Consider the following 56,914-nt stretch of genomic DNA (forward strand, 5'->3'; position numbering starts at 1 on the left):
ACTGTCGGCGGGGAGCCTATTTACAACCTTGTGATCACCGGTTCGCTGCTCGCCATTGTCCCTATCATCGCCATCTTCTTGTACCTGCAACGCTACTGGCAGTCCGGTTTGGTCGCCGGGTCCGTGAAACAGTAGTGCCCCAGGTCATGACGGCGCCTCCCATGTCTTGTTGTGTTGACTACCTCGTCAGGAGAGTTGTGCATGTCAGTTTTTGCGATCGGTGAGCGTGACTTCACCCTCGACGGAGAACCATTCCAGATCATTTCTGGGGCGATCCACTATTTTCGGGTCCACCCTGACTCGTGGCGGGACCGGATCCGCAAAGCACGCCTCATGGGGCTCAACACGATTGAAACCTACGTTGCCTGGAACTTCCATGCACCCAGTCGGGACGAGTTCCATACAGATGGGGCGCGCGACCTTGGTCGCTTCTTGGACATCATCCAGGAGGAGGGCTTGCGGGCTATTGTTCGACCTGGCCCCTATATTTGCGCTGAATGGGATAACGGCGGCTTGCCCACGTGGCTCACCGCCACCCCAGATATCGTCGTGCGCAGTTCAGACCCGACCTACCTTACAGAGGTAGAACGGTATCTTGAGCACCTTGCCCCCATTGTGGAGCCCCGCCAGATCAACCATGGAGGCCCTATCATCCTCATGCAGGTGGAAAACGAGTACGGCGCATACGGCAATGACCGCGCCTACCTGACACACCTGACGAACGTGTACCGGAACCTCGGCTTTGTGGTGCCACTGACCACAGTGGACCAACCTATGGATGACATGCTTGCGCACGGGACGCTGCCAGACCTCCACACAACTGGCTCATTTGGTTCGCGCATCGACGAACGGTTGGCTACCCTACGAGAACACCAAACCACAGGGCCGCTCATGTGCTCGGAGTTTTGGATTGGCTGGTTTGACCACTGGGGCGCCCACCACCACACTACTGATGTTGCTGATGCGGCAAACGCGCTGGACCGCCTGCTAGGTGCAGGCGCATCGGTCAATATTTACATGTTCCATGGCGGCACAAACTTTGGGTTCACCAACGGGGCGAATGATAAAGGCGTCTATCAGCCGTTGGTGACCAGCTACGACTATGACGCCCCCCTTGCCGAAGATGGTTACCCGACCGAGAAGTACTGGGCTTTTCGCGAGGTCATCGCGCGGTATGCACCTGTTCCCGCTGAGGTGCCTGCGGAGCGTCCCTTGGTTGCGGAACGGTCCGTGCCGTTGACGCATCGGGTGGGCTGGTTGGACGTTCCGTTGGATGTGGATGAGGCAGTCACGTGTGACAGTCCGGCCACGTTTGATGGCCTCAACGTGTCGGGTCCGTTTGTGGTGTATGAGCGCGACATCGCTGTTGAGGGTGACGCGGTCCTGCGGTTTAACCAGGTGCGGGACATCGCCTACGTGTTTGTGGACACAACCTTTGTGGGGGTAGCGTACCGCGACCACCATGATGCTTTTATTCCCTTGCCTACCGATGCGCGTGGAACGTTACGTGTGTTGGTGGAGGATCAGGGACGGGTCAACTATGGGCCACGTTTGGGCGAATGGAAAGGGATGGGGACTGTTGAACTGCAAGGCCACATTCTCACAGGGTGGCGGGTGACTCCTTGTGACCCGTTATTGGCGGAGCGGGCCGCATGGCACGAGATCAGCACACTGAGCGACGCGATCCCTGGGCCAGTGATGTTACGTGGTGACGTGCATGTGGATGTTCCGGAGAACCTTTATCTTGACACCTCGGGGTGGGGTAAGGGGGCTGTGTGGGTTAATGGCTTCAATGTGGGTCGGTATTGGTCGCGTGGCCCGCAACACACGTTGTTTGTTCCTGCTGAACTGTTGCGCCCCGGGGTGAACTCAATCATGGTCTTCGAACTTTTTGGGGTGGCGAGTGCTCATGTGGTGTGTGCTGCGGGCCCGGACTTGGGGCACACGGAGTTTTAGCTGAGTTTCACAATCATTTTTCCGATGTTCCCGCCTTGCATCATGGTGAGGAAGGCGTCGACGGCGTTGTCGATTCCTTCGACGATTGTTTCGTCGTAGGTGACGTCACCGTTTTGTAGCCAGGCGCCCATTTTCTCCATGAATTCTGTGTTGCGGTGCATATAACCACCGAGGGTGAAGCCTTTGAGGGTGAGGCCGCGGGAAATGATGTTCATCATGTTGCGGGGGCCGGCAGGTTTCTCCGTGGTGTTGTAGCTGGAGATCGCGCCACAGAGGGCGATGCGACCGCCGTCTTTCATGGCGTCTAGGGCTGCTTCGAGGTGGTCTCCGCCCACGTTGTCGAAGAACACGTCGATTCCGGTGGGTGCTGCAGTGGCAAGTTGCTCGGCAATGGGGGCGTCTTTGTAATTCAAGGCAACGTCGTAACCGTATTTACTGGTGAGAAGGTTGATTTTTTCTGCTGACCCGGCAGATCCGATGACGGTCGATGCGCCGAGGAGTCGTGCGATCTGGCCGGCTGCGGTTCCGACAGCTCCGGCTGCGCCAGAGATGAACACGGTGTCACCATGGTGGACGGGGGCGATGTCGGTGAGTCCCACGTAGGCGGTCAGCCCGGTCATGCCGAGCATCCCGAGGTAAAGGGAGCTTGGAAGGTGTGGAAGTTTGGGGACGACCCGGAAGTGGGTGGCGTCGTCTTGGGCGATGTCACGCCACCCGTACTGGTGGATGACTGTTGCTCCCACGGGATGGTCGGATGAGTTGCTGTCAATGACGGTGCCGATGGCACCACCGGTGAGGGTGTCACCAATCTGGAAGGGCGGAATGTAGGACCGGCCTTCGTTGAGTCGTCCGCGCATGTAGGGGTCAACGGACATGTAGTCGTTACGGACGCGGATCTGACCTGGACCGAGGTCTGGGTAGGTGACGGTGACGGTGGTGAAGTTGTCCTGGGATGGCCACCCGGTGGGGCGAGAAGCGAGCTGGATGTGGGTGCTGGTGGTCGTACTCATGAGTGTCCTTTGGGTTGGTTGTTGCGGTGGGGTGTTCTAGCGAAGGGGTGGCCAACCTAGTATTGAACCGACCGGTTCAATATATTCTGGTCCCCTCACCCCTGCAACGTGATGGGAGATGTCCATGGGGCGCCCTCAAACCTTCAACGCGAACAACGCTGCTCGAACTGCTCGCGATGTCTTCTGGACGCATGGTTACGAAGGAGCATCCCTTCAGGAACTTGAACACGCCACGGGTTTGAACAAATCAAGCATCTACAACACTTTTGGCAGTAAAAAAGGACTGTTTGATGCTGCAGTGCAGAACTACCTCGACGAGGTCGTCCGCCCCGCATTGGCCCCCCTGATAGCTCAACCCGCGACACCTGACGCGATCGTTGACTACCTCAACAGACTGCGTCACGCCCTGACCGCGAATCCCGAGCGTGGACTTCGAGACGGGTGCCTCCTAGTGAACTCGGCTGGCGCACCCATTGCGCGCGACAAGGTGGTGAGCGGTGCAATTTCCTCCTACCGGGCAGAGCTTCACGACGCAGTTGCAGCAGGTATTCGCGCCCGCCATCCAGCCTGGGCGCATGACAAGGTGGCAAGAGCATCAGATATTGTCACTGCACTGATTGTGTCCGCCATGACCATGGTTCGGGTCGACGTGCCAGCAGCAGGGCGGGCTTGCGACGTTGCCCTTGAGGTTATCGAGGCCTGAGTTCTCGTTTTCATTCGGGTAATCTGCGCCCCAGGCGGTGCATAAGAGCTGGTTGCGCCAGGGACGGTCAGGCTAGTGACGCAGAGCATGGTAGCGCGTCCTCATTCCACATGAAATCATCCGATGAATTGGGTGCCCCTGTTCCCCCACGAAATCCGTCGCCCCATGAACCGTTTCATTGAGGACCTTGATACGGCGTGGCTAGAACTACTGGAGACAACACGCACGCTCACGGAGGTTGTTCACGCTGAGGTTGATGCCGTCAATGCGATGGCCCGAGGGGACCTCACTGTGCCGGTGGACGTCAGCTCGAAGGACAAAATCGGGCATATCGCGCAAGCACTGACCACCGCGCAGCGCGCCCTTCGTGACACGTTGGAGCAGGTGGCACGGTGAGCGGGGACAGTGGCGGAAGCCGCCACGGGTGTGGGTCTTCGCCGCCAAGGGGCGTCCTTGGGGTACTTTTCTCCCTCGTCATTTCACTGACCGGTCGGCTAGTATGTGAATGCGATTGTGCATCACTACTCAGGGGGAGCTGGCACATGCGAACACTGGCCATGAAGGTCTTGGGATCAGCAGAAAAACTACCCAAAAGACAAGTACCAACAGAAGAGGTCGCACCGATGTGCGGCATCGATGTCACCGAAGCAATTGAGCGAACCGGTGTTCACACGCGCTACTGGCTCAGCGAAGAAGAAGACCCATTAGTGCTGGGAACGCAAGCAGCGGAACAAGCAATCGCAGATGCTGGACTACGCCCAGCAGACATTGACCTTGTTCTCAACGCATCAGGAACCCCAATGCAAGCGATCCCTGACGGAGGAGCGCTCATGGGCGCGGCGCTTGGCCTCACAGGGCACTTCGCATTCTCCCTACATGCCACCTGCATCTCGTTTCTTGTGGCACTGCAACAAGCAGCGTTCCTCATCGACGCGGAACGAGCTCGCCACGTCGTCATCGTGTCCACTGAGGCTGGCAGTCGTGGGCTCAACTTTGATCAACCAGAAAGTGCACTGCTCATCGGAGATGCAGCAGTCGCGATCGTTGTTGGGCCGGCAGACCGAAAAGAACAAGGACTCCAGAACGCATCCTTCACCACAGACCCACGCGGGGTGCACGACGCAGAGATCCGCGGATTTGGTACACGAATCCCCGTTACCCACGCTGTACACAGCCCCGCCGACTTCCAATTCGACATGAACGGACTGAAACTTCTGCGCAGCGCGCTTACAGTGTTCCCCACCTTCTTAGAGACCATTGCCCCCGGCTTTTCCAACGGCGCACCAGGGATCGACCGCATCATCCCGCATCAAACAAGTAAAGCAGGGATGGAACTCATGTCCCGATTCTGGGGCTGGGACCGCATGACAGTCACCCTTGCTGACGTGGGGAACACGATCGCTGCTTCGATTCCTCTGGCCATGCACCGCACTCCCATTCAACCCGGTGAAAAAGCCCTCCTCATTGGAACCGGTTCCGGCACGCACTATGGGGCGTTAGTGGTGCAATGGTGACCCACTCAGCTCCCTTCATTGTTGGCACTGACCTCGGTAAAACCTTTGGGTACGGGCACGCCGCAATCCACGCCCTGCGTGAGGTGAACATCGAAATCCACCGCGGCGATTTCACTGTGGTTGTCGGCCCGTCAGGGTCCGGGAAAAGTACCCTACTCAACATTGTTGGCGGAATGGACACCGCCACAGCGGGGTCCCTCACTGTGGGAGACCGTCACCTGACGGCACTCAACGCCCGCGAACTGACCGACTACCGGCGCACCAGCGTTGGGTTTGTGTTCCAGTTTTACAACCTTGTCCCTAATCTCACTGCCGTGGAGAACGTGGCGCTCGCGGCAGCACTTGTGATGCCCCGAGCGGATGCAACGCAACTCGCGGGTGATCTGCTTGATCAAGTGGGATTACAAGACCGCAAAGACCAGTTTCCCCGTCACCTATCGGGTGGTGAAATGCAACGTGTGGCTATCGCTCGCGCGTTAGCGAAAAAACCTGGGGTGCTCCTGTGCGACGAACCAAGTGGCGCGCTTGATTCAGTGACTGGTGCGCACATTCTTGCGCAGTTGCAGCGCACTGCCCGCGACACTCAGACAGCAGTCGTGGTCGTGACTCATGACCAGTCATTAGCTCCAGCCGCCGACCATCTCATTGTGTTAGGTGACGGACGAGTTGTGGAGGACCGCCGTCATGACAATCCACCATTACTTGAGGAGCCTGCCCTCACATGATGATGCTGTTCACCAAAAAACTGCGCCGTGATCTTGCGGAACACTGGACCCAGTTTGTTGCAGTCGCGGTGATGGCGGCGCTCAGTGTCCTCATCTTTTCAGGGTTAGAAGGTGGGTGGCGGGGTATTGACACCCACCGCGACAAGTTCGCACACGATAATGGGCTACCCACCTTGTGGGTGGGAGTACGTGACCTCACGGATGAGGATGTGGCGCGCATCGACCATCAGGTGGGGGTGATCCACACCCAACTCGTCACCTCCACCATGGTGGAACATGATGATTCGGACCTTCTTTTGTCGAGTTGGGAGCCAGGCTCGCGCATCAACGTACCGCAGGTCACCGCCGGACACCCCATTGATGATGCGAGTGGTGTATGGCTTGATGACGCCTACGCTGACACTCACGGGGTGACCCCTGGCGACACGCTCACTGTGACAACTCCTGCTGGCGGCATGGACATCACTGTCCAAGGACTCATCATCCAACCGGACAAAATGGCATATACCGGCCGCGGGTTTGTGGCTCCTGACCGTCAAGCACACGGATACGGTGTGGCCAGCGCAGATATTCTCACTGAGCTCACTGGCCACGGCGCTGTGGAACACTCACTGACTTTGGTGGCGGAACCCCAGCGTCAACACGCCGTGGAACAACATATCCGCGAGGCCCTGGGCGACCGCTTGATTTCCCTCACAGACCGCGACCATCACCCCCACGTGGCGACCGTTTTCGAACGAGCCAACCAAATCCGAAGCCTGTCCATCCTGTTTTCCTCGCTGTTTGTCCTTGTGGCGTTACTGTCGATCTTCACGTCCGTGCGCCGCCTCACCGACATTCAACGCACAGAAGTCGCCACCCTCCGAGCCTTAGGGCACTCTCACACGGTGATCAGTGTGTACTACACCGTGGTAGGCATAGTCGCTGTTGCTGTGGGGTGCGGGGTCGGCGTCGCACTAGCGCCCGTGCTGTCGCGCTATGTCCTGACAACCCAGCAGGGAAGCTTCTCACTACCCACGTGGGAACCAACCTGGTCATGGGTGAGCGCGCTTGTGCCCGTTGCGCTGCTCGGGGCGTGCGTGGTGGCGTCCTGGACCGCCACATTGCCGATGCGCACCATGACACCCGCTGAAGGGATGCGCCCCAGCATTGGTCGGGCACGCCGTGCACCCCTGGAACGGTGGCCGCGAGTGTGGGAACAATTAACCTACGGTGACCGGTGGGCGATCCGTGACGCAATGACCAACCCGGTACGGGTTCTCATGGGGATAGTCGCCGCGATGGGCGCCATGATGCTGCTCTTTGCGGGGTTTGGGATGCCTGACACGTTAACCAACCAGGTGCGACTGACCTACGACGAGCAATACCAGTACTCTGCACTGGTGGGCGTAGCTCCACAGGCCACAGAAACAACCCGTCGCTTCGTCGAAGCGACGAGTGGCACCGGGCAATGGATGGCCCAACAAGCAGTCACACTCTCCCCGGACGCGACACCAGACACACTCACCGTGCTCGATGACGGAACCCTCTTCCAGGTCCACACTGAGCAAGGTGAAGCCATCACCCTTGATGATGCAGTAGTCATCACCGAACACGCAGCTTCACGCCACGATGTCACAGCAGGCGACGATCTCACCCTCACGTTCCTGAACGGGGACAGCACCACCGTGACCATCACCCATGTGGTGCCCTTGTCAGAACCGCAAGGGGTCATCATGTCTGACACAACGTGGCGCACACTTGGTCACACTTTCACCCCCACAACCTACCTCACACAACACACGCCACCCGGTGAACTTCAGGAGAATTCGGCTGTCACATCGGTGATCACCATCGCGGAACAACGCGCGAACGCACACACCCTCATCAACTCACTCACCAGCGTGTTCACCCTCATGAAACTGTTCGCTGTGGGGCTGACCATGGTGGTGCTCTACAACCTCGGGGCACTAAGCTTCACTGAACGTATCCGCGACTACGCCACACTGCGAGTGCTCGGTTTCCACCACAGCGAACTACGCTCATTTGCCAGCCGTGAAAACGTGTTCACCACCCTCAGCGGCTGGCTCCTTGGCATCCCAGCAGGTTGGTGGTTCCTCAACCGCTATGTTGGGCTTTTCACTACTGACCGCGCCGCCTACCAACCGTCCCTCAGCATGCTGAGCTTCACCCTCGCATCCGCAATGACGATCATGTTTGCGCTCACCGCCACACTGCTGCTCACTCGGCGAATCTCCGGTATTGACATGACTAGCGCGCTTAAAGGGGTGGAGTGAGGTCCGGAAGCGCAACGCCGGGCGCCATTATCCCCGGGAGGAAAAGTTGCCACATGGTGGTGACCCGGTCCGTGAGATCCCCACGGGACGACAACTGATGGGACAGTTCCTGTGCCCCAAAGAAACTGGCGACAACCTGCCACGCAATGATGTTCGCGTCCACGTCGTCCCGGACGTGACCTTGCTGTTGAGCTTCCACCACGTGCTGAGCGACCGTCTTAATCCACGGCACAAACGGTGTCGGTAGATCCCCGTCAATAACAGCAGATTCCCGCATCAACCGTAATGGGGCACGCACCCCAGGATCATCGCGATACCCCACCGCCACCTGGTGCGACAACCACACCAACGCGCTAAGCCCAGTGAGGTGCAGGCGGGTCATCTCTTGCTGGAGCGCTGACCACCGAGCGACATACGTGTCCACCACTGCGAGCGCAAGCGCCGATTTTGATGGGAAGTGGAAGTAGACGGTGCCTTTGGTGACGTGGAGGCGCGCGGCAATGTCGTTGAGGGACACGGCGGCGTATCCGCGTTCGTCGAACTCTTCGGCGGCGATCCGCAGGATCGTGGTACGCGTGCGGTGTTTTTGTTCTTCGCGCGTCGACACTGCTGTGGTGGCCTTTCGCTGGGAGGGTTGGGAAAACCGTATCAGGTCAGAGTGGGGGTGACATGGTGGGTTAGAGGCGGATTGGTGGGGTCATTGTGGTGTGGACGTGGTCGGTGAGGAGCTGCGATGCGCGGGTGGCCGCCCGGTGGCGGGCGGTAACCATGACCAGGGGTCGGGTGGCGTCATCGTGGCGGAATGGGATAAGGGTGACATCGTCAGGGTAGGTGCGTCGCGGGACAATGGTGATGCCCAGCCCAGCACCAACCAACCCCACAAGAGTGGTGATTTCTTGCCCCTCAAACGCGACGGTCGCGTGGACGCCCCACGACGCAAGAAGCGTGTCAATCGTGGTGCGCAATCCCATACCGTGACGCAAGAGGATCAGCGACTCACCGTTCAGGTCACCGCTGGTCACCGTGGTGTGACTGGCCAGCGGGTGGGTGCGAGAAACCGCAAGAACAAGTTCCTCAGTAGCGATGTGCGTGTGCGAATACGTGACCGGATCCGGTGGGATCGCCACAAAACCAACATCCGCACGCCCAGCATCGAGAGCAGCCAAACATTCGGGCCGTGACCCCTGGATCAACGTGAACGTCACCGATGGGTACGCTGCCGTCAGCGACCTCACAAGACGAGGAATGAACGACTCACCCAACGAATGTTGAAAGACAATAGACACATCACCGCTGACATCCTGTGTGACGGCCGTAAGTGCAGCCCCAACCTGGTCCAGTGCCTTCGCTGCCGCTGCACCGAGTTCGCGTGCCGCCCGCGACGGACGCACATGCCTGCCATCACGCTCACGCAACGCGACACCCACAATGCCTTCCATGCGGGCAAGAGAACGCGACACCTGAGGTTGCGGCATCCGCAACACATCAGCAGTCGCAGTCACCTGGCCAGTCTCAGCAAACGCTGCAAGAACAGGAAGGTCCGGTAAAAGTCGGTGTGCACGATCCACCTCTCAAACATAACAACAACGCATGAAAAAACGTAGCCAACAACCATTAGTGTTATGCGTCCGGCGGGAGTAAGTTACCAAACACCCCACCCAGCCCACACACCATGACCACACCCACCCAACCCCACACCCGCATCGACAATCCACCACCCCGCACGCACCACACCACCCCCGATACCCACCCAACCAGTGCCGACCGTCACCTCCTCACCGCACTCTTCACCGCCGGACTCGTCACCTTCGCGCAAATCTACGCACCCCAAGCAGCGCTCCCACACATCGCCCACGACCTCCACATCCCCCCAGGCCACACCGCAACCATCATCTCCGCAGGAACCCTCGGCTTCGCCGCCGGCGTCATCCCCTGGGTCCACACCCACACCCGCCTCGGCTGGCGACGCTCCCTCACCACCGCCCTCATCACCGGCACCACACTCAACACCCTCAGCATCCTCGCCCCCACCCTCACCGTGCTCCTCATCACCCGATTTACCGCAGGCATCGCGCTCGCAGCGATCCCCGCGCTCGCGCTCGCACGAACCCACAACCACCTGACAGCCCAGAACGCCACCCAAGGAGCGGGGGTATTCGTTGCCGGAAATGCCATCGGCGGGGTCCTCGGGCGACTCCTCACCGGAGTCCTCGCGATCCACACAACATGGCAAATCGGAATGCTCGCAGTGACCCTACTCAGCGCCGCCGGAACCCTCGTGTTCCTCCGCCACGCGCCCGCCGACGACACCACGCCCAACAGTTCCCGCACCGAGCATGCGACGCTCGGCAGCTCCCGCACCGCGCACACACCGCCCGGCAGCTCCCGCGTCCCCCGTTCTCACGCCACCCACCCTTGGGTTACCGCCCTACGCTCCCGGGCTGTTCGCAGGCTGTGCACCCAAGGGTTCCTCATCATGGGTGTCTTCGTCACCGTGTACAGCTTTGTCGGGTTCAGGCTGACCCAGTCACCGTTGCATGTCTCACCGACGCTTGTTGTCTGGGCCTTTGGGTTGTTTGCGCTCGGCGGGCCCGTGTCCCTTGCAGCGTCCCACCGCGCCGCCAGGCAGGGCCGGGTGCTGGTTGTTGCAGGCGCATCGGTACTCACAGCCTGCGGATTAGCCCTCACCCTCATCCCACACGTTGCGGCAGTTCTCACCGGATTGACCTTGCTCACAGTGGGCTTTTTTGCCGGTCAAAGCATCCTCACGGGGTGGGTCCAGGCCGCCGTGCCTGACGCTCGGCATCACGCGGCTGCGCTCTATACGATCGCCTACTATGCGGGCGGCGCCACGATTGGTTGGGTCGCGGGGATCCTCTACACGCACGAGGGGTGGGTAGGCGTCATTGTGGTCACTGCACTGTGCACGGTGACTGGGTTCCTCCTCAGCCTCACGATGCGCCACCACTAAAGAATGCCCGCCTCGCCTGCCCGCCTCGGCGTTCCCCCGTCCAGCCCGCGCCTGCCTGCCCGCCTCGGCGTTCCCCCGTCCATGTGGACCATTTCGGTGCTGTGAGGACCACTTATTCCTACACTTTCGCGAGCAAAATGGTCCACATGCGGGGAAGCGGGGGGGGGGAGGGGTGGGGTGCTGGGGGTCAGCTCACCAGGGTGGAGGTGTCGATCACGAAGCGGTAGCGGACGTCCGAGGTGAGAACCCGATCCCACGCATCGTTAATCTGGTCAGCGGACACCACTTCAACCTCAGGGGCAATGCCCTGTTCCGCGCAGTAGTCCAACATTTCTTGGGTTTGCGCGATACCACCAATCATGGAACCAGCGAACGTGCGGCGGCCACCAATAAGGTTCCCAGCGCGCACAGACAACGGTTCCGCAGGTGCGCCCACGTTCACAAGGGCGCCGTTGACCGCCAGCAAGCCAAGGAAAGCATCGACATCGAATGGCGCACTCACCGTGTTGATGATGAGGTCAAAGGACCCAGCGAGCCGAGAGAACATGTCGGGGTCACTTGTTTGGTCGTAATGCGATGCGCCGAGACGCAGGCCATCAGCTTTCTTTGACAACGTGCGGGAAATGACGGTGACCTCAGCTCCCATCGCCACAGCAAACTTCACGGCCATATGCCCCAACCCGCCCAGGCCCACAACTGCCACCTGTTTCCCTGGGCCAGCGCCCCAGTGCCGCAGGGGAGAGTAGGTGGTGATGCCCGCGCACAGCAACGGTGCTGCTTTCTCAAACGGGATCGCATCTGGGATAGACAACACAAATTTCTCTGTCACAACAATTTCGGTGGCGTACCCACCTTGAGTGATCGTGCCATCGACGTCGGTAGCGCCGTAGGTGCCCACCATTCCCTTGACACAGTATTGTTCGTCGCCCGCCTCACAATTGACGCACGACCCACAGGAGTTGACCATGCATCCCACACCAACCCGGTCACCAACCTTGTGCCGAGTCACCGACCCACCCACGTCGACAACGACGCCAGCGATTTCGTGGCCAACAGTTAAGGGGTAGGGCTGCGGCCCCCAGTCTCCTCGCACCGTGTGAATATCTGAGTGGCAAATACCCGCCCACTGAATGTCGATGCGCACATCGTGCGGCCCGACATTGCGCCGTTCGATTGTGCCTGGGGTCAGCGGATCCGTTGCGGAGTGGGCAACGTATGCAGGAATGGTTGACATGAGAGTCCTTCCAAGAATGGGTGTTCTCCTAGTCAAGCAGACCAGTTCCAGAGTGTCCTGACCAAGCACGCCCCTGCGGGCTGTGAACCGGTAGCAGCCGTGAACGTGTGGTGTTTTCTGGTGATGACATCTGTCATGGTGAAGTGGTGACGCTTAGCAGTGTTGCGTTGGGCGTTGTTGAGTAAGGATGAAACCATGACAACGGGCGATGCGGTGGTGTTGAGTGGGGTTTCGCAGACTTTTCGAACCGCTGATGGTGTGGTGACGGCGGTTGATGATGTGTCGTTGCGGGTGGGGCATGGCGAGATTGTGGCGTTTCTTGGGCCGAATGGGGCGGGGAAGACGACCACTATTGACATGGTGTTGGGGTTGACGGTTCCTTCTGCTGGGCATGTTGAGGTGTTGGGTGTGTCTCCGCGTGCTGCGGTGCGTTCTGGCCGGGTGTCTGCGTTGCTGCAGACTGGCGGGTTGTTGCATGACTTGACGGTGGGGGAGACGGTCCGGGTGATCGCCGGGTTGCATGGGTTACCGGCTTCTCGTGTGAGTGATGTGATGCGCCGTGCTGGGTTGGAGCAGGTTGCGGTGCGGAAGGTGTCGAAGTGTTCGGGTGGGGAGCAGCAGCGTGTGAAGTTTGCGTTGGCGTTGTTGCCGGACCCCGATGTGTTGATTTTGGATGAGCCGACTGCGGGGATGGATGTGTCGGCTCGGCGTGCGTTTTGGGCGACGATGCAGAAGGAAGCTGCGCAGGGGCGCACAGTGATTTTTGCGACTCATTATTTGCAGGAGGCGGAGGATTTTTCGCAGCGGACGGTCCTTCTTGCGCATGGGCGCATCATTGCTGATGGTCCAACGAAGCAGATCCGGTCGATGGTGGGCGGTCGAACGGTGAGTGCGGTGGTGCCTGACGATGCGCTGGTTGCCGAGGTGGGTGGGTTGCCTGGTGTGTCGGTGGTGGAGGTGCGTGAGGGGCGGGTTGTGGTGGTGACTTCGCAGTCGGATGAGGTGGCGTTGTGGTTGTTGTCGCGTGGTGCGCGGGACATGGAGATCACGGCTCCGAGTTTGGAATCGGCTTTTGTTGAGTTGACGGGACGTGATCAGGCGTGAATATGACGTTGTTTCGGGTTGATGTGGTCCGCCAGTTGCGGGACGTGGGGAACATTATTTTTGTGTTGGTGATGCCTACGTTAATGTTTGTGATTTTTGGTGCGGCGCAAAGTTATGGGTCGGAACCTGCGTGGAATGCGAATGTCAGTTTTTACATTATGGTGTCGATGGCGTGTTATGGGGCGGCGTTGTCGGCGGTGAATATTGCGGCGACTGCTGCGTTGGAGCAGATGCAGGGGTGGGGTCGTCAGTTGGGGTTGACGCCGGCGTCGGGGGGAACGTTAGTGGGGACGAAGGTGATGGTGGCGTTGACGTTCACTGCGTGTGCTGTGGGTTTGGTGTTTGTGACGGGTGTTGTGTCTGGTGCCAGGGCGGACAGTGTGTGGGTTTGGGTGTGGTCGTATGTTGTTATTCTTGCGGGTTCTTCGTTATTTGCGTTGATGGGTTTTGCTATTGCAGTGAATTTCCGGTCTGATTCTGCCAGTGGGTTGGCATCTGGTGCGATTGTGTTGTTGAGCTTTTTGGGGAATGTGTTTACCCCGTTGTCGGGGACGATGTTGATGATCGCGAAGTTCACTCCGTTGTATGGGTTTGTGTCGTTGGCTCGGTGGCCGCAGCTTGAGGGGCACATTCTTGATGGTGGGCGTGATTCGTTGTGGGTGATTGTGGCGAACGTGTGTGGGTGGGCGTTGGTGTGCGCCACGTTTGCTGTGGTGGGTGCGCGTCGTGGGCGGCGCCGCCAGTGAGCGTGTGGAGTGTGGTGCGGGAGCGTCGTGAGTTGGCGCTCCCCGCTATTTTTTTGGTGTTCCTCATCCCGCAGGTAGTCAATGTGTGGGCATCGCATGATGCGTGGTGGGTGCGCGTGGTGGGTGTGGGGTTGGTTATTGGTTTTGCGGTTGTGTACATGTGGGGTTTTTACCGCTTCCCGATGCCGGTTTTTGGTCCTCCTGAGCGTTCCGTGTGGTGGGTGTTTGTGGTGTTGACGGCGCTGACGGGTGGTCTCAGTGTGTTGGTGGGGCCGGTTGCGTTGGCGACGCTTCCGTTTCATGTGGCGGCTGCGTGTTATTTGTTGCGACGGCCGGTTGCTGTTGTTGTGGCGATGTTTTATGTCCTTGGGGTTGTTACGGTGTTGCGCGGTCTGGGGGTGTGGGATGAGTTGTCGTTTATCCCGTGGCTGGTGGCGGGTGTGTTTGCCGGTAATTTTGTGCTTTCGTCAGTGTTTATTGGTGATGTGCGCACGATGCAGGTGGAGCAGGAGTTGGCTGTGACTCGGGAGCGTGAGCGCCTCGCCCGTGATGTTCATGATTCGTTGGGTCACACGTTGACGGTGGTGTCGATTAAGGCTGAGTTGGCGTCACGGTTGGTGTCGTCGCAGCCGGAGCGGGCGGCGCGTGAGCTTGTTGAGGTGCGTGATCATGTTCGTGATGCGCTTTCTCAGGTGCGTGATGTGGTGACGGGGTTGACTCATCACAGTATTGCTGACCATGTTTCTGCGTTGAGGTATTCGATGGATGGCGCGGGTCTTGATGTTGAGGTGACGGGGTCTATGCAGGGTGTTCCGCAGCGTGTGGTGGAGTCGGTGGGGTGGATTGTGCGGGAGGCGGGGACGAATGTGTTGCGTCATGCGCGCGCTTCGCGTTGTACGATCGCGGTGACTTCTCGCGACTTGACTATCACTGACAATGGGGTGGGGATTCCCGCCCACTTCACGGGTGTGTTGACCTCTCCGGTGGCTGCCGGGTCGGACACCATGTCGGCGAACATGCGGGGACCAGGCCCGCAGTTGCCGGGTCGGCATGGCATCACAAGTATGACGCAGCGGGCCGCTGATGCTGGTTTGACGTTGACGATTACTGTTCCCGCCGGTGGCGGGACGACCCTGACTGTTGGGTGGGACATCCCATGACTATTCGTGTTCTTATCGCTGACGATCAGGCGCTTGTTCGTTCTGGTTTGGCTGCGCTTCTTGACCTTGAGCCGGACATTGAGGTGGTGGCTGAGGTGAGTACGGGGGCACAGGCAATTTCGGTGATTCCGTCAACACGCCCGCACGTGTGTTTGATGGATGTCCAAATGCCTGATCTCAACGGCATTGAGGCAACTCAGTCCATCACCTGCGACCATCCTGGTGTGGCGGTCATTATGGTGACGACTTTTGGGCGTACTGGGTACTTGAAGGATGCGCTTGCGGCTGGTGCCCGAGGGTTCATTGTGAAGGACACTCCGGCGTCTCAGCTCGCGGAAACGATCCGGGCTGTGCACCGGGGGATTCGTGTGGTGGATCCGGAGTTGGCGGCATCGTCGTTGGCGGAGGGGTCGAACCCGTTGACAGACCGGGAACAGGACGCGTTGCGGTGTGCGTTGACGGGTGACACGGTCGCGGGGATCGCTGCCCGTTTGCATGTGAGCGCGGGGTCAGCCCGCAACTTACTGTCGCAGGGCATTCAGAAAACGGGGGCAGCGAATCGGGTACAGGCGGCCCGTATTGCGTCTGAACGCGGCTGGATTCCCCCCTTGTGACTGGGTGCGCCACGTGACACGGACAGTCACTGTGGCTGGAGGTGCGGCACACTAAAGGTATGGATATCGTTTTGACGGTCCTTTTCGTCGCCGCTGCAACCCACGGGTTTGTGACCCAACCGCGTCGTGTACGCAACATGGTGTACGTGGGGTTCGCGGTGATGTTTGCGGTTCTGGCTGTGACTGCCCAGGGTGGGAACAACACGATCGTTGGGGTGGGGATCGCCCTGTTCGGGGTGGGGTTTTTGTTGTCCATCCCGGTGTTGGCGATCACGTTCCTTGCGTGGGGTGTCAGCGGGTTCCGCCGTGATGTGCCACGTTTCGCGGTGGTGGGGATTCTTGCGGGGATCGCCCTGATGTGTGCACCGGTGGTGCCGTTCGCCATGATTTCGCAGCACTCTCCGGGACGGATTTGGGCGAGCTTGTGGCTGGTCATGATTATTGGGTATTTGGGGTTCGCGTTCACCTGCTACCTTGCTTACACGTTCTTGTATGCGGCTGTGCCTGAGCGGTTCATCTCGTCTTATATTGTGGTGTTAGGGTCCGAGCTGGACGGCGACCAGGTCACCCCGGTGCTTGCGTCCCGCCTCAACTATGCGATCACCCTGTACGCGAACTATTCGGCGTTCCATGGTGAAACTGCCATTGTGGTCAGTGGTGGGACACCTGAACCGCCTACCGATGCGCCCGCCCAGTCCCCTGAGTCGGCACCGGTGGCACCGGGGCCGGCTTCTGTCGCTGAGGCGCACGCTATGCGTGACTATCTCACGAACCACGGGATTCCAGCTCGTGACATTGTTGTTGAAGACACGGCGCTCACCACTGAAGATAACCTCATCCAATCACGGCTACTCATCCCCGAACCAGACGCACCTCTTGCTGTTGTGACAAGCAACTACCACGTGTACCGCACCACCACCCTCGCCCGCCAGCTGGGGGTCCGTGCCCACGTGTATGGTGCGCCAACCCCACGCGGGTTCCTTGCCGGTTCGCTCCTGCGCGAATTCGCGGCAATCCTCACCCACACCGTTCTCCCCAACGTCCTCATCATCATTGGCCTCACCGGGCTTTGCCTCATTGGCCTGCGCTCCACCATCGGCGGGTAACACTCCAACGACAAGGATCACCATGACTGCACACGCCATCATCCTTCAGCACGTCCTCGCGGAAGACGCCGGGCTCCTCACCCCCATCCTCCACGACTACGGGTACACGGTCACCATGATCGAAACCCCCATCCACTCAGTGACCACCACCCAGGCACTCGACGCAGACCTGCTCATTGCGCTTGGCGGCCCCATCGGGGTCGAAGACCGCGATCTCCACCCCTACCTCCACGACGAACTTGACGCCCTTGGCACCCGCATGGCTGATAACGCCCCCACCCTCGGTATCTGCTTAGGAGCGCAACTCATGGCCCACGCTCTTGGAGCTGACGTCACCTCCACTGGCCGCGCCGAGATCGGGTATGGGCCACTCACCCTCACCCCCGAAGGACACCACTCACCCCTCGCCGCCCTCGGCGACACACCCGTCCTCCACTGGCACGGCGACCAGTTCGCCATCCCCACTGGAGCCACCCGCCTCGCCGAAACCCCCGGCTACCCCAACCAAGCATTCGCCCACGGACCCAACATCCTCGCACTCCAATTCCACCTCGAAGTCGACCCCACCACCATTGAACGGTGGATCATCTCCAACGCCAACGAACTAGCCCTCCACTCCATCCACCCCACCACCCTGCGCCGCGACGCCGCCAGCCACGGTGCGGCGCTCGCAACTGCCGGAACCCAGGTGTTCACCACCTGGTTGGACGGTTTAGTGACCCGGTAACGCGCATCGGCAAGCATGCGACAGAACGTCAGCAAAAACGTTCTACGAGCAGGGAATATGCACCACCACAGAAACGTTGACCCCACGTGACCACAACACTTTTCACCCCATACACAATCCGCCAGCACACCATTGCCAACCGTTTGTGGGTTGCGCCCATGTGCCAATACTCTGCCGACGACAACGGGATGCCCACCGCCTGGCACCAGGTCCACTACGGCCAATTCGCTACCGGCGGGGCCGGCCTCATCATGGTCGAAGCAACCGCTGTCACCCCTGAGGGGCGCATCACCCCCAGCGACCTCGGCATCTGGGACGACGCGCACATCACCGCATTCACACCCATCACCCAGTTCCTCACCGACCACGGCGCCACCCCTGCGATCCAACTGGCCCACGCCGGACGCAAAGCCTCCACGTGGCCCCCCACCACAGGTAACAGCGGAACCATCCCACCCACCCAAGGTGGCTGGGAAACACTCGCCCCCTCAGCACTCCCGTTCGGCAGCGAATCAGGGGTACCCGAAGCTGACCAGTACGCGACCCCACGGGCCATGACAGAAGACGACATCACCAGCGTCATTGCTAACTTCGTGGCCGCCGCAACCCGTGCGATCGCTGCCGGGTTTCAGGTCCTTGAAGTCCACGCAGCACACGGCTACCTGCTCCACGAATTCCTGTCCCCCCTCACCAACACCCGCACCGACCAGTGGGGTGGAGACATCACTAACCGGTCACGCCTCGCCGTGAACATTGTCGCGGCCATCCGGGAACGCCACCCTGAGGTCCCCCTTTTCGTGCGCATCTCCGCAACTGACTGGGTGGACGGCGGTTACACACTTGACGATGCGACCATCACCTCCCAGCTCCTGCGTGACGCTGGAGCTGACCTCATTGACGTGTCCACCGGAGGAAACGTCGCACGGGCACCGATCCCCGCAGCCCCCGGCTACCAAATCCCCCATGCAGAACACATCGCCCGCAACGCCAACATTGCTGTCAGCGGCGTGGGAATGATTACTGACCCTCACCAAGCTGACAGCTACATTCGCGAAGGACGAGTCGACGCGATCATGGTTGCCCGCCACATGATGCGTGACCCCCACTTCGCACTACGTGCCGCTGACACCCTGGGACAAGACGTGCACTGGCCCGCACAATACAGTCGCGCGCAAGGGTTCCCCGCCTAGGGGCCGGGCAGAACCTCAGTGGGCGCTCGCGTTACGACAGGTCAAAGGGAACTTCTGAGTGTGTTGACCCGTCCACCACTGTGCGGGCGCCCAGGTCCTTATCCAAAGGAACCGCAAGGTAGTCTTGACATGCGGGACCTACCTCAAAAATGTCAGCAGACACAGTGATGGTCACCGTGGAGTCTGACTCCACAACCTGAGCTGTGGGCTTGCCCTGGCAGGAATCCACAACCAGCCCCAGCCCGGTCTCCGTGACCTCGACGGCGTCAATGGTCACTACGCTGCGTGACGCGGCGCCTCTCTGTTCGCTCCCGTGGTCGACATCATCACCCACCGCCCAGGGTGGGCCAGCGCACGCACACACAGTGAGTGCGAGAACCGGACCAAGACATAAACCCGTCAGGCTGCGTCGGTGCATAACAATGCGACTCATAGAGTCCACAGTAGCTTGCGATCCCACCACTGATCACCTGATAACCCAAAATTCATACAACATCAGACATCTCGAACGGAACGTTCACCATGCTGAGCGACATCACCCGGGAGTTTCCTCACGCTGCCTTCACACCCGCCGATAGGGCGACAGAGACACTCCCGCACGCCATCCCGGCGCTGCCCGCAACCCGAAGGTGAACCACGTGGACGGAATCGCAGCGATCTCGCAGCGAATGATGGAAATCCAAACCCGGATCAACACCATCAGTGCGCCTCTTGCCGCACCCACGCAGGCCACCGCGACGAGCGCATCGGCCAGCGGCGTGACTGGCACAACCGCGGCGAGTGCGCTTGGTGCGCTCACCGGCGGAACTCAAGGGGCGTCGTTTGACACGCTCCTCACCCAGGCCATCACACAGGCCGGTGGTGCAACCGCGACCGGAACAACGACGCAGGTGGCGGCCCCCGCAGGGCCCGCCCCCACGTGGAACGCCCAAGGGGTCCCTGCTGACCTGGCTCGTTACGGAAACGGAAAAATCCCACGCGATGCACTCACATCCGTGGGAAATACGGGACACAAACTCTGGGCACCTGCGGGTGCATCGCTAGAGAAACTCTTAGACGCCGCCGCCCGCGATGGCGTGAACATTGGAATTACCGACTCTTACCGGCCCATCGACGTGCAACACGATCTGGTGCGCCGCAAAGGCTTGTACTCACAAGGTGGATTAGCGGCTGCGCCAGGCACCAGCCCGCACGGGTGGGGGATCGCTGTTGACCTGAAGCTCGACTCCGCCGCCCAAGCGTGGATGCGCGAACATGGTGGCAAGTACGGGTTTGTCGAGGACACCCCGCGTGAACCGTGGCACTGGGTGTACTCGACGGGCCGGTCAGGGCGGTAAACGGGCCGGTCAGGACGTTAATGAGAAGCCGGGAGTGGGCAGGTCGCTTCTTTCATGACGCGTGACCACAGCGCCCACCCCAGAAGTCCGATGGCCCCCACGGCAAGGTAAGGCTGGATTGGTTCAAAAAACTGGATTGCTCCGGTGTACCCCAACGCCAACAACACCAGCTTGTTACACACTGGGCACCCCACGGCAAAGAACGTCACAAAAGCGCCTGCGGTGCCTAACTTCCCGGAACGGCCCAGGTCCTCCCCGCCGTCCTTACGCGCTACATAAGTGGCGGCCAACAAGCCAGCCAGGACACTTGTTACTACCAATACAGGCCAGGCCCACGCGGTGGGCGGGATTTCTCGGCCAAAGATCCCGGTAGGAATCATTGCGGTGGGGATCGCAATCACGAGTACGGTTGCCACTGCGGTCCCGAACGCAAACAACCAGCGGCGTGGCTGCCACGTCCGTAACTCGCCGAAGAATGTGCGCCGGGTGGTGGGGATCGCAGGTGTCGATGTGGTGGGCAGGTCGGTCATGGATCGGCCTCGTTTGCTGGGGAGTGAGGTGCGGTAGGCGCAAGGGGGAGTAACGCGCGTGCGTGAAGGGATGGTGTTTAGGAGGCGGCGTTTGCTTGCTGTTCGGCAATGTCTGCGTGGATTTTCTCCATGTCGAGTGCTTCGATCTGCTCGATGAGAGAGTCCAATTGTTTTCCGTTGATGGCACCGGGCTCGGAGTACACAATCACGCCGTCACGGAACGCGTACAACGTGGGGATTGAGGTGATGCCAAAACCTGCGGCGAGTTCCTGCTGTGCGTCGGTGTCGATTTTTCCGAACGTGATGTCTGGGTGTTTCTCCGACGCTTTCTCGAAAATGGGGCCGAACCTCTGGCACGGGCCGCACCAGGCAGCCCAGAAGTCGAGGAGCACAATTCCTTTGTCGGAGACGTGGTCGCGGAAGTTGTCAGCGGTGATTTCTACTGTAGCCATACCTCAAACATACCCCCGGGGGTATGTTAGTGCAAGGGTGTGGGCATCACATCACAGAGCGCCCCCGCTCATCAATCAGGGTGGGTTGCCCACGTGCTATAAGGGGGAGGGGCCACGCCGAAGTGAACTGTTGAGCCGGGGTACCGGCGCGAACACCAGGTCACATCTCGATTGGTTCGATCGGGGAGACCTCATATTTTGCGGTGAGGGTGTGTCCCTGGCCGGGTTTGACGGTGATGGCGTTGTCCCCAATGTTTCCTGATTCGATGCACACAAAGCGCTCCCATTCGCCGTGACCGATGTCAGGCATGGTGGCGGCGAGATCCGGTCCTGGGTTCCACACAACCGTGGAGCGTGACCCGGTTTTTGTGATGGTGATGGTGCGGTTCGCTCCGGGGTCAGCGAGGGTCACGGGGTGCATGGAGGTGTAAATCCGGTCGATGCGCTCCCCGAAGGTGAGTGGTCCTTCTTGGGTGCCAGCGGCGCCGTCTTCGGTGAACGGCTCACCGTCGAGTCCAAAGACGCTGACGTCGGTGATGGTGGAGACAGCAAGGTAGGTGTGGAGGGCTTCTTCGAACGTGAAGTCGTTGTCTCCGGTGTTGACGACGGTCAAGCTGATGGTGAGTGTGGTTGCGGTGAATTCGGCGGTGTGGGTGGCGTGGAAAGGGTGGGGGAAAAGTTGGATGCCGTCTGCGGCGGCTGCTTGGGTGGGGGTGAGTTCGTGGGTGACGGTGAGGTTTCCTTGTGCGTCTTCAGTGGTGGACAGGTGTGCCCATTCGCTGAGTCGTGCGAACCCGTGGGAGGGGGAGTGACTGCCGTCAGGTCCTTTGGCGAACCATGGGAAGCAGACCGGTACCCCGCCTCGAAGAGCGACGCCGGGGGTGTGGTTCGCTGCGCTGGAGACGTACAGCAGTGGCCCAAAGCCGGGAGCGTCCCATTGGGTGACGTGTCCACCCCAGGTGCGGACGGTGAAAGTTCCGGCTGGGGTGAGGACGTTGTCGGGGCTTGTGTCATGCGCTGTCGTCATGGCTCTATTGGACCACTCACTGGCACAGTTCGCCTGCCAGAGGCCGCTGAACTGCGGTGATGGTCGTTTTCTGTGTGTTGTCGATGCGTTGTCAGTGCTGGTTTTATTGGTGTGCGGTGGGTGGGATGGCAAGGCCGGAGCGGAACAGGTGGTCAGGGTCCCACTGGTGTTTGAGTGCGGTCAACCGGGTGAGGGTGTCACCTGGGTAGGCGTCGCTGAGCCGTTCGATACGGGTGTCGGAGGAGTAGCCCGCGTACATTCCGGTGCGGTGGTGTTCCCAGGTGGCCCACGTGTTGTCATGTTCAGCAATGTCACCAGGGTAGAACCAGGTGGTGACGTGCACTGATGCGCTGCGGTGCGCGAACGCGGTGGCATTGCTGGGGAGGTCGTTGATGGCTCCTCCGACGGACCGCAGTTCGACGCGCATGACCCCGTCATGGGTGAGCATCGCTGCGACTGCGGCGGCTGACGATGCGCTCGTTGAGGTGAGGTACCCGTTGCGGACGTGGATGGTTTGTTGCCCCGTGTGGCGTTGGTGGGTGGGCGCCATGACTTGGCTGTAGGGCATGAGGTGGGCTTGTTGTTGGAGTGGGTCTCCGAGGTTGAGGAGTCGTTCGAGGTAAATGATCGCGGTGTCTGAGTCGTCGTTAGCCCACATGGCAAATATTTGGGCGACAACACCAACGGTGGGGGTGCGGTCGAGAAAAATGAATGTGGTGAGTTCACGGGGGGCCGCGTCCATGAGCGCGGACCAGTGTTCGATGAATGCTGCCGGGTCGCTGACAGACAGCATAAATTGAGCGAACACGACTTTGTCGACGTCAAGGGCTTGGAAGTCAATGTCGGTGACGATCCCAAAGGAGGAACCTGCACCGCGGATTGCCCACAACAAATCAGGGTGTGTTTCCGGTGTGGCGTGTACCCACTGCCCGTCTGCGGTGACGATACGTGCCGAACGGATATGGTCAACGGTCATACCGTGTGCCCGCGCAAGATAACCTAAACCGCCACCTGTTGCGAGGCCGCCAACCCCCACATCGCCAATATTGCCGCTGGTCATAGCCCACCCTAGGGGACCTAACCGGTCTGCGACGTCCCCCCACAAAGCACCAGTTTGGGCCCGCACCAAGCGGCTAGCGCGGTCACGAACCTTCACCGAAGCAAGGGAGGACACATCAACAAGAATCCCACCTGTGTTTGTGGATTGACCCGCGAGCCCGTGCCCCCCAGAACGCACCGACAACGGCACATGCGCGTGCTCATGAGCAAACGACACCGCAGCCTGCACGTCCTCTACATCCCTGGCCATGACCACCAGCCCCGGGTGTCCCTTGGCCATGTAGGTGGAGCGCACATCGTCATATCCAGCGTCACGCGGCGTCAACGCGATGTCCCGCAACCGGGCAGGGAGCGCATCATAAGAGATAGCGTCACTGAGGTCAGCATCAGGTTTTGGACCACTGGCCCGGAAATGGCCGCCGCGCCGCCCCGGAGCAACCGCCCGCACCCGCACCCCGTCGCCAGCGGCACGCGCCTGCGCCAAGTAGTCGCGGGCCTTAGGTGCCACCTCGTGCGCGAATCGTTCCAGGTCCGCCTCACTATCCGAGGCATAAATAAACGTGGACACCCCAAACTCGCGGGCAATATTGGCCACGTCACGAGCCCAACTGTCTGCGGACCCGTGGAAGACCGTGCCGCCAGTGTCACCGCCCGACCCCGCATTGAGTGTGCCGTGAATGTTCAACAGCCGGTCAATGTCGGCAGGGTTTCGGTCCGCGTCAGCCGCGGCACGGTCAATAATGGCCTGCCCCACCGCTAACTCCTGCAACGAGGACAAGTACGACAACGACGGTAACCAGCCATCAGCTTGCCGCCCAATAAGCCGCAGCATGCGCGGTTTGAGAGCGCCCACCCAAATCTTGGGTTGATGCGCAGGCGCTGGGCCACGTTTCGCCCCGTTCACCCGGTGAATCGTGCCTTGGTGGACAAAACGAGCCCGTGAGCTGGTGTCCCAGGTGTCACGGATAATGTCGATGGCTTCACCCAACCCGGTCACCGACTCCCCGGCGCTCAATCGAGGCGCCCCCATGGCCTCGATGGCATCCCAAAAAATACCTGCCCCCAAGCCCAATTCGATGCGCCCACCACTGAGCAGATCCAACGATGCGATCTGCCGGGCCAGCCGCACCGGGTTGTTCAGCGGCAGGTTCATAACATTGCCTGCCAGGCGCACCGTTGACGTTTCAGCAGCCACATAACTGAGCAAGGTCCATGTGTCATGGAAACCAGGTTGGTAGGGGTGATCCTGAAAAGTGACCAGGTCAAACCCCACGTCTTCTGCGTGACGTGCCAGTCGCACGGGGGCTTGAGGGTCGGAAAGTGATGGCGTAATGAAAGCCCCAAAAGTGAGGGGTTTCCCATAGTCAGGCATGGCGGGCTGTCCTTTGTGAGGGTTCACTTCTCACCCTACGCCCGACCCCAGCGAACGCACGAGAACCAGTCGGGGGTTGACGTAAGAAAAGTGTGTGGTGTGGGAAACGTAACGGTGGGTGCCCGCAGCTACGGTGTCGTCCGTGTGGCTGGTGGCGTGTTGGTTCCCGGCAGTGTGGAACCGCGCGCGATCAGCCGCGGCTCCACCACGTCACGGCGTGGCGGTTGCCCACCCATCATGTCCACCAAGGTGTGCAGGGCGCGTTGCCCCATGTCACGACGCGGCTGGTCCACAGATGTCAATTGGGGGCGAAGGAGGGTGGCAAGCTCAGTGTTGTCGTACCCCACAATGGCCAGATCGTCAGGAATCCGCAGCCCTGCGTCAAGTGCCGCCGCATGAAGCTTTGCCGCACGTCGATCGTTGGACGCGAACACGGCAGTGGGGGCGGTGCGGGCTGTGGCCACATCAGTCATGGCATGAATAAGCGCGTGAGCACCATGAAATACCTGATGCGGTTCCGCAAGAGCCAGCTCTGTCATCGTGGTGTGAAACGACGCGAGTCGCGCTCGTGACGCGGGACGTGGTGACCCTGACAGGTGGGCGATACGGGTGTGCCCCAACCCGGCTAGGTGTTCCACGGCGAGGCGTGCGCCGAGTTCGTCGTTGTTCCACACGCTCCCCACCGTGTCGGGGACGGTGGCGGGACGTCCAACGACAACGATGGGGGTGCGGGTTGCCGCTGCGGCAAGGTGGTCGGGGTTGAGTGCGGCGGAGACCACGATGATGCCATCTGCGCCCAGGTCTTGCATGTGGTCAAGGCGGGCGGTGAGGGTTTCTTCGTCGCGGTGCCCGTGGCTGAGGATCGCGGTGAGCCCCACGGTGGAGGCTGCGGCGTCTATTCCCTGGGCGATGTCCGTGTGGTAGGCGGATGCGATGTCGTTGAGGAGGACCCCGATCATTCCGGAGCGTCCTTGGGCGAGGTTACGCGCCCACGTGTTGGAACGGTAGCCCAGTGCCTGGGCAACGGTAAGGATGTGTTGGCGTGTTTCGGTTTTGACGCCGGTGGAACCGCGCAGGGCCAGGGACACAAGAGATTTGGATACGCCGGCGTGTTCCGCGACGTCAATGATCGTGGGTTTGCGGCGAGTCACGTGTTTATTTGTAGCACGGCTTTGCCTGAATCACGGGTATGGAACGTTCCAACGCCGATTTTATGGAACGTTCCACATCTGTTCACCGTGCTGCCCATCACACGTCATGTGCCGTCAGTAGCGTCAGAGGCAGATCACCACAAGAAAGAAGTTACCTGTGACCCTCTCACTGCCCCGCCCACGCGCGCTCCTCCTCGATTTCGGCGGCGTTGTCTTCCTCACCACAAAAAATCCTGCCGGACCCAGCGAAGCAACCAACCGACTCGCCGCGATTCTCGCCCGAGCGGGACACGAGGTAAACCGTGAAGCCCTCAGCGCATCGATCAGCGCTGGCCACACGGCACTCAAACACTGGAAGCACGCCTCCTCGCGGCGTCGCCACCCCAAAGAACTCAGCCACCGCGAGATCGTCATGGATTTCCTCACCTCCGACCTACCCGACGCTCACCGGCACACACTCGCCACAGAAGCGCGGCGAGTGCTGCACGACATCAACTCGGTCATGTCCCACCACACGGTGCGCACCGGAATCTTCGACCTCCTAGCGGTGGCGCGCGAACATGACATCCCCGTCGTCATCGTGTCCAACGCCCACTCAGGAGACAACCACCGCCGACTCTTGCGCGCCCACGGGCTCGACCACCTCATCACCGCGCAGATCTATTCCGATGAAGTAGGGATCCGTAAACCCAACCCCGAAATGATTGAGCTGGGTGCCGCCGCTGCTGGTGTGGACCCGCACGAATGCTGGTACGTCGGGGACACGATGGACCGAGACGTCGTCACCGGCCGTAGGGCTGGAGTTGGGGCAGTTTTCCTCACCACCTCCCAGCACACGGCGAACCCGCCATTTGCAGTTGCCGATGCGCCAGACGCGATCGTTGCTGAACCGGCTGACCTGGTTCCCCTGTTCGCAGAGGCGTTGACCAGAACTGTTACCCCGCCCGCAGTTCCCTCAAGCCAAAGCGACAACGACGGGAAGCGGGAACGGCCCGTGTTGTTCCTTGACCACGGCGGAGTCATTTCCACGTCTCACAGTGATGACACGTTACTCACTCCGTTCATGTCCCAGGTGGCGCAGCTGCTATCTCGGGCGGGACGTGCGGTCTCTGTGGACGAGGTGCGTCACCTTCTCACCTCTGCTCGGGCCGCCCACAAAGACTGGAAAGCGCAACGCCGGTGGGAGTTTGATGCCACCGGTCAGCCGTTACGTGAGATCACTGCACGTGAGTTTTGGGTGGACCTCTTTGGTGGTCCGCTCAGCGACCAGGAGCGTGCGCTCCTGCGCACGGAAGCAGTCGCTCTCATGGCAGCGTATGGGCGTGCGAAGTCACGGCGCACTCAGCGCCCGGGGATTCATGACCTGGTTGCCGCATGCCACAGCGCGCAGGTGCCGGTTGTCGTGGTGTCGAACACGGTCAGTGGGGTTGCAGTGCGCGCTGAGTGCGCGGCGATTGGCATTGATCAGTTCATTGCCGCGTACGTGTGCTCAGACGAAGTTGGAGTGCGTAAACCAGACGCCCGAATCCTTGAGCATGCGGTTGCAGTAGTGAACGCTGACCCGGCGACCAGCTGGTTTGTGGGGGACAAACCAGAAAACGATGCGGTTGTTGCGCGCAGTGTGGGGGTGGCCAACCGCGTGGTGATGCGCGGTGGAGCAACCCCTGATCACCTCCTTGAGGAGGCATTGAACTCGGGGTTAGCCACGCACATTGTGGATTCACCCCGTGGCGTCTTGGACGCTATGACCATCCTTGGTCGCCCTGATGTTCCTGCTATTCACGTGTAAATGCCTGGGAGGGCAAGATGACAAGTGTTGATGAACGCCGCGGTCAGTTACGTGGTGAGTTGGGTGACGCGTTGGAACTGACGACGTCTCAGAAGCTCATGGTTTTTGTGTTGTCGATGTCGTTGTTCGGATTATCCAATGTCATTTTGGAGATCATTCCTGACATTTCAATTGGTCCAGTCGATATTTCAGTCGCCTACTTTGTGTTCGTTCCCCTGGTGATGGTCGCCTTATTTAACCCTTTCTGGGCTGCGCTAGGAGCACCTATCGGGGAAGTGATTTTCACCGACCTCCTCATGGGAGATTTTTCTGGGTTAGCCGAAATTGAAGGCATCATCCAGATGTTCCTCGCCCTGTATATCGCTGGGACCCTGCTCCGTAACCCCCGTTCAAAACCACACATTTGGGTCGCAGCGATCACCGTTGTCGTCATTGACAAGTTCTTGTCCGCAGCAGTGGACATGTCCAAGGTGTGGATCGGTGTTGAAGACGCCGAGTTTGTCGAAGGGCTACCTCAGTCGATCCTCCTCCTCGAAGGAATCGGATTCGGTGTGGACATCATCATCTCCGGGATCCTCTTCGGCGCCATCCCTGCAATGTGGCTGATCCCCGCACTACACGGAAAAATTGAGCCCTTGCTTGGAATGCGCCCACGACTCCCCGGTGAACCCGTTCCAGGCGGCGTGCAGAACGTGTGGTTTGTTATCTCCGCAGTGGCACTGTCGGTGGCGTCCTTCTTCTTCGCGTTCCTTGAAGCATGGGACGTGGAAGTCGGGGTGGTGGACGCAGATTTCCGCGACCAGTACGGGGACGCGTTCTTGTGGGTGTCGGTCGCCGGAATCGCCGTCTTGCTGATTGTGGTGTGGGCCGTGTCCCGCGCCCAACGAGCCCGCGCCCAACGCGACCGTTCCCACCCCACCGCTCAGTAACCCTTCCTTTCTCACCGTCCGCCACCCACACGGTGGCAGTCCATGTACCTCTCCAGTCGGGATGTCCTGTGCCTCGCCCTTTGATTACTGTCACTGACCTGTCGTTTCGCTACCCCGGTGCGTCAACAGACACGTTGCGCAACGTCAACCTCACCATCAACGAAGGTGACTTTGTTGCCGTCATCGGTGGAAATGGGTCCGCGAAAACCACACTGTGTAAAACATTCAATGGGCTCATCCCGCACTACTGGAACGGGGAATTTGCGGGGGCCGTCCACGTCAACGGCGTTGACACGTGGACGTCCTCTGTCGCGGAACTGTCCGCACATGTGGGATACGTCTATCAAGACTTCTCCAACCAGCTTGTGCGCCCCACCGTCCGTGACGAAGTGTCCTTCGGCCCAGTGAACTACGGGCACGACGACCACGAAGAACGAACAACCGATGCGCTCAACGCCTTAGGTATCGCCGAGCTTGCGCACTCCTTCGTGTGGCAGCTGTCAGGTGGGCAAGCCCACCTGACAGCCCTCGCATCGGTTCTTGCGCAACGCCCCCAGGTCCTCATCGTCGATGAACCCGTCGCTGAACTCGACCCGGAACGCGCCGCGATCATTTATGAACGTCTTGCCACACTCAACCGGGAATTGGGCCTGACCATCATCACCATCGAGCACCACATGGAGTTCGTTGCCCGGTACGCCACCTCGGTTGTCCTCATGGCGCAAGGCGCCCCTCTGTGGCATCTGCCCATCGATGAAGCAATCACTAAAACCGACGACCTCGCCGCCCAAGGGATACCCGCCCCTCAACCCATCGCCACCGTCCAGGCCCTCGGCTTAACGGGAACCCCCCGCACCGCTGACGCCGCCATCGACATGATACGGGACGCTCACCTCACCGTCGACCCGCAATGGCCGGGCATCGCCCACCTCACCGACTCAGCGACCACTGCCGGAAGTGGAGACACCGTCGCACGAGCCATCAACGTCACCCACGGGTACACATCAGTGTCTGGGACAATCAACCCCGTTCTTCGTGACGTGAGCGTTGACATCCACCAGGGGGACCGCATCGCCCTCGTTGGTGGAAACGGAGCCGGAAAATCTACTCTTATGCGCCTCCTCGCTGGGATTATCGTCCCGAGAGAAGGGACCGTGAGACTCGGGGACACCAACACTCGCAGCAAATCGGCACCCCACCACGCCAGTTACGCTGCTTACCTGTACCAACATCCCGAACTCATGCTCCTGACCGGGAGCGTCGCCGACGACGTTGCCCTATTTCCCACTCAACGCAAACACCCTGACACGGAGAAGCTCGTCAACCGCATCCTGGACCGGGTGCGCCTCCGCGACGTCGCTCACCGCGACGGTCGCACCCTTTCCGGTGGGCAACAACGCCGCGCCACACTTGCTATTGGCCTTGCTATGCGTCCCACTGTTCTTCTCCTTGATGAGCCCACCTCATCTCTTGATGTCGGGTCACGCCACGACGTCACCCACATGCTCACTGAACTTGCCGATTCCATCCACGCCACTGTCGTTGCCACCCACGACATGCAACTCGTTGCCGAATGGGCTAACCGGGTTCTTGTCCTCAACAACGGCACCATCATTGCTGACTGTCACCCACGCGACTTGTTCGCCAACCCGGACATTCTCACCCGAGCGCGCATCACCCCACCTGACATTGTCACTATGGGTGCCGCACTCGGTGTCCACCCAATCCCGTTAAGCGTCTCTGAGTTGTATGCCGCTTTTTACGGCACACTGCCTACTGCAACGCACCCCACCACGCCAGCAACGACCCCACCCCAAGGACACTGACATGCGCCGCCATCACGACGTACTTTCCGTTGAATGGGTCAAACTTGAACTCATCCGTACCGCTTACGCCACCCGAGGTGGCCTGTTCTCCACCCTTGACCCCCGCATGGTTGTCATCTGGTATCTCGTCCTTGCCATCGTCCCGTGGTTTACCCACAACCTCACGACACTTGCTGGCCTTTTCCTCTTGGGGTGCGTGTCCGTCGCGATTGCCCGAGTTGGCCCTCTCCTGTTGGGTTTGTTCATCATTGGGCTTGGGATCGAAACGGTCTACGTGTTCATCGCGGCGTGGCTCTTCGGAGGGGACCTCAATACCGTGATCGCGCTGGCCGAGCTCACATTGAAACTGGGTGCAGTGTCGCTGGCGTCGATGGCTGCGTTTGTGTCCTTGGATCCGGAAAAGCTTTCCGATGCGATGCTTGCGTTTCGTATGCCCCACATGGTGACGTTTGGGGTGTCGTATGGGTACCGGATGTTGCCGATCCTCATTGAACAGTTCTCCACTGTGTTTGAGAACTACCGGTTACGGTCAGCACCTGTGGCAAAGAAAGGACTGCTGGGGTGGCGTGTTCTCGCCCAGTGGTGCCGACTCGCGGTTCTCACGTTTTACCCGATTTTCCTGAACACCGCGAAGTCGGTGCGGACAACAGTTGAGTCGTTGGAGGCGCGCGGGTTCACGTACGCGACGGTTGACGGTCGTGGCCGGCAGATTCGTTTGGCGTACTTACGATTCACGGGCAAAGACTGGGCTGTGCTGGGTGTCACTCTCGCCCTTGTTGCACTGGTGTTCTGGGCTGGTTCCCTTGCGCCCCTGTACCGGTAGCGTACGGCCACGAGGCGCTGCGTGGTGTGGCCTGGTGGGCGAGTCACGTAGCACAGACACTTTTGACCTGCGCAAAGGGAGACAGTAGGCTCACAGGCAGTGCACATCATGATGGATTGTGCAGGTTAACCGTTGTGATGCCGAAAGGGCTTGTTGTTGTGAAGTTCTTGGTGTGGCGGCGCCACAATGCTGTGGCGTTGGTAACCGTCACTCTGACTTTTCTGACGTTTATCGTGTTATTCCGCAATGATTGGTTGCATTCCTACAACGCGGTGAGCGCGGTATTTTGGCTTCCGTTGCTCTGGCTTGGAGGAGTAGTTAGCGCACTCGCGACCGTACGAGTGCACCGTCGCGATGGAGCGGAACGCTACGCGGTGTCCGCGGCATCTCCACGGCATGGCACAGGCATGCGCCTGATGGGCTCGTTGATTGACGTTATTGTCCTTGCGGTGGTGCCATTCCTTGCCACTGCTGTTGTGGTTTTTGGAGCAGCAAAGCTGGCGGACGCCCGCGGATACCTGGACCTGAGCCTGACCTATTACACCGTGCTGTACTTGGTCCTCCTTGTGCTCTTGGGAACACTCGTTGCGCGCCTTATGTCGCAGAAACTCATCGCGCCGCTGGTGTCATTTGTCATCGCGCTGTATGGAGGAATGTACATTATTTACGCACCTGGGGAAATCGACACATGGAGCATCTTTGACCCTCAGGCATACGTGTCACTAGCGCTTATGCTCACAGCTGCGACGGCAGGCGTGGTCCTGTCGTCGCGGTTCGTGGGTACCGAGGACCGTACAGCGGCCGTCAAATCTTCAGCAGCCGTTGTCCTCGTGGGTATTCTTGTCCTCATCGCGGTCACAGGTTCGTACGACCCCACGAGCGCTGTTCGCTCCGGAACAGTCGCCGACAGAATGTGTCGCCAAGTAGGCGTCGACGAGTTCTGTGTCTGGACCTCCGACGAATACCGCCTTGATTCCCTTGCCGCGCAAACAGCGAGAGCTCGGGCGCTATCCGTAGATCTTGGAGATGAACTTCCCGCGTTCTCCTATGCACAACCAGGTCTACCCACGGCTGATCTTCACGGGAAGCCCGTGGAGATCGCTACTTTCGGGGCGTCACTTCCAAGCTGGCCTGCCGCGCAATTCATCACAGCGTCGCATGAGAACAACTGGGTATGTGGCCTGGCTAGCCCACCAGCCGGTCACGAAGAAGTGCATATGCTTCTGTTCGATCTGGCAACAAACTACGTTTACGGAGACATTGACTACTCAGGGTTCTCCAGCGACTCACTCGAGATTGACCAAGAACGAGCACGCATCGGACAACACATGGCGAACCTCAGTGAAGAGGAACAACGCGCATCACTGGTTCACGCACTGCGCTCTTACGTCACCACCTGCGAACTAGATGTGGAAGCGTTCACAACCTCATGACAGACCACACCACCCACACAACAGACCCCGCAATCACCCTGTCCCACCTGACTCAGGGCTACCGGCGAACAACCGTGATTGACAACCTCACCTGCGAGATCCCACCAGCCCGAATCATTGGGCTACTCGGACCCAACGGGGCAGGGAAGACAACACTGATCCGCACCCTCGCCACCATACTCCCCCCGAGATCAGGGACCATCACTGTCTTCGGAACCCCAACAACCGGAAGGGTGAACCTGGCAGCGGTGCGTTCCCAACTGGGGTATCTTCCACAACACGTCACCGCCGACCCAACCCTCACCGTGCGCGACTACGTGGAATACTGCCTGTGGATGCGCACTATCCCCACAGCAGACATTGCCCGGTACGCACACGACGCCATCACCGCGGTCAACCTCACAGACTCAGCCAGAACGCGCATCGGCAAACTCTCCGGGGGAATGCGCCAACGAGCCGCTATCGCCGCCGCGACCGCTGGGAACCCTCGATTCATCCTCCTTGACGAACCCACCGCTGGACTCGACCCGGCACAACGTGCTGAGTTCCGCGCCTACCTCACAACCCTCACCGCATCAACCATCATCATCTCCACCCACCTCATAGAAGATGTCATGGCGTCCGCCGACCACCTCCTTGTGATGAACAACGGGAGAATCACCTACAACGGGGCCCCCGACGTTCTCGCCCCCGACCCCAATGACCGCTCACTGACCACCCTCGAAGCGCACTACCTCACCCTGCTGGAAGCCTCCACAGCGTGACCACACAAGGACCACCTGCACGCCCTGTGCGCACATTCCTCCTGACCAGGCGGCCGCTCATCCCACTGTTGTTTGCCGCTATCCTCGTCATCGTGTTGTGCCGGTACGCCGATGCACCCTACGCAATAGCCAGCCTCAACCTTGCGTTGGACACCCCCATGACCTTCTTGATTCCAGGTGTCCTCGGGGCCACAGCAGCACTACTCAGCCACAGCAGCACCCCCGACATGGAACAGGTCGCCACCCCGCGCCTTGCACAACACCGCACCATTCTGCTTGCCGCCGTTGTCCTCACCCAATGGGTCTACCTGCTCGGTGCCGCCTGGGCAATGCACAGGTTCGCGTCAGTTGATGTGCTTCCTGAGATCACCGCTCAACTATGGTGGGCAACCGTGTTCTACCAGGGAATCTGTATTCTGAGTGCTGCCGCATTCACAAGCGTGAAAATGTGGATTCTCCCTCTCATCATGCTCACCATTCCCTTCATGTTCGGATACGCCCCAAACACAACGCCCTACTGGTGGAACGTTCTTCTCACCGTTCACCCGTTCACCTCCACCCTTGCAGTCGTGCTCCTAGCAGCAGGACTCATCGCCACCCGGACATGCCGCCAAGGGTTCCTCGAACCGCGCGCATGAAAACCGAGCGAAGTCACTACTGTCACCGGCCACCTGCGACCTGTGGATAACTCCTTGTACCCCCTATCAGCCCTTTAGGCTCAACAACATCAGGGCATGCGCTACAGCACAGGGAAAGGGGGCACTGATGACCACCGTGATCAGCGCGTCACGCACAGCATTCAATGACACACACAGCGCCATGACACACGCCGCGGCCGCACTGGAACACCTCATCACCCAACGACAACGTGATGTCGCCGCAGCGATGGCACACTATGAAGCCACCGGGGTGTCAGAGCACTACCAGGCACACGAACAACAGTGGACCGCCCGCGCCAACGACGTACTCGCCACAATCCACGCACTCAAAGACGCCGTGATGAGCGCCCACGACACCACACAACTCACCTGCTCCCGCCTCAGTGCACTTGCCCGCCGCGGGTGACTGTGACCACCATGACCACCGACTACACCCTGAACCTGCCCGCATTCCGTGCTTTCGTCAGCCACGCACGTGCCCTCACCAGTGACCTGACCACCACCTCAGTTCGTGGAGCATCGAGCCTGACCAACCAAGCGCACACTGCCCAGTCCATCAGTGACCCGAACGTTGCCAGCTACGTCGCAGACGTCCTCACCTCCCAGGCAAGCGCTATGGCCACCACCATTGACATCATCACCGACGGAATCACCATCCTCGAGGAAGCCCAAGGCGCTATCGTCACCGCCGACACCTGGATGAGTGACGACTTTCGCGCCTACAGCAATCCTGCTCACAGGGTGATGCCGAACATCACCTCCATGACCAGGGCCACCATCATGTGGTCCACCCCCTCGCACCAATGACCACAGTCCCTTACGCCACCTACACGCTCACGGCAGCAGAACAACTACGGGACGCCGTCCGCACAACAGCCCAACGCATCGAACACCATATCGCTGAACTCGACAACCACTGGCACGGCGTACCCCATGTCATGACCGGTGCAGCGGTCCAAACCTTAACCAGCACAGGGCACATGCAGCAACGGACCCGCCGAGCAGCAGACACCGTCACCGCTCTCAACGACCTTGCCTCCAAACTGACGACCTACATCACCGAGGCCCGCACACCACTGGAACACTTACGGCGGCTAGAGGCCGAAAGCCACATCCCCGTCACCCCTGCGCTCGCCACAGAATTCTCCGCCGAGGTGGCTTACTGGGCCCGAGCATACGAGAACGCAGCAGCCGCCATCACCGGGCAATTCAACACCCTGCTCATCTGCGAAGCTGCGCCCCGATGGCAGCACACGACCTCCACTGACGGCCCACACAGCGCACCCATGTTTGACCTCGATCGTCCGACATGGACCAACGACCACTCCCGTTCAAACACCACCTATCACCATTCCATCCCACACGACCCAGCATCACCGGAGAAGGACCCCAAACCAGGTGGACCTTTCAGCGTAGGCGTGACCGGGATGAACACCACACACCACTGGCTAAAAGGCCACCAAGACTCAGCGAGCGGATCATTTGGAAACAACGCCGGGTGGAACGGTTCTGGAGAGGCAAGCTACCAGGCGGGGGTGATGGCGACCGCTGGTGCGGGCGTCAACATGAGTGACGGCAACCTTGTGGCCAGCACCCACGCATCCGCAACAGTCGGTGTCACCGCTGACGCAGCCGGTTCCATCAACTACGGTGTGTTGTCACTGGGCGGCACAGCATCCGCCACCGCAGGGGCGCGGGCAGAAGCGAAAGCAGAAGCCAGCATCGGTAAAGATGGGGCGTCACTGGCCCTCCAAGGTGACGCAATGGTTGGAGCCGAAGCCAGCCTTGGCGCGCAACTCGGTGTGTCCGGGGGTGAGGTCGGTGTTGGTCTCACCGGGTACGCTGGCGCCGGAGTGAACGCAGAATTTGATGCTGCGATCACCCTCGACCGGGTCGCCCTGGACCTGGAACTCGGTGCGGCAATTGGGCTTGGTGTTGGCCTTGACCTTTCCATTGACATTGACCCCAAAGAAGTCATCGCTGACCTCGGCGACAATATCGACCCCCGCAACTGGTTCGACTAAGACGGTCACACCACATCGACAAATCCAACTCAACAAACCACACACGAGAAAGGACAGCATGCCGAGCATTCGCTACCCCAGTACAGAATTTCCCGCGCTCACCGGATTCACCGTTCCCATCCCAGAGACGTGGCAACCCGACCCCACCATGGGGACACAGTTTGCTGCCCGCCCCCACACCCCACCACAAGGCTTCACACCCAACATCATTGGCACAGTGCGGCGAGCAGCCACGGGCGCTCTGCACAACCAACGCACAGAACTTGACCAGCGAGCCACCCAACTACCCGACTACGCTGAACGCGGCCGGACAGAGACAACAGTGGACGGGTTCCCGGCGTACCACATCGAATACGCCTACCGGCATCACGGAACCATCACCATCGCACAAATGATCACACTCGTTGAGGTCTCCCACCCGCACGCAGTCGACATCATCCAACTCACTGCGACGTGCGCCGGCGACCAAACAGCCGACTACTGGGACACATTCCGGCTCATGCACGCCGACCTGACTGTTCAACCCCACGGGTAAGCCGTGGGGAGGGGTCCCTGTCACCTGTGGAAAACCCCGACCCTCCACCGAACAACCCGTAGGGTGAAGAACGACTCCCACAACAAGCACTGTCACACGGTCACGTCCCGCGTCACCTGCGGCAAGGCGCCCACACGAAGTAAGGACACTCTGGTGCGTACACGACGTCTGATCACGTCAACTCTTCTCCTCTCCACCGCTTTCACACTCGGAGCATGCTCCATGAAAGCTCAGGCCTACCTCACTGTTGCCCCAGAGGACATTGCCCAAACAGCAAGTAACCTCCTCATGCAGGAATACAACATCGGGTTAGAACCACTGCTGGACTGTGGGGAAGAACGCGTCAAGCTCGTCAACGACGAACAAGTCGACTGTGTGATCACGTTCGCTGAAGACCCCACCGTACTCGACTCGGTGGTCACAATTAGTGAGGTAGATGGTCGAAACTACAACCTCCACATCAAAGTCGCTGACGAGCCGCGCGCCACTGAGTAGTCTCAACGGCCCACAAAGACGCCGCAACGGCCGTGGTACCGTACCGGGATGACACGTGACACTACCGCCACTGTGACCCCACGTCGATGTGTCCCCTCACCCAGTGGTGCACCAACAGTGGTCCTCACCTTTGATGACGGACCGAACCCACCGGATACCGACCGACTCCTTGACGTTCTCGCCCACCACCAGGTCCCGGCTGTGTTCTGCCTTGTCGGTGAACAGGTAGTTGCCCACCCCGACCGGGTGGTGCGCATCGTTGATGCGGGCCACCTGTTAGGAAACCACTCGTGGAAACACGATGACCTTTCCACCATGACCCGCGAACAGGTCCACGCCGACCTCACCGCCACCCTCCACGCCATCCACACTGCTGCCCCCGGCGCCACGGTCCCGTTCTACCGTGCCCCCTACGGCAACTGGGGTGACACAATCGACGTAGCCACAACACTAGGCATGATCCCTTTAGAGTGGAACCTCGTTGTCGAGGACTGGGACCCACCGGGGGTCCCAACCCTCCTCGACCGGCTACTCACAGTCACACCCGGCTCCATCATCCTGCTGCATGACGGCGGTGGAGAGCGCAGCAACACTGTGGACGCAGTCGCCGAACTCATCCCACGCCTGCGCGCTGCCGGCTGGACGTTCACAGTTCCCCAGGTTGAGGGTAGCTCGGCGGTATCACGCAGCACACACTGAGCTCAGCAACCGCAGAACTCCACGCTACGATGCCACGGTGGCGGCGTGTTGACCTGCAATATAACCGAAAACCATGGCTGGTCCGATCGTCGAACCAGGACCAGGGTAACGGTCACCCATGACGGATGCTGAAGAGTTACCTGCAGCGTACAGTCCCTCAATCACTGTTCCGTCTGCACGGAGCGCGCGGGCATGCTCGTCAGTGACGATGCCCCCTTTTGTGCCCAGGTCACCGGGGTAGATTGCGGTTGCGTAGAACGGGCCCTTACTGATCGCACCCAGGTTGGGGTTTTTTGTGTACGCAGGGTCACCATAGACATGGTCGTAGGCGGAGTCTCCACGCCCAAAGTCGGTGTCTTTCCCGCTCTCAGCGAATGTACTGAACTTTTGTGCTTCGTCAACGAGTCCAGTGGGGTCTACCCCAATTTTTTGTGCGAGTTCTTCCAGAGTGTCTGCGACGACGAAGTACCCCGACTCGATCATTTTCTTTGGTGTCATCCGTGGCAGAGCAAACCCGAAGGGGTAGCGGTTGCGGTGTCGAGATTCCATGATCATCCATGCCGGGATGGCGGGAGTGTCCTGGTTGTGGGCGTATTGTGCGTGCCCGCAGTCTACGTAGGACGCGGATTCGTTCATGAATCGTCGCCCGGCGGAGTCAACGATCATGGTGTGGGGCCAGGAACGTTCGGAGACAAGGAATGAGGGGGTGCCAGTTGCTGGGTCAAGGGCGGTAGGCCCCCACCATGCTTCGTCCATGATGGCAACATCTGCGCCAACTTCTTGAGCTGCGGTGATGGGGAGGCCAGTGTCCCCGGGGTTCGCAGATGTCCACTGTGTCGATGCTGGGTGTGGGCCGTAGGTGTTCCGCATGTCGGCGTTGTGTGCGAACCCACCCGCACCAATAATGACGCCACGTTCTGCGGTGACGGTCACTCGCCGTCCTTGTTTGTCGATGCGCGCCCCGGTGACCCGGCCGCCGTCCGTTGTGAGGGCGATGAGTGGCGCGTCAGTCCAGATGGTGATGTTTTTTTGGCGGGCAAGGTGTAAGAGTTGGCCAATCATGGATTGGCCGCACGTCATCAGTTGTCGGCCTACGAGACGTCCACCGATGGTTCGAACACCAATGATCTGTACGGCCTTTGCGAACCCTTTGAGGGACACAAAAGCGCGCATGAACGTTCCCACCTCAAAGGTGTGCATGGGAATGGGGACGCCAGCTCGGATCAGTGCACGGTCAGCGGGACTGAGTTTCTTGACGTTCCATGCGGCACCTTCAACAGCGCGGCCGATCGCCATGCCGCCAGGTTCCTCTGGGTGGTAGTCGGAGTAGCCTTTGCCGTAAACCCACTCAAATCCGAGGTCCCGAAGCCATGAGACGAGGGTGGGGGAGGTGCGGACAAAGGCATCTCGCCGTTCAGGGGTGGACGCTGGTGCCCCCACTCGGATGACTGCATCCATGTAGGTGCGGGCTTGTTCATAGGAGTCTGTGACTCCAGCTTCTTTCATGATCGGGTTGTTCGGAAGCCAGGCTCCCCCACCTGACATGGCGGTTGAGCCGCCAATATGCGTGGTTGATTCGACAACAAGGACGCTTTGACCTGCATCAGCAGCGGATAGTGCGGCGGTCAACGCGGCAGCGCCAGAACCGACAACCAGTACATCGACGGTCGGGTTTGTGTTGCTCATTGTGTGCTCCCTCAGGGTTGGTTCAACGGGCGGGAACCCAAACGGACATCATTGTCCGTTTCAACTAGTCAACCAGAGAACACAGAACGGCGAAAGAGGCACTTGGCCCATGGTTGTGCATCCTGCCACCGCGATACCGTATATCCATGAAAACGTGGAGTAATGGAGAAGTGGGTGTGGCACACAACCACACCGACATCGCCCACATCCAACGACGCTCCCTCCGCGTCGTCGTCGCCAGCCAAATCCTCGGCGGAGCCGGACTCACCGCAGGAATCACCGTCGGAGCCCTCCTCGCCCAAGACCTCCTCGGAACCGACGCAGTCGGCGGACTACCCACCGCACTGTTCACCCTCGGCTCCGCACTCTCCGCATTCCTCGTCGGCCGCTTCACCCACCGCCTCGGACGACGCCTCGGACTAGGACTCGGCTTCACCGCCGGAGGACTCGGCGCCATCGACGTCCTCATCGCGCTCGCAGGCGCAGGTGGCGGGGCTATGTCTGGTGTGGTTGTTTCCGCCAGTAGCTTCGCCGTCCTGTCCCTCTCCGGAGGGCTCCTCTCGATCCTCCTCATCCCCGTCCTGTGGTGGGCTCAACACCGAACAGCGCCGTTACACTCAAGGGATGACCGCACGATCTGATGCCCGCCGCAACCGTGAACGCCTTGTTGCTGCTGCTGAGGAGGTGTTCGGGGTGCATGGTCCGCACGTGGCGTTGCAGAAAGTCGCGCACGCCGCCGGGGTGGGGCGTGGAACGCTATACCGGCATTTCCCCCACCGGGCTGCGCTGATTCTTGCGGTGTTTGAACGGCGAGTGGCAGAGCTTGAGGCTGCCATTGAGGTGGCGCCAGGAGATCCGCACATCGCGGCGCGCCTGTTGCGGGCAACATTGGACCAGCAGCAGCGCACCCCAGGTATGACGCGGTGGGTGCTTGACTCCCGGGAGCATGTGCAAGCGTTGGAACTCCTGGTAAAACGTATTGAACACGTGTTGGCGGAACCAGTTGCAGCAGCGCGGGATGCAGGGGTGTTTCAGGCAGATGTTCGCCCACGCGACCTGTTGACCGCGTGGGCGATGTTCGAAGGTGTCACCTCCACGGTGAGTCACACCCATGATGAAGACCGGGTTGAGCGGGCCCGCCACCTCATTGAACGTTCCCTCTTGACCTCGCCACATCACCGTGATGTCACCTCAGTGTTGTGATGCACCCGCCGTGCTTCGGTGGGTGGACACGGTCCTGACGAAACAGGTGGTTAGCCCAGAAGGTCGGCCATTTTCTTGGCGATGATGTCGGTTGCGCGTTTGGGTGAGAGTCGGTGCAGCCGGTCCATCATGGCGGCGTCTGCGCCGATGGTGTCCCGGAATTTCCCGTCCCGGATGGCGTCCACGATGACACGTCCCGCAACAGGTGCGGGAGTTGTTTTGTGGGTCGACGCGGCATCTTTGTTTGCCGTGCCGGGGGTTGTGATCCCGGAGTTTTTGCTGATGTCGGTGGCGATCGCCCCGGGATAGATCACGGTGGCGTTCACGCCGGTGTCTTTGAGTTCTGCGTAGAGCGCTTCGGTGAGCAGTGACACTGCGGCTTTGGACGCTCCGTAGACGGCTTGGCCGGGTACGGGTGCGTACGCTCCCATGGAGGCGACATTGAGGATGGTCGCTTCGGGGCGTGTCACCAGGTGGGGGAGGAACGCTTTGACCATGTGCATGGTGCCCCAGAAGTTCACGTTCATGACTTTCTCGATTTCTTCGTAGGGAAGGTCGATGATGCGCACGAACTGTTGGATCACTCCTGCGACGTTCACGATACCGTCGACGTTGCCGTGGTGGGCAATGATCTGGTCGGGTAGGGCGTGAACGGCGTCGCGGTCGGTGATGTTCACGGTGTGGGTGGTGAGCCGGTCACCGGCTCCAGCGAGTGTGGTGGTGTGTGCGAGTGCCTCTGCGTTGAGGTCGACGGCGGCGACATGTGCGCCTTCGCCCAGGAGTTGGAGGACAACTTCTCGGCCGATTCCGTTTCCGCCACCAGTGACAACGAAGACTTTCCCTGAGATGTTCATGGTTGTTCCTTTGTGAGGGGAGACCCGCTACGGGAACGGTGGTTCACGCAGCAGGGCCTGCGCGGTTACCTTCATCCTAAGTGGACATGTGTGTCCATTTCTCGGCGAGTGCGGAAACGCCCACGGTTGTTCGCTGCTAGCGCACCGTGGATCGCGTAACTGCTGGTGACGTGGCAGGATCGACACAGCAGCACTCCTGATCGGGGTGCTGCCTCGTACCGTCACACGGAGGGAACCTCATGACTGAGTCGCAACGTCCAGCCCACACATACGGTGTTCATTCGGAGGTGGGGACGCTCCGTAAAGTGCTGGTCTGTAGGCCCGGGCTCGCGCATCGGCGGCTCACCCCCACAAACTCCAGTGACCTGCTGTTTGATGACGTGCTGTGGGTTGACCGCGCCCAAGAAGACCACGCGGCGTTTGTGCGTTCTCTTGAGGCGCAGGGTGTGGACGTTGTTGAACTTCATGACCTGCTTGCGCAAACACTGATTCAACCGGGTGGGCGGGATTGGATTTTGGACCGCAAAATCACGGCGAACCTGGTGGGAATCGGTTTGGTGGATTCGGTACGCACCTACCTAGAAACCCTCCCTCCGCAGCACCTCGCTGAGCACCTCATTGGTGGGTTATCCATTGACGATGTGCCCGCTGAGTTCCGTCCACCAACAATGCTGTTGGTGCGCGGTTCCGCTGATGCCCGCGACTACTTAATGCCGCCCTTGCCCAACACGTTGTACACACGTGACACCACCTGTTGGATTTACGGCGGGGTCACGATGAACCCGCTGTACTGGCGTGCCCGTCACGATGAAACGCTCCTGATGAAAGCGATCTACCTGTTCCACCCAGACTTCGTGGGTGCACACGTGTGGTGGGGTGACCCGGAACAACGCTGGGGGCAAGCCACACTTGAAGGTGGGGACGTGATGCCGGTGGGTGATGGAGTGGTTCTCATTGGGATGAGTGAACGCACGTCACGCCAAGCGATCACCCAGGTCGCGGATACGCTGTTTCAGCGCGGTGCAGCCGACCAAGTCATTGTTGCCGGGATGCCTAAGCTACGGGCGGCTATGCACTTGGACACGGTGTTTACGTTTGCTGACCGTGACATCGTCACCGTGTACCCACGGATTGTGGATTCCATTCACACGTTCACGTTGCGCCCTGATGGGCGCCCAGGCCGCTCGCATGTCACTGACCATGGGCAGGGAACGTTCATTAACGTTGTTGCTCAGGCGATGGGCCTTGACGGGTTGCGGGTCATCAACACTGGTGGTGACGCCTACGAATCAGAACGTCAACAGTGGGACTCGGGTAACAACGCGGTCGCTGTGCGCCCAGGGGTGGTGTACACCTACGACCGGAACACGAAAACTAATGACCTCCTCACCACAGCAGGTATTGAGGTGCTTCCTATTGTGGGTGCGGAGCTAGGGCGCGGGCGCGGCGGTGGACACTGCATGACGTGCCCTCTTGTGCGTGACCCACTCGACTGACGATTAACTCAGGCTGACAACACCCTTGGTCAACGACCTGACTTCTCCCGAGTACCCCCGCTCCGCTACGGTGAACACACGTGGGAATTAAGGAGTCGTCATGGGTTTTGCTATCGCGTGTGTTGTTGCTGCTCTTGGGACGTGGGGTGTTGTTGCGGTGGTTCGGCAGTTGCGCCGCCCCGAGACTGTTGACCGTGATGGGCGCATCCTTCTCGCGGACACGTGGACGAACCGGCGTGACGTAGTGACCGGTTATCACGCCAGAGTCAGATTGGAAGCGTCAGGGTTTTCGTTGCCACACACAACATGGAACGATGAATGGGTGTCCACGATTCGTGCTGCACATGAGCACATGGATAATCCCCAGTGGCACGCGGCGTACATTGTGCGCCGCAGGAGGGCAGCGAAACTCCCTGAGTTGGTGTTACCTCCTGACCTGTCCGACCTCAGAAAGTAGCGACTCCCGTGGACGCTGACACACTGGCCAATATTGGTCTTGTCCTGCTGTTTGTGCTGATTGGCGGAGTTTTCGCGGGGACGGAGTTCGCCCTTGTCTCTCTTCGTGAGTCTCAAATCAACCAGCTTGAGAGCCGTGGGGCGCGTGGGCGTCGGGTCGCTGATGTTGCCCGTGACCCGAACCGTTTCCTTGCGGCTGTGCAGATTGGTGTGACTGTCGCCGGGTTTTTGTCAGCCGCGTATGGTGCATCAACTCTTGCCCCGGATTTTGTTCCCGCTCTTCGCAGCATCGGGTTACCACAGGCGGCAGCAGACACGGTGTCGTTGCTTGGGTTGACGCTCGTCATCGCGTATCTGTCGTTGGTGTTTGGGGAGTTGGTGCCTAAGCGCATCGCGTTGCAACGTTCTGAGCAAGTTGCGCTCGCGGTTGGACCGCCTCTGGACCGGTTTGCGACGCTCATGCGGCCGGTGATTTGGTTGTTGTCCCGGTCGACCAATGCTGTGGTGCGTGTGTTGGGTGGTGACCCGTCAGCCCGTTCTGGGGACATGACGCAGGAGGAGTTGCGCGAGATTGTTACTGCTCATGAGGGGTTGCCGGAGGACCAGCGTCAACTCATTACTGATGTGTTTAGTGCTGCGGAACGGTCCATTGGTGAGGTGATGCGGCCGCGGGGTGAGGTGGTGTTTGTTCCAGCGGCATTGTCACTGAGTGAGGCCGCTGAACTTGTGCGAGAGCAACCGTATTCTCGTTACCCCGTCAGTGGTGAGGGTTTTGATGATCTTCGTGGGTTTGTGCATATTCGCGATGTGCTTCAGGCGCCGCGTGGGCGTCACCCAGATGCTGTGACGGTTGGTGATGTGACCCGTCCTATGCTCGCGTTTCCGGTGACTAATAAACTGTTCCCTTCGCTCCACACGTTGCAGATGCAAGGCTTGCAGATGGCAGCGGTTGTGGACGAGTACGGTGGCACTGACGGCATTGTGACGTTGGAGGACCTTGTTGAGGAACTGGTGGGAGATATTCGCGATGAGTATGACCCACTGGTGGAAGAACCCGACGATGGGACCGTTAGTGCTGGGTTGACTATCGAGGAATTCGCTGAGCAAACCGGGTTAGAACTCACCGATGGCCCGTACGAAACCGTGGCTGGTTTTGTGTTGGCTCACCTGGGCCGGCTCGCGGTGGTGGGCGATGAGGTCACGGTGGGGGAGCGAACTATTCGTGTGCACACTGTCCAGGGGCGTCGCATTGTGTCGGTGTCAGTTCACCCGTGAGTGCGGTGGAGGATCACTGGTACCTCAGTGAAACCAGCGGTCGGGTACAGCGCCTGACGTGGTAGGTCCCCGTCCCATGCTGGTGTGATGTGAGTTGTGTGCGTGAACAGTTCGTCGAGGATGATGCGTAGTTCCAAGTGGGCGAGGGGTTTGCCGGGGCAGTAGTGGGTTCCGTGCCCGTACAGGACGTTGGCGTCCTGGTTGCGTAGCGGGTCGAAATCTAACGGGTTGGGGAACGCACGCGGGTCGAGGTTCGCTGTTGCCCACATGAGGTTGACGCGGCTTTCCGCGGCAATCATGTCTTCGGCAACTGTGGTGTCTGTGGTGGTGCGGCGTCGTGAGGCGAGAAACGGGCTATGAAGACGCAAGATCTCGTCGGACACTACCGCCATGTCCAACCCTAAAGCGTGCAGGTCACGCACCTGTGCACTTTCCCGTGGGTGGGCGGCAAGCCACGCGACGATGATGCCCACAGACGCTGCGATGGTGGCGAGTTCCCCCACCGTCCAGTTGCGAATAAGGGACACGAGTTGCTCGTCAGTGAGGGGAACGCCGTCGCGAGTTTCACGGACCAGGTCAGCGGTCACATCGGTCATTGTGGGGTTATTGCGGCGCACCTGTAACTGTTCAACAATGTACCCGTCGAACTCGGTGGCCACCCGAATCATTGCCGCCCGGTCCTGAGCGCGGGTCGCCGCGTGGTTCTTGCGCACCCACTCTTCAAGTGGACGTTGCAAGGTGGTGGGCCACCCCATGAACGCGGTTTGCACACGGTTCGCAAACGGTTGCGCCAAGGTGTCCATGACGTCGGTGGGGGCACTGAACGTGAGCTGTGACATGAGGTCACGTGTGATGGCACGGCATGTGGGCTCGAATGTGGCCATTCGTGCAGCTGTGAAGTAGGAGTCAATGATGGTCCGGTAAGCGGCGTGTTCAGCGCCGTCCATGGAATTGGGGACAGATACCCGCGGTGACACGCTTGCGGAGAACGTGTCTGGGGCGGCCGCCGCCTGGGTTACCTCAGGGTGACCCAACACAAAGTGTTGCCCTGATGGGGAATGTTTGACTGGGCATTGCGGGATAGCCGTGGTCGTGGTGATGTCGTCAAGGTCGCGAAGGCCAGGGAAGACGCGGTGTGTCATGGTGTGCTTTCTGTGACGTGAACAATTCCGCGGGCGCCCCTCTCAGCGTCCGCCATGATGTGGGTGACAAACGGGTAATGTCCAGCTTCGGGGAAGGTTAACTCCACAAAACCGCCTTGGGCGGCGTGCATCCCTAACGCTTGGGACCCGCCTGTTGTCCCGTGTGCTGGTCCGGATGCAGAACCGAGGATGTACTGTCCCTCAAACCACACCCGGTCAAACTGGCCCCCCACAATGTGGAAGGAGGATGGCTTGTTGGGGCCGATGTCGAGAACCCAGATGCGCACTCGTTCCCCGGTGACAGCGGTTAGTGGGTGTGCAACATACTGGTTGGCGTACCCGTTGAACGCCACCATGTCGGCGGCGTGACCGCCAGACAAAGCCCGGTCCACATCGACTGTTCCGCCTTGTGGGCCAAGGTAGAACTCGGACTGGGTGAGCACGTAGGAGCGGTCTACTTCGGGTAGGTCATCAGGTTCGATGATGACTGCGCCTGCCATTCCATTGGCAATGTGCGCGGTCATGGGCATGGTCCCGCAGTGGTACATCCAGATCCCGGCGCGCTCCGCAGTGAACCGGTATACCAACGTTTCCCCTGGTGGGATGGTGCGCATGGGGGTGTCAGGCGCCAGGTTGGAGGCATGGAAATCGATGGAGTGGCCCATACTGCCGTTGTTGACCAGTGTGATCTCGAAGATGTCTCCCACCCGTCCGTGCAGGGTGGGACCGGGGGCAACCCCGTTGAAGGTCCACAGGCGTTGGGTGACGCCGGGGGCGACCTCAATGTCTTTTTCCACGATCTCAAACGTTTCCCGATGCACGGTGGGGCTGCCGTCACTGGGTGCGGCGGGCAGTGGCGGCAGCACGGCGTCTCGTGCTGTGAAATCTGTTGGTGGGGTTGCCATGGGGTCAAAATCGGTGGCGGCAGAGTCCGCTGGTTCATTGTCAGTTCCAGTGGTGCCATGCCCCATGGTGGAGTGGTCCGTTCCCGGATCGGAGCCGGGTTCGGAGGTGTCACTAGCGTTGGGTTCGGTGGTGTCGCTGGTGGTTGTGACGGTGAAAACCATGCCCATCTGCCGGTGCCCAATAATGGAGCACCACCCGTCCATTGGGCCAGAAATGACCCCAACGTCAACAGTGGTGGAGTCACCGGTTGCGAGTCTCCCGGATGATACTCCGTTGGCGAACACCAAGTCGTGCACGTCAGTGGGGTCCGTGTTGGTGAGGTTAATAACTAGACGATCACCGGGGTCAACAGTGACGGTGTCCGGGGTGAAGCGCATGTCACGGGCATCCACATCGATAGTGACCGTGTCACCGGTGGGGTGAACCTCACCCCCCAACGCGCCGGACGCGGGCGCACCGGTGGACACACCCCACCGGTCACCAGCGACGCCACCCAACGCGCCAGACCCTAACGCGGACGGGTCCGCGATCACTCCCAGGACGACCGCAACAACGACAGCAACCACCCCTGAAGCAGCCTGACCAGCTACTTGCCCGCGAGGTCTCTCCCCATGAGGGGCCATCGGTCCAGGGCGACCAGTTCCCCCGGCGGCAGAAGACGTGGGAGCAGCGGGAGAAGCAAGATGAGCGGTGGGGTCAGCGTGAGCGTGACGGGCGGCCCGAATCGCCTGGACCATGAGAACCAGGAACGCTCCCATCGCCGCAACATACACCAGTGATGCAGCCACCCGAACAATGGACGGCACCGGCAGCGCGCACACCAGCAGCGCCCCGTGCCCGGCGGTGATACGGAACCAGGCACCACGGTCAATGGCGGCGTTCGCGGCGCGCGCCGAGGCAGGACCCCGTGACAGTGACACCGGAATCAGGTAGGACAACGCCCCCAACAGCACCGGGACCGCAACCCCGGCCGCAAGGAACGGTGAGATCCACGAAAAATGGGTGTGAGCCAACGCCCAGTCATCTTGGGGTGCAGCACGCAGCACCCACACGGTGAGATACACCAGTGCGCCCACCAGCCACAACTGTGAGGCGGCAACGGACAACGCAGCAAAAGACGAAGGTTTCTTTACCCACCCGGTGCGAACCAGGGGGATCTCCAGGATCACGAGACCCGCGACGTACACAACAAGACCGGCACCCACAACCCACAGCCACCCCAGCAGGGAACCCACCGCAGCGACCGTGACACCACCAACCAACACGGGTAAAGCCCTGGTAGCAGCAGGAAGAGAGTCATCACGCAGTTTGGTGCGCAACATAGTCGGCCACAGTGTGATGAGTGTGCCCACAATGGTCAACCCCATCCACCCCAGCACGTTCATCAACGCGTGCGATAACTTCACCTGGGCGTGAGTGGGGTCCGCGAATCCATGTGACAACATCGTGCCCAACACCGCACCCACCGGTAAAAACACGGCCGCAGCAAGATAGAACCGTACCGTTGACGCAAACCGGGTACCCAACGCGGACCGAAGCCTGAGCCACAATGACACCCCGTGCCACAGCACCGCACCACCAACAGCGGTCGCCCCGATCGCCGTTACCGGCCACCACGACCCCACTACCCCCACAACCACGATGACGGTACCCACATTCAACGCAACAAGACGCTGCGTTTGATGGCGTCGTTGCGCATCGGTGATTTGGGCGTGCAGTAACGCCACCGCAAAATGCTGGGACCACACCACAATGGAATGGGAAATTGCCCCCAAAAATACCACGTGCAACATGAGCCACCGTGGTGCCGGAATCCACTGGTGCACCACCGTCGCCACTACCGCGAGCAGTAACCAGATCACTGCGGGCAGATCACGCATCGGCTGGAAACCACGGCGGGTGGGGCGGGCAGAATCAGCCCGGGCAATCGGTAACGAACGCATCGTCATGCGGACACCCCTTCACGAGCGCGGGCGGCACGGACCGCAGACCACAACGCAAGAACAAAAAACCCAGCCAACCCGATGACGTTCGCAACCCCGCCAGCCGTATGCCACGACGGTAAACCAAGCAGGTCACCCAACCAGATCCGCGCCACCAGCCCAGCATGGACGGTCACCGCAGCAACCCACATGACAGGGCGGTAGGGCAATGGTCGGCGGATCACAGCGGGCAAAATCACGGACGCATGCGCCATGATCATCGAGATCGTAAACCCTATAAACACCGCGTGAATGACCGCATCGTAAGGGCCGCCAGAAAACGCGGGTCCACCAACCCAGATGACACCTGCCACCAGCAACCACCCATACCCGGCAAGCATGCACGCCGCCATGAACCGGGTGTGGCCTGTGGTCGTGATCATCGTTCGTGCAACATCGTGGGTGGCTAGCCACGCCGTCAACGCGAGCACACTCACCCCAAGAAGCGGGTAGCCAACGAGCGGCCACAACAACGCCGCCACACTGATGCACAGATAGGTAACACCCGCTGATGCCAGAACGGTGTTCGCGCGGGGACCCATGACGAACCGGGCGAGTTCAAGACGTTCGCCAGCGATGGTGAGGATAACAAAACCAGCCAGCCACGGAATAAGAACAGAGACTGGGACCCCACCAGCCCGCAACAACGCGGCCACCGCAGCACACACAGCGCCCAGCGCCTGCACGAGAACAGCCTCATCCCGGTTGCGTAACCACAGCGGACGGTAGAGAACAACAAGAGCAACAGTTCCCGCAGCAACACCCCAGGCGCCGACACCGGCAGGTAACGCGGTCACTGCCGCCAGGCTGCCGGCGCCCAGGAACACCGGCGCGGCATACCCCCACCAGGTGCCTAATGCGACTGCGCGTTCCAGTGCGATGAGGGTGCCCACGAACCCAAGTGTCATCAGGTAACCGTGTTGGTCGGCGAGGCGCGAGGTGGCAAAGGGTGCCCACACCCCAAGGAGTTGCAGGGCGGCGCTGAGCCCCAACACCATGGCGGCACCGGCTGGCAGGATGAGCAACGCGCGGGCGGGGATACGGCGGCGCTCGGTCACGGGGTGGTGCCTTCCCGGATTGTCTCCCCACGGGAATTCCCTGCTGGTGGGGGAGTGAGTGATGTGCGCTCAGTAGCGCCTGTGTCAGGTGATGTGCCGTGCAGGCGCAGGTGGAGAGCGCACGCATCAGGGGTGGCGAAGGGGATGAGTTGGGACCCAGAGGCGTGGTGTCCCATCGCTTCGGCAGCGCCCTCAATCAGTCCCAGGTGGACGCTGCACACAATGGAAGGGTACCTGCGTGCCGCATCTATCAGGGGGCAGCGGGTGAGTTCGATGCGGGTGTCTGTGGCGTGGGGCAGGGAACCGGCTGCTGTTGTTGCTCCGCGTACTGGGGCGAACCCGAGGTGAGACAGCACCTGAGAGACATCGTCGACTGCGGTGAGGTCAGGTTGGGAGGTGGCGGGTGCCGGTGTGCTTGGTGTGTCTGTGGGGGCTAATCCAAGGTGGGCCACAAGGTTGTGTCCCCATTCGTTGCCCGTTTCTTTGGCGGCAAGTTCGGGGGCGGGGGAGGTGCGGTGGATGGTTGCGGCCAGTGCAGCAGCAAGCTGTGCGTATTCGGAGTTGTCGCACATGACGGGGCGCCACAACCAGGCGGGGCGGCCTCGCCGTTCGGCGTGTTCTTGGGTGCGTGTGACATATCCGCTGTTCAGGAGGGCGTCGAGGTGCCCGCGGACGGTGTTTTCGTGGAGGTTTAGAGCCTTGGCGACGTGGTGAAGTGTGACGGGGGTGGGTTGTTCTTCGAGGTAGCGAAGGACTGCCATGCGGGAAGGGGACAGTGATCGCGTGCGCCGTTGCACCGGCTGCGGGGAAGTGTGCGGCGGGTGTTGAGCGGGGGAAGGGCGAGCTGTCTTTTCCACGGACTTCACACTAGTCAATAAAAACGAATCCTCTGTAGGACCAAAGATTGTTGCTTTTTCAACGATCTCCGGTGGGACCTAAGTCATTAAACACGAACTATACCGTGTTTAATATAGGTGGTGTCTGCGGCGTAGCCCGCGGCCGCGACCTGGTCACCAAAGGAAGGTACAACCCATGAGCAAGCAGTCTGGACTAAGCATCGGAGACAAGCCCACCGGTGGGTGCGCCTGTGGGGACCACGATGTGGTGGACTACCCCGAGCTTGATACCCGCGTCATTCCCCACGCGATCCGCCATGCCACGATTTTTGGGGCACTGAGTTCGATCGCCCCCGAGCGCGGCATGATCATTGTGGCGAACCACAACCCACTTCCGCTGCTTGCGCAGCTGGAGGAGCGCGCCCCTGGCGAGTTTGAGGTGACTTACCTGGAAGAGGGGCCAGAAGTGTACAAGGTGCAGTTCGTGCGCCGGTAAGGAACTGAATTCCACCAACGCCACTGGGCGCCACCCGCGATCGGGTGGCGCCCAGTGGCGTTAGTGCAGACATGTGGACAGTACGTGCTCTGGCTGCGACCCCGGGTCCGGGTGTCGTTGGCCTCTGGGTGCAGTGTCGATGCGCGTGCTACGCGAGAGTGAGGAAGAGCTTTTCGAGTTCGGTCAAGGTGAGTGGACCTTTTTTGCCGGACGCTTCGGCGTCATCGGCGGCCGCTTGCCGTTCGGGGTCAAGGACGCAGTCCTTCATGGCTGAGGAGATGATCGCGAACCCGGCTTTGTCGAGTGCTGAGGAGACGGCTGACAGTTGCGTGACAATGTCACGGCATTCGGCGCCTGCTTCTACCTGGGTGATCAGGGCTGCGAGTTGGCCGTTTGCTCGTTTGAGGCGATTGACGACGCGCTTACGGGCGGCGAGTTGTTCTGGAGTTTCGGTGTTCATGGTTCCCTCGAGTGTGGTCATGGTGGGGGTGGTGCTGCGGGCACTGTTTCGAGTGTGATCGGCTTTTGTGACGATGTCCATATGACATTCTATACCCCTGGGGGTATATTGGGGAACAGGGAAACACACAACCACTCACCAAGGGAGACCCGATGCCCACCAACACACAGGCATCCACCACCAACCGCATCGTCGTCGTCGGCGGTGTCGCAGGAGGCATGAGCGCAGCAGCACGCGCACGCAGAATCGCAGAAAACGCCGACATCATCGTCCTCGAACGCGGCGGCGAAGTCTCCTTCGCCAACTGCGGACTTCCCTACTACGTCAGCGGAGAAATCACCGACGCAGCCAAACTCCAAGTCCAAACCCCCCAAAGCCTGGGCGCATCACTCAACCTCGACGTCCGCACCCACTCCAACGTCACCCACCTGGACCCCGCCAACAACACCGTCACCGTCCAACACACCAACACAGACACCGGCAACACCAACACCTACACCCTCACCTACGACGCCCTCATCCTCTCACCAGGAGGCGTCGCCATCACACCACCCATCGACGGGATCAACTCACCACGCGTGCGCACACTCCGCACCGTCCCCGACGCCATCGCCATGCGCGACACCGTTGACCAAGGAGCCAAACGAGCCGTCGTCCTCGGTGCCGGATTCATCGGACTCGAAGCAGCCGAAGCACTCGAAGCACAAGGACTCGACGTTCACGTTGTCGAACTCGCCGACCACGTCCTGCCCCCACTCGACACCGAAATCGCCCACATCGTCACCGGTGAACTCACCCGCCTCGGAATGCACCTTCACACCGGAGTCGCAGCCCAAGCAATCGAACACCACACCGACCACGACACCGTCATCCTCGCTGATGGCACCCGCATCGACACCGACCTCATCGTCCTGTCCGTCGGAGTACGCCCCGACACCGCTGTCTTCCAAGACGCCGGACTCGACACCGACCGTGGGGCCATCATCATCAACAACCACGGACAAACCAACCTGCCCCACGTCTGGGCAGTAGGCGACGCCACACTCTCCACCGACGCTGTCACCGGAATCCGCCGCCCCATCGCGCTCGCAGGCCCAGCCAACCGTGCCGGACGCCTCGTTGCCGACCACATCATCAACCCGGACACTGCCCGTGAACTACCCCACCCCGTGGGCACAGCTATCGTGCGTGTCGGAGAATACGGGGTCGCCATGACCGGCGCCTCCCGCACAGTCCTCACCGACGCGAACATCGCCTTCCACTCCGTCTACCTGCACCCACTCAACCACGCCGGCTACTTCCCCGGGGCCGAAGCAATCTCCCTTGTCGTCCACTTCGCCCAGGAAGACGGCCGAATTCTTGGGGCACAAGCAGCCGGGAAAGACGGAGCCGACAAACGCATCGACGTTCTCGCCACCGCGATCCGTGCAGGCATGACCATTGAGGACCTCATCGACCTCGACCTGGCCTACTCTCCACCCTTCGGCCAGGCAAAAGACCCCGTCAACCTGGCAGGCATGAACGGAGCCAACGTCCTCAGCGGAAAAATCCGCTTGTGGTACCCGTGGCAACTCCACGAGATGCGCGAGACCGCTCTCATCCTCGACGTCCGCGGACCCGGTGAATACGCCACCGGACACGTCCCCGACGCACTCAATATTGCCCACACCGAACTACGCGACCGTCTCGAGGAGGTACGCGACGCGGCAGCAGGACGCCCCGTGCGCATCTACTGCCACTCTGGGATGCGCTCCTACCTGGCGCACCGCGTCCTCGACCAGGCTGGTTTTGACTCAGCAACCCTGTCCGGGGGGATGCTCACCCTCAAAGCCCACCTGGGCGAACACGCAGATGACGTCCTTGTCACCGACACGAAGTAACACCCTGACACTGATCTCACCGACACACCCGGTCGGGGTCCCGTGGCCCCGACCACCACACCATCAAGGAGAAAAATATGTGCCGTCCCGTATCCTGCAAAGTCTGTGACAAGACCACCTGGGCTGGCTGTGGCCAGCACGTTTCTGACGTCAAAGCCATGGTCCCCGCCGGCCAATGGTGCAACGGGCAACACAGCGACGCTGAACAAGCAGCCGCCAACCAGGGCGGCTTCCTGTCCAAGATCTTCGGTCGCTGACCCACCTCGCGCATCGACCCCACTGGTTAGGGTCGATGCGCGAACCCGTTGCCACTCCACTACGCTGTCGCCCATGACAGACGTTCACTCGAGTGGTTTTTTTGTGCCCCCGCGTGACTTTTTTGAACGCCCCGCACTCGATGTTGCCCCCCTGTTGCTGGGGGCGCGCCTCACCACCTTTCTTGACCCCGGCCCCGTCACGATCCGCATCACCGAAGTCGAGGCCTATCACGGCCCCGGCATGAACACCCCGCCAGACACCGGTTCCCATGCGCGGATGGGCCCCACCCAACGCAACGCCACCATGTTTGGCCCGCCCGCCCACCTGTACGTATACCTGTCCTATGGGATTCACAGCGCCGCGAACATCGTGTGCTCTCCACAGCACACCGCATCTGGTGTGCTGCTGCGTGCCGGCGACATCATTGATGGCCACGACATTGCCCGCGCCCGCCGGGTCGCGGCACGCACCGATCGTGACCTAGCGCGCGGCCCTGGTCGTCTTGCGCAAGCGCTCGGGATCACCCACCCGCACCATGACGGAACCGATGTGTTGGCTGGACAGGTGGCGCGCATCGCTGTTGCCGTGCCAGGTGGGCCGCACGCGGTCCCGAGTGAGCGCATCGGCAGGTCGCCACGGACCGGGGTGTCCGGCGTGGCAGGAACCCACATGTTTCCTTGGCGGTTCTATATTGCTGGGGACCGAAGTGTGTCACCGTACCGGCCTGGGCGGTCACCTACGCCATGATGCGTGCCGATGCGCCCCTCACCTGATCCGTAACGCGTACGCTGCCGCGTCTGCGAGGGTGCGGCGCAGGACGGTCAACGCAGGTGATTCCAGTTTCCACTGTTGCCAGTACAGGGTCACATCGACGTAGTCGGAGAGGTGGATCAGTGAACCAGTGGCGAGGGCTTCGTCGATCTGGATCTCCGGGGCAAGGCCCCACCCCATGTCTTGGGCGACTGCCTCAACGAACGCGGTGGCCGAGGGGACGTAACAACGAGCAGGGATGTTGGGGTCAACACCGTAGGCGTGGAGGAGCCGGTGTTGCATTTTGTCTTTGCGGTCAAACACCACGGTGGGTGCTTTTTCCAGCGCGGCTGGGGTCAGTCCGTGGGGGAACCACCGTGCGGCGAAGTCGGGGGTGGCCACCGGTAGGTACCGCATGACCCCTAGCCGGTGGGACTCACACCCTTGGATGGGGTCGGCGAGGGACGTGACCGCAGCGAGGACTGTACCCGAACGCAGGAGTTCCGCAGTGTGGTCTTGGTCATCGCGGAAGATATGGAAGTTCGCGACGTCACGGATGGACGCGAGCGCGGGGATGATCCATGTTTCCAGGGAGTCTGCGTTAATGGCGATGGGCACGTCGGGTGGGCCGGGGGCGACCGCGTCGACTTGGGCGAGAGTTTGGGAAAGGACAGCATCGATTTGGCGCGCTGCCTGCAGGTAGGGCAGGCCGGCAGGAGTGGGGCGTACGGGTTTGGTGCGTTGGAGGAGGACTTGGCCGGCGGTTGTTTCGAGTGCTTTGATGCGCTGGCTGAGTGCGGAGGGGGAGATGCGAAGGATCGCGGCTGCCCCGTCAAAGGATCCTTCATCGACGGCGGCGAGGAGGGCCTCGAGGTGGGCTAAATCAACACGCATCTTCAGTTTTCCTTCATGAGCAACAGAAAAGTGAACTGTACTGATCTTAGCCCCGTTGACATGCTTACCTACGTGATCTCACCGACCGTTGTTCTCGCGGGATTAGGCTTTGGGCTTTCCCTCATTGTCGCTATTGGGGCGCAAAACGCTTTTGTCCTACGGCAAGGGTTACGCCGCGAGCATGTGGGGCCCATTGTGGCCATCTGCGTAGCCTCAGACGTCATCCTCATCACCGCTGGTGTTGCCGGTTTTGGGGTGGTCGTGCAACGCGCGGCGTGGATCATCCCTGTTCTCACCGTCTTCGGGTCTGCGTTCCTTGTGTGGTACGGCGCGGGGGCTTGTCGGCGTGCACTGAAACCCGCAGGTCTCCCTATTGATGACCCCACCCTCCACATGCCCACCACACCTGATGCGCTGACCGCAACGGGCCTACCGTCCGGAACAGTGGCGACACTCCTTGTCAACGACGGCGGGAGTGCTGTTGCCACCGCGATACAACCAGCAACCGATACCCAGCCCACAACCGGGGCCACCCCCGGTTCAACCACGCAACCGGTGTCGTCAACACTGCGGATTGTGGTCCTGCACGTCCTTGCACTCACCTACCTCAACCCCCACGTCTACCTCGACACACTGATCCTCATGGGGTCGGTGGCCACATCGTATGGTGCCGCACGGTGGAGCTTCGCGATCGGGGCATTCCTCGCCACCCTGACGTGGTTTACCGCCCTTGGGTACGGATCGCGGGTTCTTACCCCCATTTTTCAACGGCCGCGATCCTGGCAAATCCTTGATGCACTCATCGGGGTCATGATGTTCTTCCTCGCAGGTCGGCTCCTGTTCGACCTCTTCACCGGATAGGTGCGGTCACTGCGGGAAGTGTGCGGTGCGTCGAGAAGCAGTGGCCTTCTCGACGCACCAGAGTCGTGACCAGGTGTGCCACTACTGTGTCCGCACAGCCTTATTGTCTCCTTCATTGACCTGCGCTTTTTTCGGGCCTTCACTCCACGTCAGCGTGTTGTTGTGTCCGCGCACCTCCACCTCAGCGACCGTGCCCGCAGTGATGGTGTGGTCGATCCCGAATACCTCAAGACGGGTCACCTCGTCTGCAGACAGTGTGGTCCCTTCCCCGCGGATGGTGACCTGGGAGGGTTGGGTCACGGTGAGGGCAAACTCGGTCCCTGCCACATCCACGGTCCCACTGACGTCCCCGTTAACAGTTGTCCGTTGACCCTCAACTGTGAGCCCACCCCACGGGCCGCCACTGACATGGTGGTCCTCACCCAAAACCTCAACACTGCGAGCGGAGTCAATACGAGCGGTGATGCCCACCCCTTCAAGC

General features: G+C 60.4%; 58 protein-coding genes (2 of these 58 only partly in view). 39 read left to right on the plus strand and 19 right to left on the minus strand.

Annotation, left to right across the window (positions count from 1 at the left end; all coding sequences use genetic code 11):
* Together JDEN_RS00520 and JDEN_RS00525 are read left to right on the plus strand one after the other, a co-directional pair.
* A protein-coding gene (locus JDEN_RS00520; protein WP_012805884.1) for a carbohydrate ABC transporter permease crosses the window boundary here: on the plus strand, positions 1–135 show its final stretch. It extends 768 nt beyond the left edge of the window; 135 of the gene's 903 nt are visible here — the last part of the coding sequence; its start codon lies beyond the left edge, outside the window; the stop codon is at positions 133–135.
* Between the two features lie 66 nt (positions 136–201).
* Positions 202–1,956 carry a glycoside hydrolase family 35 protein gene (locus tag JDEN_RS00525; protein WP_012805885.1) on the plus strand — a complete coding sequence of 585 codons (1,755 nt, stop codon included), beginning with the start codon at positions 202–204 and terminating at the stop codon, positions 1,954–1,956.
* Here the strand turns inward: JDEN_RS00525 and JDEN_RS00530 are convergent.
* Positions 1,953–2,966: an NADP-dependent oxidoreductase gene (locus JDEN_RS00530; protein WP_012805886.1), complete on the minus strand. Its 1,014-nt coding sequence runs from the start codon at positions 2,964–2,966 to the stop codon at positions 1,953–1,955. The two genes, JDEN_RS00525 and JDEN_RS00530, sit on opposite strands and share 4 nt — an antisense overlap.
* A 124-nt stretch (positions 2,967–3,090) precedes the next feature.
* Between JDEN_RS00530 and JDEN_RS00535 the strand changes: the two genes are divergently transcribed.
* The 5 genes from JDEN_RS00535 to JDEN_RS00555 all read left to right on the plus strand — a co-directional run bounded on the left by JDEN_RS00535 (position 3,091) and on the right by JDEN_RS00555 (position 8,184).
* The gene (locus JDEN_RS00535; protein WP_012805887.1) at positions 3,091–3,669 is read left to right on the plus strand and encodes a TetR/AcrR family transcriptional regulator; all 579 of its coding nucleotides are present in this window, start codon (positions 3,091–3,093) and stop codon (positions 3,667–3,669) included.
* 123 nt (positions 3,670–3,792) lie between these two features.
* Positions 3,793–4,065 carry a HAMP domain-containing protein gene (locus JDEN_RS00540; protein WP_041287753.1) on the plus strand — a complete coding sequence of 91 codons (273 nt, stop codon included), beginning with the start codon at positions 3,793–3,795 and terminating at the stop codon, positions 4,063–4,065.
* A 146-nt stretch (positions 4,066–4,211) separates the two neighbouring features.
* Positions 4,212–5,183 carry a 3-oxoacyl-ACP synthase III family protein gene (locus JDEN_RS00545; RefSeq protein ID WP_012805888.1) on the plus strand — a complete coding sequence of 324 codons (972 nt, stop codon included), beginning with the start codon at positions 4,212–4,214 and terminating at the stop codon, positions 5,181–5,183.
* Positions 5,177–5,908, plus strand: a complete 732-nt coding sequence (locus tag JDEN_RS00550) for an ABC transporter ATP-binding protein (protein ID WP_012805889.1) — start codon at positions 5,177–5,179, stop codon at positions 5,906–5,908. The genes JDEN_RS00545 and JDEN_RS00550 overlap by 7 nt, the downstream gene beginning before the upstream one ends.
* Entirely contained in the window at positions 5,905–8,184 is a 2,280-nt protein-coding gene (locus JDEN_RS00555; RefSeq protein WP_012805890.1) for an ABC transporter permease, read from the plus strand. The genes JDEN_RS00550 and JDEN_RS00555 overlap by 4 nt, the downstream gene beginning before the upstream one ends.
* On the opposite strand, the gene JDEN_RS00560 is transcribed toward JDEN_RS00555, so the two are convergent.
* Both JDEN_RS00560 and JDEN_RS00565 read right to left on the minus strand, forming a co-directional pair.
* Positions 8,168–8,791, minus strand: a complete 624-nt coding sequence (locus tag JDEN_RS00560; protein ID WP_012805891.1) for a ScbR family autoregulator-binding transcription factor — start codon at positions 8,789–8,791, stop codon at positions 8,168–8,170. The genes JDEN_RS00555 and JDEN_RS00560 overlap by 17 nt on opposite strands.
* A 70-nt stretch (positions 8,792–8,861) precedes the next feature.
* Positions 8,862–9,752: a LysR family transcriptional regulator gene (locus tag JDEN_RS00565; protein ID WP_012805892.1), complete on the minus strand. Its 891-nt coding sequence runs from the start codon at positions 9,750–9,752 to the stop codon at positions 8,862–8,864.
* A gap of 104 nt (positions 9,753–9,856) precedes the next feature.
* Here JDEN_RS00565 and JDEN_RS00570 point away from each other — a divergent pair, with 104 nt between their 5' ends.
* Positions 9,857–11,155, plus strand: coding sequence for an MFS transporter (locus tag JDEN_RS00570; RefSeq protein WP_012805893.1), 1,299 nt, complete (start codon positions 9,857–9,859; stop codon positions 11,153–11,155).
* 187 nt (positions 11,156–11,342) lie between these two features.
* Here the strand turns inward: JDEN_RS00570 and JDEN_RS00575 are convergent, their stop codons facing one another.
* Positions 11,343–12,389 (minus strand): NAD(P)-dependent alcohol dehydrogenase, encoded by a 1,047-nt coding sequence (locus tag JDEN_RS00575; protein WP_012805894.1) that lies wholly within the window; start codon positions 12,387–12,389, stop codon positions 11,343–11,345.
* Between the two features lie 195 nt (positions 12,390–12,584).
* Between JDEN_RS00575 and JDEN_RS00580 the strand changes: the two genes are divergently transcribed.
* The 7 genes from JDEN_RS00580 (at position 12,585) to JDEN_RS00610 (ending at position 19,036) form a co-directional block, all read left to right on the plus strand.
* Positions 12,585–13,493 (plus strand): ABC transporter ATP-binding protein, encoded by a 909-nt coding sequence (locus tag JDEN_RS00580; protein WP_012805895.1) that lies wholly within the window; start codon positions 12,585–12,587, stop codon positions 13,491–13,493.
* Positions 13,494–13,495: 2 nt separating this feature from the next.
* A complete protein-coding gene (locus JDEN_RS00585) occupies positions 13,496–14,239 on the plus strand; it encodes an ABC transporter (protein ID WP_012805896.1) in 744 nt (247 codons plus the stop codon).
* Positions 14,236–15,399: a sensor histidine kinase gene (locus tag JDEN_RS12855; RefSeq protein WP_143713204.1), complete on the plus strand. Its 1,164-nt coding sequence runs from the start codon at positions 14,236–14,238 to the stop codon at positions 15,397–15,399. The genes JDEN_RS00585 and JDEN_RS12855 overlap by 4 nt, the downstream gene beginning before the upstream one ends.
* A complete protein-coding gene (locus JDEN_RS00595) occupies positions 15,396–16,013 on the plus strand; it encodes a response regulator transcription factor (protein ID WP_012805898.1) in 618 nt (205 codons plus the stop codon). Before JDEN_RS12855 ends, JDEN_RS00595 begins: the two co-directional genes overlap by 4 nt.
* 59 nt (positions 16,014–16,072) lie before the next feature.
* The gene (locus JDEN_RS00600) at positions 16,073–17,119 is read left to right on the plus strand and encodes a YdcF family protein (RefSeq protein ID WP_012805899.1); all 1,047 of its coding nucleotides are present in this window, start codon (positions 16,073–16,075) and stop codon (positions 17,117–17,119) included.
* Between the two features lie 22 nt (positions 17,120–17,141).
* Positions 17,142–17,846, plus strand: coding sequence for a glutamine amidotransferase (locus tag JDEN_RS00605; protein WP_012805900.1), 705 nt, complete (start codon positions 17,142–17,144; stop codon positions 17,844–17,846).
* 86 nt (positions 17,847–17,932) lie between these two features.
* Positions 17,933–19,036 carry an NADH:flavin oxidoreductase/NADH oxidase gene (locus tag JDEN_RS00610; protein ID WP_012805901.1) on the plus strand — a complete coding sequence of 368 codons (1,104 nt, stop codon included), beginning with the start codon at positions 17,933–17,935 and terminating at the stop codon, positions 19,034–19,036.
* A gap of 31 nt (positions 19,037–19,067) precedes the next feature.
* Here JDEN_RS00610 and JDEN_RS00615 read toward each other — a convergent pair whose 3' ends face one another.
* Positions 19,068–19,469, minus strand: a complete 402-nt coding sequence (locus JDEN_RS00615; RefSeq protein ID WP_143713206.1) for a hypothetical protein — start codon at positions 19,467–19,469, stop codon at positions 19,068–19,070.
* Positions 19,470–19,674: 205 nt separating this feature from the next.
* On the opposite strand from JDEN_RS00615, the gene JDEN_RS00620 reads away from it, so the two are divergent.
* Positions 19,675–20,373: a M15 family metallopeptidase gene (locus JDEN_RS00620; RefSeq protein ID WP_012805903.1), complete on the plus strand. Its 699-nt coding sequence runs from the start codon at positions 19,675–19,677 to the stop codon at positions 20,371–20,373.
* A 17-nt stretch (positions 20,374–20,390) separates the two neighbouring features.
* Here the strand turns inward: JDEN_RS00620 and JDEN_RS00625 are convergent, their stop codons facing one another.
* The 5 genes from JDEN_RS00625 to JDEN_RS00645 form a co-directional block, all read right to left on the minus strand.
* Positions 20,391–20,903 carry a hypothetical protein gene (locus JDEN_RS00625; RefSeq protein ID WP_012805904.1) on the minus strand — a complete coding sequence of 171 codons (513 nt, stop codon included), beginning with the start codon at positions 20,901–20,903 and terminating at the stop codon, positions 20,391–20,393.
* A gap of 77 nt (positions 20,904–20,980) precedes the next feature.
* The gene (gene trxA / locus JDEN_RS00630; RefSeq protein ID WP_012805905.1) at positions 20,981–21,355 is read right to left on the minus strand and encodes a thioredoxin; all 375 of its coding nucleotides are present in this window, start codon (positions 21,353–21,355) and stop codon (positions 20,981–20,983) included.
* A 160-nt stretch (positions 21,356–21,515) separates the two neighbouring features.
* Positions 21,516–22,382 carry a D-hexose-6-phosphate mutarotase gene (locus JDEN_RS00635; protein WP_012805906.1) on the minus strand — a complete coding sequence of 289 codons (867 nt, stop codon included), beginning with the start codon at positions 22,380–22,382 and terminating at the stop codon, positions 21,516–21,518.
* Between the two features lie 103 nt (positions 22,383–22,485).
* Positions 22,486–24,813: an LLM class flavin-dependent oxidoreductase gene (locus tag JDEN_RS00640; RefSeq protein ID WP_012805907.1), complete on the minus strand. Its 2,328-nt coding sequence runs from the start codon at positions 24,811–24,813 to the stop codon at positions 22,486–22,488.
* 128 nt (positions 24,814–24,941) lie between these two features.
* A complete protein-coding gene (locus tag JDEN_RS00645; RefSeq protein WP_012805908.1) occupies positions 24,942–25,964 on the minus strand; it encodes a LacI family DNA-binding transcriptional regulator in 1,023 nt (340 codons plus the stop codon).
* Between the two features lie 157 nt (positions 25,965–26,121).
* Between JDEN_RS00645 and JDEN_RS00650 the strand changes: the two genes are divergently transcribed.
* The 13 genes from JDEN_RS00650 (at position 26,122) to JDEN_RS00710 (ending at position 37,940) form a co-directional block, all read left to right on the plus strand.
* Entirely contained in the window at positions 26,122–27,753 is a 1,632-nt protein-coding gene (locus JDEN_RS00650; RefSeq protein ID WP_012805909.1) for an HAD family hydrolase, read from the plus strand.
* Positions 27,754–27,770: 17 nt separating this feature from the next.
* On the plus strand, positions 27,771–28,682 hold the full coding sequence (locus JDEN_RS00655) for a hypothetical protein (protein WP_012805910.1): 912 nt from the start codon (positions 27,771–27,773) through the stop codon (positions 28,680–28,682).
* Between the two features lie 68 nt (positions 28,683–28,750).
* Positions 28,751–30,508, plus strand: a complete 1,758-nt coding sequence (locus JDEN_RS00660; RefSeq protein ID WP_012805911.1) for an ABC transporter ATP-binding protein — start codon at positions 28,751–28,753, stop codon at positions 30,506–30,508.
* Between the two features lies 1 nt (position 30,509).
* Positions 30,510–31,331, plus strand: coding sequence for an energy-coupling factor transporter transmembrane component T family protein (locus JDEN_RS00665; RefSeq protein WP_012805912.1), 822 nt, complete (start codon positions 30,510–30,512; stop codon positions 31,329–31,331).
* A 137-nt stretch (positions 31,332–31,468) separates the two neighbouring features.
* Positions 31,469–32,764, plus strand: a complete 1,296-nt coding sequence (locus JDEN_RS00670) for a hypothetical protein (RefSeq protein WP_012805913.1) — start codon at positions 31,469–31,471, stop codon at positions 32,762–32,764.
* The gene (locus tag JDEN_RS00675) at positions 32,761–33,528 is read left to right on the plus strand and encodes an ABC transporter ATP-binding protein (RefSeq protein ID WP_012805914.1); all 768 of its coding nucleotides are present in this window, start codon (positions 32,761–32,763) and stop codon (positions 33,526–33,528) included. Before JDEN_RS00670 ends, JDEN_RS00675 begins: the two co-directional genes overlap by 4 nt.
* Positions 33,525–34,166 (plus strand): hypothetical protein, encoded by a 642-nt coding sequence (locus JDEN_RS00680; protein ID WP_012805915.1) that lies wholly within the window; start codon positions 33,525–33,527, stop codon positions 34,164–34,166. The genes JDEN_RS00675 and JDEN_RS00680 overlap by 4 nt, the downstream gene beginning before the upstream one ends.
* 127 nt (positions 34,167–34,293) lie before the next feature.
* Positions 34,294–34,593 (plus strand): hypothetical protein, encoded by a 300-nt coding sequence (locus tag JDEN_RS00685; RefSeq protein WP_012805916.1) that lies wholly within the window; start codon positions 34,294–34,296, stop codon positions 34,591–34,593.
* A gap of 11 nt (positions 34,594–34,604) precedes the next feature.
* Positions 34,605–34,994 carry a hypothetical protein gene (locus JDEN_RS00690; RefSeq protein WP_012805917.1) on the plus strand — a complete coding sequence of 130 codons (390 nt, stop codon included), beginning with the start codon at positions 34,605–34,607 and terminating at the stop codon, positions 34,992–34,994.
* On the plus strand, positions 34,991–36,211 hold the full coding sequence (locus JDEN_RS13750) for a hypothetical protein (protein WP_012805918.1): 1,221 nt from the start codon (positions 34,991–34,993) through the stop codon (positions 36,209–36,211). Before JDEN_RS00690 ends, JDEN_RS13750 begins: the two co-directional genes overlap by 4 nt.
* A 58-nt stretch (positions 36,212–36,269) precedes the next feature.
* The gene (locus tag JDEN_RS00700; RefSeq protein ID WP_012805919.1) at positions 36,270–36,746 is read left to right on the plus strand and encodes an LpqN/LpqT family lipoprotein; all 477 of its coding nucleotides are present in this window, start codon (positions 36,270–36,272) and stop codon (positions 36,744–36,746) included.
* A 153-nt stretch (positions 36,747–36,899) separates the two neighbouring features.
* Entirely contained in the window at positions 36,900–37,241 is a 342-nt protein-coding gene (locus JDEN_RS00705) for a hypothetical protein (protein WP_049754380.1), read from the plus strand.
* Positions 37,242–37,289: 48 nt separating this feature from the next.
* Positions 37,290–37,940 carry a polysaccharide deacetylase family protein gene (locus JDEN_RS00710; RefSeq protein WP_012805921.1) on the plus strand — a complete coding sequence of 217 codons (651 nt, stop codon included), beginning with the start codon at positions 37,290–37,292 and terminating at the stop codon, positions 37,938–37,940.
* A 24-nt stretch (positions 37,941–37,964) separates the two neighbouring features.
* Here the strand turns inward: JDEN_RS00710 and JDEN_RS00715 are convergent, their stop codons facing one another.
* Positions 37,965–39,626 (minus strand): FAD-binding protein, encoded by a 1,662-nt coding sequence (locus tag JDEN_RS00715; protein ID WP_012805922.1) that lies wholly within the window; start codon positions 39,624–39,626, stop codon positions 37,965–37,967.
* Between the two features lie 146 nt (positions 39,627–39,772).
* Here JDEN_RS00715 and JDEN_RS13310 point away from each other — a divergent pair, with 146 nt between their 5' ends.
* Together JDEN_RS13310 and JDEN_RS00725 are read left to right on the plus strand one after the other, a co-directional pair.
* Positions 39,773–40,267, plus strand: a complete 495-nt coding sequence (locus tag JDEN_RS13310) for a hypothetical protein (protein WP_197712996.1) — start codon at positions 39,773–39,775, stop codon at positions 40,265–40,267.
* Positions 40,251–40,829, plus strand: a complete 579-nt coding sequence (locus tag JDEN_RS00725) for a TetR/AcrR family transcriptional regulator (protein ID WP_012805924.1) — start codon at positions 40,251–40,253, stop codon at positions 40,827–40,829. Before JDEN_RS13310 ends, JDEN_RS00725 begins: the two co-directional genes overlap by 17 nt.
* A 50-nt stretch (positions 40,830–40,879) precedes the next feature.
* Here the strand turns inward: JDEN_RS00725 and JDEN_RS00730 are convergent, their stop codons facing one another.
* On the minus strand, positions 40,880–41,683 hold the full coding sequence (locus tag JDEN_RS00730) for an SDR family NAD(P)-dependent oxidoreductase (protein WP_012805925.1): 804 nt from the start codon (positions 41,681–41,683) through the stop codon (positions 40,880–40,882).
* A 239-nt stretch (positions 41,684–41,922) separates the two neighbouring features.
* Between JDEN_RS00730 and JDEN_RS00735 the strand changes: the two genes are divergently transcribed.
* From JDEN_RS00735 to JDEN_RS00745, 3 genes are all read left to right on the plus strand, one after another.
* Positions 41,923–43,179: an arginine deiminase gene (locus JDEN_RS00735; RefSeq protein ID WP_012805926.1), complete on the plus strand. Its 1,257-nt coding sequence runs from the start codon at positions 41,923–41,925 to the stop codon at positions 43,177–43,179.
* A gap of 100 nt (positions 43,180–43,279) precedes the next feature.
* Positions 43,280–43,636: a hypothetical protein gene (locus JDEN_RS00740; protein ID WP_012805927.1), complete on the plus strand. Its 357-nt coding sequence runs from the start codon at positions 43,280–43,282 to the stop codon at positions 43,634–43,636.
* 8 nt (positions 43,637–43,644) lie between these two features.
* Entirely contained in the window at positions 43,645–44,910 is a 1,266-nt protein-coding gene (locus tag JDEN_RS00745; protein ID WP_012805928.1) for a hemolysin family protein, read from the plus strand.
* Here the strand turns inward: JDEN_RS00745 and JDEN_RS00750 are convergent.
* The 4 genes from JDEN_RS00750 to JDEN_RS00765 are packed head-to-tail and all read right to left on the minus strand — an operon-like array spanning position 44,901 to position 50,759.
* Positions 44,901–46,052, minus strand: a complete 1,152-nt coding sequence (locus JDEN_RS00750; RefSeq protein ID WP_012805929.1) for a cytochrome P450 — start codon at positions 46,050–46,052, stop codon at positions 44,901–44,903. The genes JDEN_RS00745 and JDEN_RS00750 overlap by 10 nt on opposite strands.
* Complete coding sequence (locus JDEN_RS00755) at positions 46,049–48,907, minus strand: multicopper oxidase domain-containing protein (RefSeq protein ID WP_012805930.1); 2,859 nt, start codon at positions 48,905–48,907, stop codon at positions 46,049–46,051. Before JDEN_RS00755 ends, JDEN_RS00750 begins: the two co-directional genes overlap by 4 nt.
* Positions 48,904–49,998 (minus strand): hypothetical protein, encoded by a 1,095-nt coding sequence (locus JDEN_RS00760; RefSeq protein ID WP_012805931.1) that lies wholly within the window; start codon positions 49,996–49,998, stop codon positions 48,904–48,906. The genes JDEN_RS00755 and JDEN_RS00760 overlap by 4 nt, the downstream gene beginning before the upstream one ends.
* A complete protein-coding gene (locus tag JDEN_RS00765) occupies positions 49,995–50,759 on the minus strand; it encodes a helix-turn-helix transcriptional regulator (RefSeq protein ID WP_088585191.1) in 765 nt (254 codons plus the stop codon). Before JDEN_RS00765 ends, JDEN_RS00760 begins: the two co-directional genes overlap by 4 nt.
* 271 nt (positions 50,760–51,030) lie before the next feature.
* Between JDEN_RS00765 and JDEN_RS00770 the strand changes: the two genes are divergently transcribed.
* Positions 51,031–51,330 (plus strand): DUF2249 domain-containing protein, encoded by a 300-nt coding sequence (locus JDEN_RS00770; RefSeq protein ID WP_012805933.1) that lies wholly within the window; start codon positions 51,031–51,033, stop codon positions 51,328–51,330.
* A 148-nt stretch (positions 51,331–51,478) separates the two neighbouring features.
* On the opposite strand, the gene JDEN_RS00775 is transcribed toward JDEN_RS00770, so the two are convergent.
* Entirely contained in the window at positions 51,479–51,811 is a 333-nt protein-coding gene (locus JDEN_RS00775) for a metal-sensitive transcriptional regulator (RefSeq protein WP_226926620.1), read from the minus strand.
* A 131-nt stretch (positions 51,812–51,942) separates the two neighbouring features.
* On the opposite strand from JDEN_RS00775, the gene JDEN_RS00780 reads away from it, so the two are divergent.
* From JDEN_RS00780 to JDEN_RS00790, 3 genes are all read left to right on the plus strand, one after another.
* Positions 51,943–53,670, plus strand: a complete 1,728-nt coding sequence (locus tag JDEN_RS00780) for an FAD-dependent oxidoreductase (protein ID WP_012805935.1) — start codon at positions 51,943–51,945, stop codon at positions 53,668–53,670.
* Positions 53,671–53,747: 77 nt separating this feature from the next.
* On the plus strand, positions 53,748–53,927 hold the full coding sequence (locus tag JDEN_RS00785) for a hypothetical protein (protein WP_012805936.1): 180 nt from the start codon (positions 53,748–53,750) through the stop codon (positions 53,925–53,927).
* Positions 53,928–54,000: 73 nt separating this feature from the next.
* Positions 54,001–54,675, plus strand: a complete 675-nt coding sequence (locus JDEN_RS00790) for a DNA-3-methyladenine glycosylase (protein WP_012805937.1) — start codon at positions 54,001–54,003, stop codon at positions 54,673–54,675.
* 18 nt (positions 54,676–54,693) lie between these two features.
* Here the strand turns inward: JDEN_RS00790 and JDEN_RS00795 are convergent, their stop codons facing one another.
* Positions 54,694–55,572: a LysR family transcriptional regulator ArgP gene (locus JDEN_RS00795; protein WP_012805938.1), complete on the minus strand. Its 879-nt coding sequence runs from the start codon at positions 55,570–55,572 to the stop codon at positions 54,694–54,696.
* 15 nt (positions 55,573–55,587) lie between these two features.
* On the opposite strand from JDEN_RS00795, the gene JDEN_RS00800 reads away from it, so the two are divergent.
* Complete coding sequence (locus JDEN_RS00800; protein WP_169304081.1) at positions 55,588–56,433, plus strand: LysE/ArgO family amino acid transporter; 846 nt, start codon at positions 55,588–55,590, stop codon at positions 56,431–56,433.
* A gap of 81 nt (positions 56,434–56,514) precedes the next feature.
* Here the strand turns inward: JDEN_RS00800 and JDEN_RS00805 are convergent, their stop codons facing one another.
* On the minus strand, positions 56,515–56,914 hold the 3' portion of the coding sequence (locus tag JDEN_RS00805; RefSeq protein ID WP_012805940.1) for a DUF3060 domain-containing protein. The gene runs 278 nt beyond the window's last position; the window shows 400 of its 678 coding nt (coding positions 279–678); its start codon lies beyond the right edge, outside the window; it ends in the stop codon at positions 56,515–56,517.

Source organism: Jonesia denitrificans DSM 20603 (assembly GCF_000024065.1).
Taxonomy (GTDB): domain Bacteria; phylum Actinomycetota; class Actinomycetes; order Actinomycetales; family Cellulomonadaceae; genus Jonesia; species Jonesia denitrificans.

What these genes read in the sequence shown, in the direction of transcription:
- JDEN_RS00675 (WP_012805914.1), top strand. Translation starts at nt 32,761, where the DNA reads ATGACAGACCACACCACCCACACAACAGACCCCGCAATCACCCTGTCC.
- JDEN_RS00780 (WP_012805935.1), top strand. Translation starts at nt 51,943, where the DNA reads ATGCCCACCAACACACAGGCATCCACCACCAACCGCATCGTCGTCGTC.
- JDEN_RS00785 (WP_012805936.1), top strand. Translation starts at nt 53,748, where the DNA reads ATGTGCCGTCCCGTATCCTGCAAAGTCTGTGACAAGACCACCTGGGCT.
- JDEN_RS00800 (WP_169304081.1), top strand. Translation starts at nt 55,588, where the DNA reads ATGAGCAACAGAAAAGTGAACTGTACTGATCTTAGCCCCGTTGACATG.
- JDEN_RS00700 (WP_012805919.1), top strand. Translation starts at nt 36,270, where the DNA reads ATGCCGAGCATTCGCTACCCCAGTACAGAATTTCCCGCGCTCACCGGA.
- JDEN_RS00655 (WP_012805910.1), top strand. Translation starts at nt 27,771, where the DNA reads ATGACAAGTGTTGATGAACGCCGCGGTCAGTTACGTGGTGAGTTGGGT.
- JDEN_RS00640 (WP_012805907.1), bottom strand. Translation starts at nt 24,813, where the DNA reads ATGCCTGACTATGGGAAACCCCTCACTTTTGGGGCTTTCATTACGCCA.
- JDEN_RS00690 (WP_012805917.1), top strand. Translation starts at nt 34,605, where the DNA reads ATGACCACCGACTACACCCTGAACCTGCCCGCATTCCGTGCTTTCGTC.
- JDEN_RS00550 (WP_012805889.1), top strand. Translation starts at nt 5,177, where the DNA reads ATGGTGACCCACTCAGCTCCCTTCATTGTTGGCACTGACCTCGGTAAA.
- JDEN_RS00615 (WP_143713206.1), bottom strand. Translation starts at nt 19,469, where the DNA reads ATGAGTCGCATTGTTATGCACCGACGCAGCCTGACGGGTTTATGTCTT.
- JDEN_RS00665 (WP_012805912.1), top strand. Translation starts at nt 30,510, where the DNA reads ATGCGCCGCCATCACGACGTACTTTCCGTTGAATGGGTCAAACTTGAA.
- JDEN_RS00585 (WP_012805896.1), top strand. Translation starts at nt 13,496, where the DNA reads ATGACGTTGTTTCGGGTTGATGTGGTCCGCCAGTTGCGGGACGTGGGG.
- JDEN_RS00755 (WP_012805930.1), bottom strand. Translation starts at nt 48,907, where the DNA reads ATGACGATGCGTTCGTTACCGATTGCCCGGGCTGATTCTGCCCGCCCC.
- JDEN_RS00530 (WP_012805886.1), bottom strand. Translation starts at nt 2,966, where the DNA reads ATGAGTACGACCACCAGCACCCACATCCAGCTCGCTTCTCGCCCCACC.
- JDEN_RS00775 (WP_226926620.1), bottom strand. Translation starts at nt 51,811, where the DNA reads ATGACCACACTCGAGGGAACCATGAACACCGAAACTCCAGAACAACTC.
- JDEN_RS00525 (WP_012805885.1), top strand. Translation starts at nt 202, where the DNA reads ATGTCAGTTTTTGCGATCGGTGAGCGTGACTTCACCCTCGACGGAGAA.
- JDEN_RS00710 (WP_012805921.1), top strand. Translation starts at nt 37,290, where the DNA reads ATGACACGTGACACTACCGCCACTGTGACCCCACGTCGATGTGTCCCC.
- JDEN_RS00730 (WP_012805925.1), bottom strand. Translation starts at nt 41,683, where the DNA reads ATGAACATCTCAGGGAAAGTCTTCGTTGTCACTGGTGGCGGAAACGGA.
- JDEN_RS00750 (WP_012805929.1), bottom strand. Translation starts at nt 46,052, where the DNA reads ATGACACACCGCGTCTTCCCTGGCCTTCGCGACCTTGACGACATCACC.
- JDEN_RS00540 (WP_041287753.1), top strand. Translation starts at nt 3,793, where the DNA reads ATGAATTGGGTGCCCCTGTTCCCCCACGAAATCCGTCGCCCCATGAAC.
- JDEN_RS00670 (WP_012805913.1), top strand. Translation starts at nt 31,469, where the DNA reads ATGCCGAAAGGGCTTGTTGTTGTGAAGTTCTTGGTGTGGCGGCGCCAC.
- trxA (WP_012805905.1), bottom strand. Translation starts at nt 21,355, where the DNA reads ATGGCTACAGTAGAAATCACCGCTGACAACTTCCGCGACCACGTCTCC.
- JDEN_RS00605 (WP_012805900.1), top strand. Translation starts at nt 17,142, where the DNA reads ATGACTGCACACGCCATCATCCTTCAGCACGTCCTCGCGGAAGACGCC.
- JDEN_RS00570 (WP_012805893.1), top strand. Translation starts at nt 9,857, where the DNA reads ATGACCACACCCACCCAACCCCACACCCGCATCGACAATCCACCACCC.
- JDEN_RS00625 (WP_012805904.1), bottom strand. Translation starts at nt 20,903, where the DNA reads ATGACCGACCTGCCCACCACATCGACACCTGCGATCCCCACCACCCGG.
- JDEN_RS00770 (WP_012805933.1), top strand. Translation starts at nt 51,031, where the DNA reads ATGAGCAAGCAGTCTGGACTAAGCATCGGAGACAAGCCCACCGGTGGG.
- JDEN_RS00555 (WP_012805890.1), top strand. Translation starts at nt 5,905, where the DNA reads ATGATGATGCTGTTCACCAAAAAACTGCGCCGTGATCTTGCGGAACAC.
- JDEN_RS00765 (WP_088585191.1), bottom strand. Translation starts at nt 50,759, where the DNA reads ATGGCAGTCCTTCGCTACCTCGAAGAACAACCCACCCCCGTCACACTT.
- JDEN_RS00790 (WP_012805937.1), top strand. Translation starts at nt 54,001, where the DNA reads ATGACAGACGTTCACTCGAGTGGTTTTTTTGTGCCCCCGCGTGACTTT.
- JDEN_RS00725 (WP_012805924.1), top strand. Translation starts at nt 40,251, where the DNA reads ATGACCGCACGATCTGATGCCCGCCGCAACCGTGAACGCCTTGTTGCT.
- JDEN_RS00600 (WP_012805899.1), top strand. Translation starts at nt 16,073, where the DNA reads ATGGATATCGTTTTGACGGTCCTTTTCGTCGCCGCTGCAACCCACGGG.
- JDEN_RS00535 (WP_012805887.1), top strand. Translation starts at nt 3,091, where the DNA reads ATGGGGCGCCCTCAAACCTTCAACGCGAACAACGCTGCTCGAACTGCT.
- JDEN_RS00545 (WP_012805888.1), top strand. Translation starts at nt 4,212, where the DNA reads ATGCGAACACTGGCCATGAAGGTCTTGGGATCAGCAGAAAAACTACCC.
- JDEN_RS13750 (WP_012805918.1), top strand. Translation starts at nt 34,991, where the DNA reads ATGACCACAGTCCCTTACGCCACCTACACGCTCACGGCAGCAGAACAA.
- JDEN_RS00795 (WP_012805938.1), bottom strand. Translation starts at nt 55,572, where the DNA reads ATGCGTGTTGATTTAGCCCACCTCGAGGCCCTCCTCGCCGCCGTCGAT.
- JDEN_RS00735 (WP_012805926.1), top strand. Translation starts at nt 41,923, where the DNA reads ATGACTGAGTCGCAACGTCCAGCCCACACATACGGTGTTCATTCGGAG.
- JDEN_RS00595 (WP_012805898.1), top strand. Translation starts at nt 15,396, where the DNA reads ATGACTATTCGTGTTCTTATCGCTGACGATCAGGCGCTTGTTCGTTCT.
- JDEN_RS00635 (WP_012805906.1), bottom strand. Translation starts at nt 22,382, where the DNA reads ATGACGACAGCGCATGACACAAGCCCCGACAACGTCCTCACCCCAGCC.
- JDEN_RS00715 (WP_012805922.1), bottom strand. Translation starts at nt 39,626, where the DNA reads ATGAGCAACACAAACCCGACCGTCGATGTACTGGTTGTCGGTTCTGGC.
- JDEN_RS13310 (WP_197712996.1), top strand. Translation starts at nt 39,773, where the DNA reads ATGAAAACGTGGAGTAATGGAGAAGTGGGTGTGGCACACAACCACACC.
- JDEN_RS00685 (WP_012805916.1), top strand. Translation starts at nt 34,294, where the DNA reads ATGACCACCGTGATCAGCGCGTCACGCACAGCATTCAATGACACACAC.
- JDEN_RS00575 (WP_012805894.1), bottom strand. Translation starts at nt 12,389, where the DNA reads ATGTCAACCATTCCTGCATACGTTGCCCACTCCGCAACGGATCCGCTG.
- JDEN_RS00740 (WP_012805927.1), top strand. Translation starts at nt 43,280, where the DNA reads ATGGGTTTTGCTATCGCGTGTGTTGTTGCTGCTCTTGGGACGTGGGGT.
- JDEN_RS00580 (WP_012805895.1), top strand. Translation starts at nt 12,585, where the DNA reads ATGACAACGGGCGATGCGGTGGTGTTGAGTGGGGTTTCGCAGACTTTT.